This window comes from Rhizorhabdus argentea (assembly GCF_037861105.1).
GTDB classification, from domain to species: Bacteria; Pseudomonadota; Alphaproteobacteria; order Sphingomonadales; family Sphingomonadaceae; genus Rhizorhabdus; species Rhizorhabdus argentea.
Window position 1 is genome coordinate 1 of record NZ_JBANFK010000007.1, and the last position, 57,671, is coordinate 57,671.

The following is a 57,671-nucleotide window of genomic DNA, read 5'->3' on the forward strand; positions in this document are numbered from 1 at the left end:
GGTGGCGGCGGGCTAGGCTCCACGACTGGCGGCGGCGGTGGCGGCGGGCTAGGCTCCACGACTGGCGGCGGCGGTGGCGGCGGGCTAGGCTCCACGACTGGCGGCGGCGGTGGCGGCGGGCTAGGCTCCACGACTGGCGGCGGCGGTGGCGGCGGGCTAGGCTCCACGACTGGCGGCGGCGGTGGAGTCTGCTCGGCGGCCAGGATCGTCAACGCTGTCGAATTTTGGGGCGCTTGCTCGAACGCATAATTTGTGGCGATCAGGCCCTCGCCGTTGATCGCGACGGTGCCCGAAGCGGACCCGGCATTCGCCGCCGACGTGAAGGTCAAGGTGCCCGACGTCGCACCGCCGAGAGTTTCTCCCGCGACAAATCCCGTGACGGTCCCGGTGAAAGACGGATTGGGCTCGCCGACGATGCGGCTGACGGGGTCGGCGACATAGGTCAGCAGCGCAAGCTCGATTTGGCCGACATCGCCGGCCGCCGAGCCGGGCAGGACATAATTGCTCAACAAAGTGCTGGAGCCGCTCGCGAAATCGGTCGCGTCAAGGCTGGTGCTGACGGAGATACCGGTGCCCGCATTGCCGCTGGCATAGCTGCCGCTCGTCTGCGTGACCGTGATCTCATCGCCACTTGCAACCCCCGACAACGTGTAGTTGGACGGAGCAAGCGTCGCGATGGTGGTGCTGTCATAGACGCGTGATACCGTTCCGGTGAGGCTGATCTCCAGTTGCTTCGGCGTGATTGCGCCGATCGTTCCGCTAACCGATGTGGGCAATGTGTAGTTGGCCAGCAGCGTATCCTGTCCTGCCGTATAGTCGGTTCCCCCCAGGTTCACCTCGACATTGATATCCGTGCCGACGTTCGGGGAGGCGTAGATTCCTGTGGTCGGGTTGACGCTGATGCTTTGACCATCGATCAACCCGCTGAGCTGATAGTTCGATGAGGCCAGCGGCGCCGCAGTGGTGCCGTCATAGTCCCGCGACACCGCGCCGGCGAATGCCGCCGTCAGCGGCTTCGGGCTGATCGTGCCGACCGCGCCAGAGGCCGAGGTCGGCAAGGCGTAGTTGCTGGCCAACGTGCCTGATCCGGCGGTGAAGTTGGTTGCAACCAGGTTGGCGCTGACGACGATGTTCGTTCCGGCATTCGGGGTCGCATAGCTGCCGACGGTCTGGTTAATAGCGAAGCTCTGACCATCGACCAACCCGGAGAGCTGGTAGGCGTTCGCCGTTAACGTCGCGGTGGTAGTACCGTCATAGATGCGGGATATATCGCCGATCAGCGTCGCGGTGAGCGTCTTGGGAGTGATCGTGCCTGTCAGGCTGACCGCACCGCTGGGCTTATAGCCGTAAACGGGTTTGCCGGCACTGTCCTGGGCGATCAGGCTGATACCGTTCAGGACGACGGTTCTGGACCCCGCATCCGGAAGATCGAACATCCCGCTGGCGGCGCCTGCGACGATCGTATCGCCGTTGATCGCTCCGCTGCCCGAAAGCGCAACGCTCGGCAGGTTGATAATCGTCGTCCCGTCATATTCGCGGGAGATGTTCCCGGTGACCGTCACGGTGGGGGCTAGCGAATATATATATCCGTTGCCCTCCGCCGGCACCGACGACGCGCCATCGGTCGCGCCGACGCTCGCCAGATTCGACGTGGTCGAAAATCCGATGCCATAGGTCTTGAAATCGTGCGCCAGCGATCCGGCAACGTCAGGCGTGCTACCGAAGGGCGAACTGTTGTTGCTGAACACCCGCCATGTTCCACCGAGGCTGTTCAGCACGGCGCCGTTGGTCGAAGCGTTCACAAAGCGTTGCCCGGCGGCCAGTCTGATGTCGCCGCTCGTGCGGAGATCGGCGTTCGTTCCGAGCGTGAGGACGTTGAGGGATTCGATACGCAGGCGCGCCAGCCGGCTCGAAAGGCCGATGCCGCCATCAACGGTCAGCGCGCCGTCGCTGCCGATATCGAGATTGAAGCCGCCGTCGATGGAGGAAGTCAGATTGACCGCGCCCGCCGCTTGGAACGACAATATGCTGTCCGCGGTCAAGCTGATCGGGACTGCGATTCCCAACGCCGATGCGCTCTTCACATTGAGCGCACCACCGTCGAGATAAAGATTGCCGACCGCCACGTCGCCGGAGCTTCCCGCCGTCCAGTCGAGTTTGCCCGCGCCGGACTTGGAGAAGCTACCGCCAGCGAGCGAGCCCGTGACAGTGCCGCCCTGCGCGACGGAGAGCTGAATCTGGCCAGTGGCGGCCACAGCAATCGACCGCGTCGACACCGTCTTGGACGTGCTGACGAGGTTGGCCAGCGAATTGATAGAGCCGACCGCCTTCGCGAAGGTGATGTCGTTGTTCGGATTCGTGACGGTCAGGCCATATTTGGAGGTCGCGGGATCGATGCCCGCGAAGGTCGTCGCGCTATCGACCGTGCCGTTGAAGCTAACATTGCCTTGCGCGTTGATCGCCACGTCACGGATCAGCTGGACATTGCCATTCAGCGTAGCCTGGCCTCCGAAGCTGGTGAAATAGAAGCCGGTACCGTTTTCAGTGCGTTGTCCGCCAGGGGGCGTGAAATCGATCGTGACTTGATCGCCGCCGCCCGCTTCGCCGAAATAGGCGAGTATCGGGTAGGCCGTGCCGGCTGTGAGGTTGATGTTGCCGCTCCCGAACACCACGCCATGGGCACCGGGGGCCGAGGCGACCGCCGACCCCGGAGTTACGCGCGCTTCCAGCGATGCGACGGTTTCGCCCGCATTTCCCAGGAACAGATAGGAGGCGTCATCGCTGCCGATCCGGAAATTATAGGACCCGCTGACGCTGGGCTGGAAGAATCCAAGGAATCGCACCGAATAATTGTCATCGAAATTCGCGCCCGGGGTAGTCGGGTTTATAGATGTGAAGAGATTGTCGAATCGATAATCGGGCCGAAGCTGCGCATTTTGGAAAAAACTGAAGTTGTCGTTGAAGTAGCCTGAATATTTAATACCCTGAAGGCCGTTCGACTGCCCGCCGATCGTGGTGATGTTGCCACCGAGATAGATGGTGCCGATGCCATCATTGTTGCTGTCCGCGGTCAGCACTACATTGAGGCCGCCGCTGGTCGACGTGATATTGGCGCCTGGCTGGACGATGATATCCTTGTGGGCACGCAAGGTCAGCGTCGCCGCTGCGCCCGACGATTTGGTGAGGGAGGTGTTGAGGGTGATATTGCCCTCGCCGCTACTGCTGGCTCCCGTCTGCGGCGCGTTAGCAGTGTCGACAGTGACATTGGTGCCGCTGTTGAGCAGGGAGACGAGATCGCTGGCACGCACCTCGGAAGAATTCTGCCCACTGAGCTGATCGACGATCTGAATGTCGAAGGGATCGAACAGCCACTCGCCCGCAAGCCCCCCGGCCGCCGAAGCGGACCCGGTCACGCCATCGATCCGGAGCGTGTGGCCCGAGGTTTCAATGATGCCGCCATTGCCGCCGAGCGATCCGCCATTGGCCTGGAAATCGCCCGCGGCGCGCGTGATGGACAAGGGATCATAAATGTCTGACCACAAGGATAGAACGCCGCCATTGCCGCGGGTCACCGCGCTGGCATCGAGCGATGCTCCACGCATGACCGTGGCATAAAGGGCAGAAGCCCTTCCGCCGATCACCGCTCCGTGCAGACCGCCACCGACGTGGATGTTGCCGCCACCGGCATCGCCTCGCGCGTCCACCTGGGCGCGCTCCGACAGCAATATCCGCTTGGCAGAAATGGCAATATCGCCGCCGGTCTCGTTCGCCCCAAGGCCCGAGGCATCGAGCTTACCGGTGACGGTGACGCCTGCGGCATCACCTGCATCGAGGATGATTTCTCCATTGCGAAGCTGAACGGATTGCGCCTGAAGCAATCCCCCACTGTTGATGGTGCTCGCCGCCGCATCCGCGGCGCCGCGGACGGTGAGCAGAATGCGGCCACCATCCGCTGCCAGCGTTCCGCTGTTGATGATCACTCCGTCGGAGGCAACCACCGGGAGCGGTTCAGTGATGGCGAAGGACAGTAATTTATCGCCTACCAGGTCCAGCGAGAATCCCTGTGCGCCCAACAAGGCCACCGTCCCGAGCCGCGCCGACACCAGGCCGCTGTTGTTGATCTTCCCGCCGGCGAGAACGGCATAGCCATTTTCCACGGCAATCTGGCCGGCGTTCGCGATCTCTCCTTCGCCGTGTCCGCTGAACGCATAGCGCCCGGCCATGAAGTCATCGTCGACGATATCGCGCGTGCTCGCGAGAAAACCCGCGGCCTGTACACGGCCGCCAGCACCAATGAGAACACCCGAAGAATTGAGAATCCAGACCTGCCCGTTGGCGGAAATCATACCATCGATGTTCGACACGCCGCCGCCGGTGACGCGGTTAAGCGTGATCGAGCTTGAATCTGGCTGCTGGAACCGCAGCGTGCTTCCGCCAGGAACCGAAAGGCTCGACCAGTTGATCACAGCCTTACCGCTGGTCTGATTGACGATGGTGGTGCTGCCTTCGACGGACAAGGTTGCGGCACCGCGGACCACGACGGGCGCGCCGATCTCGCCCGCCTCGGCCGTGCTCAGCGCGAGCAGACTGACTGCGGCAACCAAGGCGCGCCGGCCGGAAAGGCGGATCATAGCCGCGCGCTTTGAATAGCGCAGGCAACATCCGCAACTTCAACGAAACCGCACACGATACATCCCCCTGTCGGAACGCTCCCTGGAGCATCTCTCGATCAGCTGAGGATAGAAGAAGGAGTATTTAGAATTGTAACCAATTCACGCCGACAAGTTACGGGAGATGTTATACTTACGTCTTATGCCGGGCGGAGCTCGCTAGCAACGATCCGGCGCAAAATGGGCGGTTGCCCTTCCCTTTCTCGTATTTCTCCGTAAACGTCCGGGCCTGATCATCCGATCGGAACAGGAGGACCGCGATCCATGGTGCAGTCGTTCGGTTTTGCCGCGCTTGAGGCCAAGGCCCCGCTCATTCCCTTTTCCTTCGAACGTCGCGATCCGCGTCCGCACGACGTGACCATCGAGATTCTCTATACCGGCATCTGCCATTCCGATCTGTTCTTCGTGAACAACGACTGGGGCAACAGCATCTATCCGATGGTGCCGGGGCACGAGATCGTCGGGCGGATAACGGCGGTGGGCGACGGCGTGCGCAAGTTCAAGGTTGGCGACATGGCGGCGATCGGCTGCATCGTCGATAGCTGCCGCCAGTGCGATCCTTGCCGGCACGATCTTGAGAATATGTGCATCGAGCATCCGACGCCGACCTATTCGGGATATGAGCGGGACGGCGAACGGATGACCTTCGGCGGCTATTCCAACAACTATGTGGCTGACGAAGCCTATGTCGTGCGCGTGCCCGACGCGCTGGATCCAGCAGGTGCCGCGCCCTTGCTGTGCGCGGGGATCACCACCTATTCACCGCTCCGCCATTGGAAGGTCGGCCCCGGCAGCAAGGTCGGCATCGTGGGTATCGGCGGCCTCGGACATGTTGCGATCCGATTGGCACGCGCGATGGGGGCGGAGGTGACGGTGTTCACCACCTCACCCGGCAAGATCGCCGACGCGATGGCGCTGGGCGCGCAGGCCGTCGTGGTTTCAACCGACGCCGGACAGATGGCGGCGCGGACCGGCAAGCTCGACTTCATTCTCGACACTATCTCCGCTCAGCACGACATCAACGCCTATCTTGCGCTGCTCCGTATCGACGGCACTCTCTGTCTGGTGGGCGCGCCGGCCGAGCCGCTGCCGGTCGGCGCCTTCTCGCTGATCGTCGGGCGCAAGTCACTGGCCGGCTCGCCAATCGGCGGCATCGCCGAGACGCAGGAGATGCTCGATTTCTGCGGCGAGCACGGCATCCTCGCGGATATCGAGCTGATCGCGATGAAGGACGTCAACACCGCCTACGAGCGCCTCCATCGCAGCGACGTCAAATACCGCTTCGTCATCGACATGGGCACTCTGGCAGACGCGCGCCGCCTGGCGATTGGTTGAGTCGGCGACCGCCGCCGAATAGCCAGCCGTCATTCAACACCAGACCCTCGAGGCGCTATGGCCATCCGCCGGGCAATCCGAGAGTTTGGAAAAACAGGCGGATGCCATCGGATCCATTGCTTCAATTTGAATGAAAACGAATCCAGGCAACTGGTTCCGCGGCCTCACTGGTGCGCAGCCTGATCGAACCATGCCGTGGCAATAACGATGTAAGCCGAAGGCTCCCTCCAAAAACCAGCCAACTTGGCGCATCAAGGAACGATGCAAGGCCATGTCAACGGACACTCACTTACACGTCGATCGGTACAAATATATATAAGGTCAACTAGATAGGAGTGCATAGCGTGACTATGATCACCCGCTCGTGTCTAATTCTTGTGCTTGGCCTCGTCGCAAGCCCGTCAGCCCCGGCCGCGCCGATCCTGATGGCGCTGGGCAATCCTGATAACGCGCAGTTCGTCAATCCTTCGATAGACGAAATCCCCGCTCCAATGCCCAGCCGGATCATCTGAATTGACCAACGAGGGCGACGATCGCTCGAGCCGGTCCCCGCCACCGCGACTCGTCCTCGCGCAATTAAAAGCGGGTTCCCTGCCGCGACCGGCGCCGAGGCACCAGACGGTGCGCGGCGCTCCGGCAACCGTCACGATTTTCAGCAATTCCGAATTGCGGTTAGAGGGTCTCGAACGAATGCTGAACGGCAACGGATTCGCCGTGAGATCGCGCCTGCACGACCACAGCGGAACTGTTCCGGCCGAAACCACCGCCGACGGCAACGTGTTTATTCTGGACGCGCCGGCCGACAAGGAGGGAATCGCCGCTATAACAAGCCTTCGGCATCTGCACCCCTCGGCCCGTATCGCGCTGTTGTGCGATCACTGTGACAGCCAGGATCTGCGACTGGCATTCATGGCTGGCGTGGATTCAGTACTGTTGTGGAACTCGAAGCCCGCCGCGCTGGTATCGATGCTGCGACTCGTTGCCAATGGCGAGAGACTCGCCCCCTCGCCGCTTGTCACGGAACTCGTGGAGACGTTCGGTTCTCGAGAAGTGCAGGCTGCGGGAACTCGCCACGGTCCATCGGAACGTGAACTCGCAATTTTGCGGTGCTTGGCGGATGGCTGCTCGAACAAGGAAATAGCTACGCGACTTGGAATAGGCATCGCGACCGTACGTCTTCACATCCGGACGCTCCTGCGCAAACTCGGAAGTATGAACCGTACGCAAGCGGCAATCTGGGCCGTCTCCAATGGTTTCGGGAACCAGACCCGCTAGCCGTTCCGCTGATGGCACCTCAATGCCACGTGGGAAGGCGCAGTTCGACCTCCTGGGCGAGCACCGTGAACCCTTCGGCGCGGAGCTCGTCTGCCCAACGCCTGGCTTGCTGCACCGACGTCATACCCGACGCAACTTCGTCCAAGACCTCGTTCGCCTCTTGGCTACCTAGCACCGATATTGGGACATGTTGTATCATTGAACTAGCACTACCCCCCCGAGTTAGAGCGCCCTCAGAATAGGTCGAAATCGCCACTGGATCCATTACCCATATGAACTCATCCCAATATCAAAATGGGTAGAGCGGCATTGCCGTAATCTATTTTGCAGTCGTTACAGCAACCGCGGCCGAGGCCCAGACGATATCAATGCAAATCGCCGGCTAACGAACCGGTCGCTCGAAAACTCCGACCGGCGGCTCGCGATTTCCCAGAGCACCTACGATGATCCGGTCAGTGTCCGCCAAAAGCATTACGCTGTAATTCCAGACGAATAGCGCAGTTGAACAATGCACAACCGACATCATGCGGTTCATCAATCACGATGCGCGGCAACCTGAACAATGGCGCTTGAGAGCTTCACCCGCTCCATCGACGGAGTCACAAGTGCCGATCAACCGATATAAATCAACCAGGTTGTGCGCGAGGCTCGGCCGAAACGCCCCCCTTACGATGGCGGATCATTCCCAGCTGGCCGCGATACCCTGTCAGTTCAGGACGATCGAGCGCTCGGCCTTTTTTCAACGCGAGGGGCAAAGCGTCACCCATTTCGCCCTAATAGAGGACGGCTTGGCGTGCCGCCAAAAGTTCACCAACGCTGGCGACAGACAGATCGTCGCTTTCCATATGCGCGGCGACTTCCTGAACCTGCAAAATCTCTTCCTCAGCACCTCGGAGGACAATGTCCAGGCCGTGACGCGGACTCGGATCATGGAGTTCCCTATGGCGGCGCTGCGGCGACTGGTTTTGAACAATGCCTCGATCGGGAGGGCGATTTGGATCGAAGCGCTGGCCGACGCAGCGATTTGCCATGAGTGGATTCTGAACATCGGCCGCAGAAACGCACGCGCACGCCTTGCCCATCTGCTGTGCGAGCTGCATACCCGCCTGAGCGCCTCCATCGAAAACGGAGATCGCCAGCTGTTCTCAATCACGCTCGAGCAATTCGCCGACGCGCTGGGGCTGACGTCGGTGCATATCAGCCGCGTGCTCAAATGGTTGACCGAACAAGGCGTAATCGAACGCTCCAAACGGCGCATTTCCGTCAGCAAGATTGCCGAACTGCGGCAGATCGGCGACTTCAACGACAGCTATCTAAGGGTCGATCAGCATCAGGCAGCGCCATGATGCCAACGCCCGATGAACGCCGGCACCGCTTGGGAATTCACGGGTAGTCCAGAAGTCTTAGCCGATGCCTCACATGATATCGGCAAGGCTCGGAATGGCGCATCCGCCAACAGGTGTCCTGCTCTAAAATGGCCTAAACCTGCGACATACAGCGGGAACCCGACAACCTGTTTACGACTGGAGTGCCAATGTCGAATGGAGCTTATGCCGTCGCGGGAAGCGAGTTCCTCGTGAACTCGACGACGACGGGCGTGCAGACAGATGCAGCAATCACCGCCCTCGCCACGGGTGGGTTCGTCGTCAGTTGGACAGATAATAGCGGTGTCGGCGGCGACAGCAGCGGATCGGGGATCAAGGCCCGGCTGTACGACGCCAATGGCGGCGCGCTCGGCAGCGAGTTCCTCGTCAACACGACTACCGCCAACGCCCAGGACCAGGCCTCGGTCGCGGTGCTCGGCACGGGCGGCTTCGTGGTCACCTGGACGGATGCGAGCGCTGCGGGCCCCGACCCCGACCGCCTCGGCGTCAAGGCTCAGATCTTCGACGCCGATGGTGCGAAGATTGGATCGGAATTCCTGGTCAACAGCACGACCCGCCTCAATCAGAGCAGCTCGGTCGTCACCGGCCTCGCATCGGGCGGATTCGTCATCAGCTGGGTCGATGCCAGCGCGACCGCGCCCGATGCCACCGGCACCGGCGTGCGCGCCCAACTATACAACGAGCTCGGGCTTAAGGTCGGCGGCGAGTTCCTCATCAACACCACGATCGCCAGCAGCCAGCAGGCACCGGTCATCACCGGGCTCGCCTCGGGCGGCTTCGTCGCCAGTTGGGTCGACAGCAGCGGACTGGGCGGCGACTCCACGGCGCCGAGCATCAAGGCCCAGGTCTTTACGGCCAGCGGTGCGAAATCGGGTGCCGAGTTCCTCGTCAACACGACCACTGCCGCGTCGCAGGATCAGCCGACCATCACGTCGCTCTCCACCGGAGGGTTCGTGGTCGTCTGGCGCGATACCAGCCTCCAGGGCGACACCAGCGGCGCCGGGCTGAAGGCCCAGGTCTTCACGGCCAGCGGAGCGAAGGTCGGAACGGAATTCCAGGTCAACACCACCGAGTTCAATGCGCAAGACCAGCCCACAGTGGCGGGCATCGCCGGAGGCGGCTTCGCGGTAAGCTGGCGCGATAACAGCCTGCTCGCCTCCGACGCCAGCGGCTTCGGCGTGAAGACGCAGGTCTTCGACGATCTCGGCCACAAGGTCGGCGCGGAAATCCAGGTCAACTCCACGACCCTCGGCACGCAGGAGCTGCCAAGCATCGCTTCGCTCTCGTCCGGCGCCCTGGTCATCGGGTGGACCGACCGCAGTGGACTGGACGGGGATCCCGATGGCGGGATCAAGATGCAGATGTTCAATCCTACCAGCGGGGCGATCAGCAACATCGCTCTTTCCAACAGCACCGTGTCGGAGGCGGCGGTCGAGAACACCACCTTCGCCAGCCTCTCGGCCAATGGCGCGAGCAATGCGCTCTACAGTTACGAGATCGTCGACGACTCCACCGGCGGCGCATTCGCCGTCCAAGGCAACCGGCTGGTCGTGCAGGACAGCCTTGCGCTCGATTACGAAAGCGCGTCCAGCGCGACGCTGACCATCAGGGCGACCGACGGCTTCGGGAACAGCTTCGACAAGGTGTTCGGCCTGGCCGTCACCGACTCGATCGTCGAGGATCGCTATGGCGGCGGACCGGAGCTGCTGGCCAACACCAGCATCGCCAACAACCAGCAACTCGCATCGGTCACGGCGATCGCCAACGACCATTATGTAATAACCTGGACCGACGGAAGCGGTCAGGGCGACACCAGCGTAAACGGGATCAAGGGCCGGATCGTCGATGCCGATGGCAACCCGATCGGCGGCGAATTCCTGGTCAACACACAGACGCTGAACAGTCAGGACACTTCGGCGGTGGCGGGGCTGGCATCGGGCGGGTTCGTCGTCACCTGGGCGGACAACAGCGCGGTCGGCGGCGATACGTCGAGCAGCGGTATCAAGGCGCAGATCTTCGATGCCAACGGCAGCGCCACGGGCGGAGAGTTTCTGGTCAACGCATCGACGTTGAATGCGCAGAAGACGCCGGTTGTTGCCGGGCTGGCATCTGGCGGCTTCGTCGTGACCTGGTCGGACGCGAGCGGACAGGGCGGCGACAGCAGCGTCAGCAGCGTGAAGGCGCAGATCTACAACGCTGCCGGCAACGCGGTCGGCTCCGAATTTCTGGTCAACACGAATACGGCCAACGCGCAGGATACGGCGGTTGTCGCCGGGCTGGCGTCGGGCGGCTTCGTGATCAGTTGGCACGACAGCAGCCTGATCGGCGGCGATGCCAGCAAGGATGCCGTCAAGGCACAGCTCTTCGATGCGGCCGGTGCAAAGGTCGGCGGCGAGTTCCTCGTCAACAGCCTGACGCAGGGCAATCAGCAGCAGGAAAGCATCACCGCGCTGAGCACCGGCGGTTTCGTGGTCACCTGGGCCGATGCCAGCCAGCGCGGCGGCGATCCCGACAATTACGGCATAGCCTTCCAGATCTACGATGCCTCCGGAGCCCCGCTCGGCGGGCAGTCGCTCGCCAATACCACGACGGCGGGAGCCCAGCTGGCCCCGGCGGTATCCGCGCTTGCGGACGGTGGCTTCATCATCAGCTGGGCCGATTATAGCGGCAGCGGCCCAGAGGTCGGTACCGCCGGCATCAAGGCACAGATATTTACCGGCGGCGGCGTAAAGATCGGCGGCGAATTCATCGCCAACGGTCAGCTGCCCGGAGTCCAGGCTGATCCCACCGTGGCAGCCGCCGGCAATGGCGGGTTCGCGGTCGCATGGACCGACTATGGCGGGATGGGCGGAGACGATCTTGGCACCTCGATCAAGTACAAGATATTCGACCCACTCGCCGTGCAAGGCGGGCCACCGCCCCTCATCGCCACTGCGGATATATTGGCGGGAACCGAGGACCAGCCGGCCGTTTTCCAGATATCCACGCTGCTTGCCAACGATACCGACAGCTATGGACTGCCGATCTCGATCAGCAGCGTGACGGCTGTCTCCGGCGGCTCGGTAGTGCTCGACGGCAATGGGGGCATCCTGTTCACACCCTTTGCCAACTTCAACGGTGCCGCGCTGTTCACCTATGCGGCGGCTGACAGCGCCGGCAACAGCGCCACGGGTCATGTCACAGTCAACGTGGCCGCGGTCAACGATGCGCCAACAGCCTTCAACGATTCCGTCAACGTGTCCGAGGATGGCGGCACCATCCCCGGCGGCGTGTTGCTCGCCAACGACAAAGACCCCGATGCCGGCGACAAGCTCACCATCCAGCCGCTGCCGCCGACGACATCGGCCGGAGCCAACCTCAGCCTGCTGAACGGCGTGATCACCTATTCCCCAGGCGCGCTGTTCCAGAAGCTTGCTGCCGGGCAGACGGCCAGCGACAGCTTCGCCTACACGGTCGCCGATCAGGGCGGCATCACTTCGAGCGCCACGGTCTCGCTCACCATAACGGGCGCCAACGATGCGCCGACCAACCTGAGCCTCTCGAATGCTCAGGTGAACGAAAACGCCGCCGCCGGAACCGTGGTCGGAACACTGGCCGGCCTCGATGTCGACCAAGGCGACACATTGAACTTCAGCCTGACCAACAACGCGGGCGGACGTTTCGTCGTCAACTCGACGACGGGGGTGATCTCCGTCGCGAGCGGCGCAGTGCTCGACTATGAGGCGACGCCCACGCAGTCGATCGTCGGGCGTGCCACCGATTCCGCCGGGCTGTTCGTCGAGGCCAGCTTTACGATCGCCCTCAACAACCTGCCCGAACCCAAGAGCTGGACGGGCGACAACGGCGTCAACGTCTTCACGGCCCCCAGCAACGATCTGTGGACGATCAACGGCTTAGGCGGCAACGACGTGCTGACCGGCAACGCCAGCGCCGACACCATTTTTGGCGGCGCCGGCGTCGACACGCTCGATGGCGCGGCAGGTGCCGACTCGCTTGTCGGTGGCATCGGCAATGATAGCTATTATGTCGACAATGTTGGCGACAAGGTTGTCGAGAATGTCGGCGAAGGCACCGACACCGTATACACATCGGTCAATTTCACGCTTGATCCCAACATCGAGAACCTGAACCAGACAGGTTCGGCTGACCTCTCGATGACCGGCAACGATTTGGCCAACACCGTCAATGGCAACGCCGGCGCGAACATCATGCATGGCGGACTCGGCGGCGATCTGCTGATCGGCAATGACGGCAACGACGTCTTATGGGGCGAGGATGGCGGCGATTTCCTGCAAGGGGGCGCCGGCGCCGACACTCTGATCGGCGGCGTCGGAGCGGACGAGCTGACCGGCGGCGCGGGCGCAGACATATTCCTGTTCGACTATCTCGGCACCTCCACCGATCGGGACAAGGTGAAGGATTTCGTCGCCGGAGAAGACCTGTTCCAACTCTCCCGTGCGGTGTTCACCGCCTTCGCCAACTTGCCGGCAGGAGCGATACCGGCATCCGGCTTCTTCAACGGGGCCCAGGCGGTGAGCAGCGACCAGCATCTCATCTACCAGCAGTCGACGGGAAATCTCTATTATGATCCCGACGGTGCGGGCGGTGTAGCGCAGATCCAGATCGGCCTGCTGAGCACGAAACCGGCGCTGACGGCCAGCAGTTTCACGTTGATCTGAGCGGATCTCACAGCATGGCCGATGCAAAGGCGACGGCCATGCTGCGGAGATGCGATCACTTTCGCGCGGGTGGCGGTGGCCCGAAGCCGTTTTGATATTCGATCTTCGCCTGCGCCTTCAACGCGGTCAACGTGCGCTGAAGCGCTTCTTCCGCGGACTGTTTGCGCATGAGGGCGAGCCCGGCTGATTGAGCGTCCTCCCCGATCAGCGGCGCAGGTGTCCTTTTCAGAACGGTCACGATCGTCGCGATCCCGCCAGAGGCGAGGCCTAAGGGCTCCGAGCCGGCGCCGAGCATCCGCGTAAGTATCGGCTGCGGCATCGAGATGGTATCGAGTTCCCGCGTCGCCCGCTCGAACTGGATGCCATTCTGTCGCAGGCCGGCCACGACATCGTCTAGCGACTTCGCAGCAGCGAACCAACTCGCGCGCAGTACTGATTCCGGCGCCCGGATCTGGTCGATGGTCAATATCTCGCGCTTCTCGAAGCGGGTCGGATGCTCGGCGACGTAGCGCGACACATCCAGGTCCAGCGGGGTATGTACCGACTGCGCAATCTGCTGCTGCAGCAGTTGGATCGCGATGGTGTCCGACGCCTGTCGAACAGCCGCCAGATATTCCGGCGACTTGTCGATCTTGCGCTCCTTCGCCGCCTCGATCAGCAACTCGCGGTTTATCAGCTGCGACAAGGCCTGGTTCTGGCGCTGCTTGCGTTGAGCCGCCGATGCGGACCCACTGTCGCGGATAACCATGTTGAGTTGCTGCCGGGTGATCTCGTCACCGTTGACGGTCGCGATGACCTGCCCTTCCGGCTTCTTTTCGCAGCCGGCCAAAAGCGCCAGACCTGCGATCAACATCATCGTGCCGTGGGTTTTTCTCATTGCTCTCTCCCGTTAAGACGCTGGCCGTAGCGGCGGCGGATGCTCATGCCTTCGGACCCAGCATGACTTTCAATGCCGTTGGCCCGGAAACTTCCGTCAATTCCCTGGCGAACAACTTCAGCATCGCCAGCGACCGATCCTGATCGGGCGAGATGATCGACATGCGTACGATTACCCCGTCAGGAATCGAGCCCGAGAAGTTGCTGTGGACGACGGCAAGGTTTTCCTCGAGCCACGTCGTGGGAAAGGATGTGCCGATGCGCGTCCAGTATAGCAGCTGCTCGATGCGGCTATAGGCGCTGGCGGTGAAGAAGCCGCTCGCCACGCGTTCTCCGCCGCGCACGTCGACGCTGACGGTCTGCTTCGGTCCCAGCGTGAAGCCGTTGGCCGGATAGCAGGCCTCCGGCCGGTGAATCTGGAACAGCCCTGTCTGACCGCTGCCATAGGCGATCAGGAGCATCAGCACGATGCCCGACGGATGCTGATAGGCGCGGGTGAGCACCTGATCGTAAATGCGGAGCGGATCAACATCCTCAGGCGGCAGTACGAAACTGCTGGCGCGCTTCGCCGACCAGGATCCGATCGTGGAGGGGATCGACTTCTCCAGAGCACCCTTTGCAAGCGGGCTGGTGCCGCGGTTCGGTTTCAGCGCCAGACCGGCGGCCGATGCGGACAGCAACAGCGATCCGAACAGAAGCTGCCGCCGCGACGGCCCAATGCCGGCCCATCTGTCTTGGCTCATATCGCCACGGCACTTTTTCGGCCGCGGAGAGCACGGACAATCGTATCGGCGGTGACGAGCGCGAGCATCGCCACCACGAACATGAAGATCGCGGCAAAGTCGTGGACGAACCCCTGACCCACCGCGTCACCGAAATAATGGGTGACGAGGATCAGAACGAAGACCCTCGTGAAGTTGGCCGTCACCGCGATCGGAAAGATCAGCATCAGCAGGGGCAGCGACTCCCGCCAGCGGCCTTCGTAGCAGATATAGACATAGAACACGCCGATGGCCGACAGGGTAAGCAGCGAGTTGAGACCGGAACAGGCCGTGGCCACCAGGATCTCATATTGGTCGATAAAGATCACCACACCCGCCTGGGCGACCTCGTAGCCGAGCCTGGAGAGAATCTCGACAGCCATTGTGGATATACCCATCTTGAGCACGCGGCTCAGCGGAAGCACGATGGTGTCGAGCTGGGGGAACATGAACACCATATACACCAGCGGAAACCACAGCGCGCGCAGAGCGACCGCTCCCGCGTGATAATAGAACAGAGCGATGCAGGCAGCATAAGCGGACAGGCACTCTACCCCGAGCCAGCCCAGCACCCGCGCCGCGACGAACAGCAACAACGCCGGCACCAGCACCATCATCGTCAATGGCAGCGAACCTGGTCGCGAAAGCCTGGCGACTTTGCGACGTTCCCGACCGATCAACCATAGCCCGGACGCGAAGATCAGCGGACCATGGGCTGTCTGCTCCTCGGTCCATGCGCCACGCGCGAGATCGATTATCGTCGGGATCACGAATATCGCGAGGCTGATCCAGAAAAACCACGCGGGTTCTATCATTTGCCAAATGCGGAACGGACTACGGACTGGGTCCGGGCTGCGCAGCGTGGCACTGTCCTTTAAGATTGAGTGATCCAAGTCCTGAACCGAGGCCCTATGTCTAAATTCCTGGTCGAGCGACCTCGACGGCTGCTGAACGCAACTTTGCTCAGAAGGATGCACGCCCCATGCAAATTTATTGGAACAATATCCTGACTACGTTCGCTAGGCGCATGCGCGATCGGGCACCGTGCGAAAAAGGGCGAGTTTCTTACCAAGTTCATGGATCAAACCAGGCGGGGTCATCAGGGAATGGCGAAAAACATAGTGTTCACCGGAAGGCTGGTCGCGGCGGGACTTGCCCTGGCAGGAACAGCCTTGCAGGCGCAGAACGTTGAACTTACCGATTCCCGCCCGACGACATATGACCCGACCGGGATTGGCGTCGGAGGCTTCAGGGTCTACCCTTCAGTCCAGACGAGACTGACTTACGACGACAACATATTTCTGCGGGACAACAACGTGGTAGGCGATGGCCTGGTGACGATCACGCCCAGCGTTCGCGCCCAATCCGACTGGACGAACCACAGCCTCGTGATGACCGCCTCGTCCACGGTGCGCCGCTATTTTTCGAACCAGGATCAGAACAGCGAAGAGTATCGGGCGGTGGCCGATGGCCGGCTGGACATATTGCGATCGTGGAATGTCGGGGCGACCGCAGACTATGGCCATCTGATCGAGCCTCGCGGCACTGTCGGTAACGACTTCATCACCGGTGAGCCGGTCCGTTATGATCGTTATAGCGGCGCGCTCCGCACGGCCAAGACATTCAACCGGATCGCCTTCAGCGGCGGTGTGAGTGCCGACCGTTATCGATATCAGGACGTCAAGAGCGGTGGCATCTTGGTCGACCAGAGCCTGAGGGACCATGATACGCTGGTCGCACGGCTTCGGGTCGATAACCGGATCGGCGGCTCGTCCAGCGTCTTCGTCTCGACCTCGATCAACAAGATCAACTACCCCAATCTGAAAAGCCGCGATTCCAAGGGCTATACCGCCCTCGCCGGCATAAGGTTCGAAGTCACGCGCCTGCTCCACGGCGAGGCCGGGCTTGGCTATATCCATCAATCCTTCGACGACCCTCGCTTCCGCGGATTCAGCGGCCTCAACTATAGCGCTAACCTGATCTACGAGCCCACGCGGCTGACCACCTTCCGGCTGAAAGCCAGCCGGCAGATCGCGGATAGCGCCCTCGCTGGCGTGCCTGGAGTGCTGCAGAGCCGTGTACGCCTCGAGGTCGAGCATGAACTGCTGAGGCGGCTTATTCTTACCGCCTATGTCGAAGGAAACCGGGAAACCTATCGCGGTCTCGACCGTCGCGAACAGCGCTATTACGCTGGAGCTGGCGCGCGATATTATTTGAACCGCAATTTCGCGGCCACGCTCTCTTTCGATCGTCAGCAGCAGAATGGACGCGGCCTGTTCAACAATGACTATCGCGGAAATCGCATCTCCCTCTCGATTCTGGCCCAACGCTGATCGCACAAGCAGACAAGGGTTCCCTGTGGGAAGGTAGAGAAGAGCACATTGCGACTTCGGCTCACCGCCCAAACCATTGCACCGGCCGCAAAAAAATATGACGCGCTGCACAAATGGCCGCTTTTATCTCTCCGGTCACCGATGCGGCGAAACGAAATCCGATAACGCACGTTGTGGCCCGGTGAGCTCCTGCGGCACGAGGGTACCCCATTGTCCACCAATATCGATCTCTATCGGGACCACGAGATAGCGCATCAAAATCTCGCACTAACAGGGAATACGGGCCAAGAAGCAACGAAGGATAAAGTCAACTTCAACACGCTGATCGCGATACTGCGGCGGCGTAGGGCTTTGTTTTTCGGGGTTTTATTCGGCATCGTTGCATTGGTCGCGTTCCTGACATTCCGGGCGACGCCGCTCTACTCGGCTTCGTCGCAGGTAGTCTTCGACAACACGCCGACCCAGGTGACGCCGGTGCAGGAACAGATCGTGCCCGTTACCGGCGAAATCTCCTCGCCCATCGTCGATACGCAGGTCGAAGTCATTCGCTCCAGCGAGCTGGCCAATCAGGTTGCCGACGCGCTGCAGCTGGACAAGTTGCCCGCGCTTGATCCACGCAATGCGACGCCTGGCCGCCTTGCTGCGCTCCAGTCTTTCATCACCGGAACGCCGCCGCCCTTGTCGCAGCGCGCCTATGATCCGCAGGCGCAGCGGGAATATGTTCTCCGTTTCCTGAAGGACAAGCTCGAAGTCGCGCGCACGGGCACGTCCTACGCGCTGACGATCACCTTCACGTCGACAAGTCCGGAGTTTTCGGCGCTGGTCGCGAACGAATATGCCAAGCAATATTCCCTCCAGGCGCAGAAGAACAAGCGCAAGGAAAATGCGGAAGCCATCGTCTTCCTCAAGAAGCGCATGGAAGAACTGCGTCGCCAGGCCCAGATCGACACCCGCGCCGTGCAGGATTACCGCATCGCACATAACCTGCTGAGCACCAATGCCGCACAACTGACCGAGCAGAATGTCTCGGTGTACGACCAGCAGCTGGCGATGTCGCGCGCCGCCGCGGCAGAAGACCGGGCCAGGCTCGCGACGGCGCAGCAACAGCTCAGAAGCGGATCGCAGGGCGACGATGTCGGCGCAGCGCTGCAATCACCGGTCGTATCATCGTTGCGGACGCAGCGGGCGCAGCTGGGCTCGGAGCTCGCAAACCTGCAGGCTCGCTACGGCCCGCTGCATCCTGACATCATCAAGCTGAAGGAACAGGTGGCCGATCTCGACAAATCGATCCAGACCGAGATCAATCGCGTGATCTCGAACCTCAAGGCCAACACCAACGTGTCCAGCCAGCGGCTGTCCTCGGTGGCCGGCAGCCTCGGCGCGGCACGGGGCGTATTGGCAAGCAGCAATCGGGCGCTGGTCGGGTTCGACGATCTCACCCGCAAGGCCGAAACGTCCCAGGGACTCTACGAGGCATATCTGAACCGCTACAAGACCGCAGCGGCGCAGGAGGGCACCGAGACCGCCGATGCCCGCGTCGTTTCCTGGGCGCAGCCGCCGGACGGGCCCAGCAGCCCGAACATCCCGCTCAACATGTTCTTCGCAGTCGCGCTGGGCGTTGGTGCGGGACTGGCCGCTGCCTTCGGAGGCGAGTTGCTCTTCTCGGGTCTGACCACCGGTGAGGACGTCGAAAACAACCTCAATGTTCCCTATCTGGGAACGATCCCGCTGCTCGACTCCGTCGTCGACAATCCACCTCCCCCGTTCGAGGCGGTGGCAGAGCACCCGCATTCCAGCTTCAATGCATCGCTGCGCAGCCTGCGGACCTCGATCGAATATTCCGTAGGAGCGGTCGTCCAGGTCGTGGCGATTACGTCTGCTGTGCCGAAGGAAGGAAAAAGCACCACGGCCGCCTGCCTCGCCCGGGTTGCCGCCGTCGATGGCGAGAAGGTCGTCCTGGTGGACTGCGACCCCCGGCGCCGGGCGGCCAACAAGCTGGTCGCAGATCCAGCCGACGCCGGCCTGATCGAGGTACTGCGCGGCCGGGCATCGCTGAGCGACGCTCTTGTACAGCACCATGAGAGCGGAGTGTGGATCCTGCCGCTCAACAAGACGCCGGTGGATGGTGGCGAAATGGTCACGGGCGATGCGCTGGCCAACGTGATCAAGAAGCTCCGCGAGGAGTTCACCTACATCATCATCGATACCCCGCCGGTGCTGCCGGTGGTCGACGCACGCGTGATCGCGACATTGGCCGATGCGGTGCTGTTCATCGCGCGTTGGCGCAAGACGCCTGATCACGCTGTCCGCAATGCACTGAAGCTGCTGCCCGCGCGCCGGATGCATCTGGCCGGGGTCGTGCTCAGCCAGGTCGATATGCGCAAGCAATCCCGCTTCGGATATGGCGATGCCACCGCCTATTATGACAGCTACAAGGAATATTACAGTTGAGCGCCGAGTTCCCACGCGAGGTCTGGCGGGCGACATGCGAAGCGCCGCGTCGGGTGGCGATCATCCACTACTGGCTGGTCGGCATGCGCGGTGGCGAACGCGTGCTCGAGCGTCTGCTGCGCCTGTTTCCCCAGGCCGACATCTTCACCCACGTCTATGTTCCGGACAAGGTCTCGGCCTTGATCAGGAGCCACAAGGTGACGACCACGTTCATCAACAAGCTTCCCTGGGCTTCGAAACTCTATCAGAAGTACCTGCCGCTGATGCCACTCGCGCTCGAGGAGCTGGACCTGCGCGGCTATGATCTGGTTATCAGCAGCGAGTCCGGCCCGGCCAAGGGCGTGATCACCGCAAATGACGCCTTTCACCTCTGCTATTGCCACTCGCCGATGCGCTATTTGTGGGATCATTACCACGATTACCGTCACTCCGCAGGCTTCCTTTCCAGGATGGCGATGCCATGGGTGTTCCATCGCCTTCGGGCGTGGGATTCCGGCTCCGCGCATGGCGTCGACACGATCCTCGCCAATTCCAATTTCATACGGAAGCGGGTGCAGAAGGCATGGGGCAGAGACGCCAAGGTGGTATTTCCGCCCGTCGACGTCGACCTGTTCAGGCCCAGCACAAATATCGAAGACCGTTATCTCTGGGTCGGCCAGATGACGCCCTACAAGCGGGCGGACCTGGCGGTCGACGCGTTTAACGAACTGAAGCTCCCGCTGCTGATGGTGGGCGAAGGCGAGATGGCGGCGGAACTCAAGCGCCGCGCCGGACCCAATATCACGATTGTTCCGAAGCTGGACTTCGATCGACTGCGCCTTGCCTATTCGCGCGCCAAGGCGCTGGTGTTCACGGCAGAGGAAGATTTCGGCATAGTGCCTGTCGAGGCGATGGCGTCTGGACGCCCGGTGCTGGCCTATGGGAGGGGCGGTGCGCTCGACACCGTTGTGCCTGGAAGCAGCGGTCTTTATTTCGCCGAGCAGACCACCGAATCGCTGGTGGAAGGCGTGCGAACGATGGAGGCTTGGCTGCCCGGCTTCGACCCGGCAGCCGCCATGAACCAGGCGCGCAACTTCTCACCCGACAAGTTCGACGCCGGCATCCTGGGGGCGCTCTCGCAGTGAGAGCGATCAAGATAGATGCCCTGCGCTCATAAAGCCTGACCAATGCTACCGACGCTCCTCGGGCTGATCTTGTTCGCCATCGGGCTGTTCCTGCTGTTCAGGAAAAGCATCGAGGCGATGGTCGCCTTCTGCTTCGGCTGCACCCTGCTGGGCGGCGGCGCGGCGGCGGTGTTGCCGGCACTGGGCGGCGCGTCCATCCCGCCCGCCTATCTCGGGCTGGCTTTCGCGATCTTGCGGATCTTCCTGCCGGGCGGACGGCAGGGTCGTCTTGTGCAGGACAGCCTCGGCGCCAACATCTTTCTGCTGGCCTTCGCCAGTTACGGAATCGTCTCCGCATTCATCCTACCGAGGATCTTCGCCGGCGATATCAATGTCGTTCCACTAAAGCCGGTCGGCCTCCGCGGAATGTTCGGAACCACTCCCCTCGTCTTCACCTCGCAGAACATCACGGCTTCGCTGAGTCTCGTGGCGACCGCGCTCTATGCGGTCGTAACCTATGTCGCCTGCCGCCAGCCGCGCGGTGCCATCATGATCGTAAAGGCTGCAACTGTAGTAGCCTTCATCCATGTCTATCTTGGGGTCAGCGCGTCGCTACTCGCCGGCACCCCCTATTCGCTGTTCATCGACTTCTTCCGCAACGGCTCTTATTATCAGTACAATCAAGGGATTGGCGGCTTCGCGCGCATAACCGGCGTGTGGCCGGAGCCGTCGGCCTACGCTAATTTCGGGTTCTTCTGGTTTGTATTCGCATGCGAGTGCTGGCTGCGCGACATCATGCCGCGGCGTACCGGCTGGGCCGCCTTCCTGATGGGACTGGTGCTGGTCGTCTCGACCTCGTCGACCGCCTATGCCGGACTGGCTGCCTATCTGGCCCTCTTCATCGTCCGGATGATCCTGTTCCCGCACAGCCTCAAATTCTCCAAGGCGGCGATGCTCCTGGCGACGACGCTGGCAATGGCGATCGGCGTCTGCGTATTGATCCTGTTCCACCCGTCACTGGCGAAGACGCTTGGCGACGTCCTCTATGCCCTCACCATCGAAAAGGGCGACAGCCTGTCCGGACAACAACGAGCGTTCTGGGCGAAGCAGGGCGTCAACGCCTTTTTCGCGTCGAAGGGGCTCGGCATCGGCGTGGGTAGTTTCCGCTCATCCAGCCTCATCACGGCCATCCTCGGATCGACCGGGATCATCGGCTCGGCTACTCTCATCATATTCCTCCTCCACGTCTTCAAGCCGGGCAGGATGTCGACCTATGTCAGCCGCCGGAACCCGGTGGAAGATGTCGGCGCCGCGGCCGGCTGGACCGTGATCATGTCGCTGTTTCCGCTCGGGGTCAGCTGGCCGACGGCGGATCCAGGCTATGTCTTCGGCATATTCTGCGGCATAGCGCTGGCCCTTCGCGCGGCTCCCGCCCGCGTGAGAGCTAGCCGCGATGTCGGGCGGCCGGCTGGTGTCACGCCGGTAGCATTCGAAGCCGCCACTTGATCTGGACACGGCGCATAGCCCTCGTAACGGCTGGTATCTGTTCGGCAGTCGCGGTCATCGGCCTGCTGGGCAGGCTCTCGGATATAGCGGACTCGGTCAACCAGCTTTCGATGCTGTGGTGCCCGATAGGCCTGCTGGCATCTGCCTTCCTGATCCGGACCGCCCGGCAGGCTGCGATCGCGAGCTTCGTGACGCTGGGGCTATACGCATCGGTTATGCTGGTGCCCGAACTGTTCGCGAAAGCTGCCGTGCACCGGGAGATGGGCGGTTCGGGCGACATCAAGCTTATCCAGTTCAACCTGTTCAAGAACAACAGGGATCCACAGGCGGCGCTCGATTGGCTGCTTGCGCAGGACGCAGACATCATCACGATCAGCGAGGGCTCTAACAATGCGCGCCAGATCCTGCGCGGCCTTCAGCCGGACTACCCTTATCAGTTCAGTTGCCGAGCGAAATATTTCTGCTCGACGCTGATCCTCTCGAAGCGGCCTCCGCTCGAGGTCGAGCATCTCGGCACCGGCGATCAGGAGAATGCGAAAGGCCTATCTGCGGTCAAGGCTACGTTCGAGGATGGAAGCGTTCCCTTCTCCGTAATCTCCGTCCATTTGATGCGGCCATGGCCTTTCAATGACCAGAGGTCCGCGATCCAGACCCTGCGCCAGGCGGTGCGGCGATCGGCGCGGGATACGCTGATCGTCGCCGGCGACTTCAACACACCGCCGCACAGCTATGCCATGGAGCGGCTCGATCGCGCGCTTGGTCTGCGGCGGATAACGCGGGAGTTGCCGACCTGGCCGGCCCTGCTGCCGCGGAGACGCAGCTGGCCCCTGCCGCTGCTGGGCCTCGATCATGTATATGTCGGTCGCGCGTGGCGAGTGGCCTCGCTACGTACGGGACCATCGCGCGGCTCCGATCACCGGCCCGTCATCGCCACCTTGGCGCTGGCCCGCTCGCCCGCCCCCTCTGGCAGCTCCGCAATCGACAGCATGAAGCGGTAGAGCTTCTCGGCGAGCGTCGCCGGGTGGAATGCAGTCGCGCGTTGAGCCGCGTTCTCGCGCATCGTTTCCAGACCCTGCCGATCTTCGATCAGGCGCTCCATGGCCTTCGCCCAGGCCGGCACATCACCGGCTTCGACGAGCAGACCGTTATCTTCATGATGAACGAGCTCGGGGATGCCGCCCTTGTTGCTGCCCAGAATCGCCAGCCGGCAATTCAGCGCATTGATGGCGACGCCGGGGGAGTTTTCAGCCCAGATCGAAGGGATGCACAGCACATCGCTGGCGACCATCCAGTTACTGACCTCCTCCTGCGGTACCCTGCCCGTAAAATGAACCCAGCTGCGATCGCCATAGCTGTTCCGCAAGCCTGCCGCGCTTGGTCCTTCCCCCACGATCGTGAGCGAGAAGTCATAGCGGTCGGCCAGAGAATCCGCCGCGGCGAGCAGGGTTTCGACACCCTTCGTCGGATGGATGCGCCCAACATACAGGAAGCGCACCTTCTCGGAGGGTGCAGATGTGACGGTCGGTTCCGGATAGCGGTTCGGGTTAGGCGCAACCAGCGTCAGATATTTGTGCAGGGGAAAGTGCGCCTCGACCGTCTCCAAATTGGCACTGGAGGGCGAATAGAAACCCAGCCGCTTGACCTTGGAGATGAGATGCTGCTTCCACCAGGACGAAGCGACGCAGGTGGCGCAGCGCGTGCGGCATTCGCGGCCGTCCTTGAACATGCTCGAACGCAGGCAGATCACCGCCAGATCGTGAAGCGCAAACATCACGGGCAAGTCGCGTTTGGCCAGGCTGGAGAGGATGTTGAATCCGATCCCTGCCAGCAGGTGGATATTCACGAACTCGGGCTGGAAGGCATCGATGACGCTCTCAACGAGTCGGCGGTTTCGCGGATCGAGATGATCCTGAAGGTGCCACAGCATCTTTTGCGGCTTGGGACGGTCGATATGGTTCGCGGCGGCGTAGCGCCGCGGCATCCATATCCGCCAGACCCTGAGACCGTCCTTGTCGACAACGTCATCCTCAGCTTCGCCCGGAAGGTTGGCCGTGGTTACGACGCCGACCTCATGCCCCTGGCTCTTCAGCCACCGGGCAAGATTCCAGGCGGATATCTCCGCACCACCGATCACGTTGGGCGGGAAGAGAGTGGAAATGACGAGAACACGCACCGGTCTGGCCAGCCTCAGGACGTGGATGGGCGATGGCGGCCCAGCGCACCAGCCCGGTTTCGGCGCGCTGATATCAAGACCGCGGCTCGATACGAGCCCGGCGCCACATGCCGGCAACGCTCGAGCGTGCCCCCGCCAAGAACAGGACCCAGACAACGGACGCGATGCCGACCCCTGCCAGCCCCGTCAGCGAGATGGCGATCATGCTCAGGAAGGCGCTCAGGGCGAGAGCGGCGATATTCAGAAGCGCCACAGCCTTGTCCCGCCGTCGGCTGTAGAGGCCGACATTGAAGATATCTGAAACGGGCTTCATCACCGCTGCGCACACCATCGACAAGAACAACGTAGACTGCTCCGTTAGTTGGTGGATGTCCACCATCGGCAAGACGTAGAGCACCACCCCAATCAACGGCGCGGCGAGGCAAAGCCCGAATATCGCAGCCTGCCTGATGTAACCGACCAGAACGCGGCGCCAGCGTTCTTGATCCGGATCGTCAATCGCCCTTGCCAAAGAAGGCAGGGCGATCTGCACCGTGGAGACATGAACGAGCACGTAGAGGCTGTTGGTGATCGAGAAGGCGAAGGTATAGATGCCCGTCGCGGCGCTGCCCAGCAGCCAATATACGATGAAGCGATCGAGATAGGTCTGACCGGCGAGACCGAGATCGTTCACATATATGAGCAGGTTTGTGCGGGAACGCTTCAGCAGGACACCGACGCGTGGCGCCTGCCTCCAGAAGGTCGGACCGATGCGCCTCGCGAGGAAGAGGACTGCGATCACTCCGCTGACCATCAGGGCGAGGAGCCAGGCTACGAATATCGCCGACAGGCTGCGCAGCCCCGGAGCCACGATCCCGACCAGGATTACCGGCGGGATCCAGCTTGCCGAACGAATGAACAGCAGCAGGTTGGCCAGCACGGCGTGGCCGCGGTTGATGATCATCACATGTAGGTCCGTCGCCAGGGTCTCCAGGCTGACGATAAGGCCGAGCAGCAGAGGATGGCCGCCGAGCAGCGACAGGCTCCAGGCCCCCGACAGGGCCGCGCAGAGCCACACCAGCGCCAACATGGAGAGGCTGACGATCAGCCTGTCCCGCGCTGCCAGATGGGCTTCTGCCTGGCTCATTGCCAGGATATCGCGGTTGAGATGGTAGTTGATGCCAAGCCCCAGCACCGGGGGCATGATCCCCGCGAGGCCGACCGCCAGCCCGAAAGTCCCGAGACTTTCCAGGTTGAGATATCGAAGCGCGTAGATCGAAAGAGCGAAGCGGCTTGCGAGTGCCGTAGCGCGCAAGGCCATTGCCGTGATCTGCGTGGCCGAAGGGAGCTGATGTGAAAGCCGCATCATGTGAAATCCGGCGCTTGCATCATGTGAGGCGCTGGCGGGCCGTTGCCGCGGCACCCGATCCCATATGCGCAGGATCGGCTTTGCTCAGGGCTTGTGATGGTTGGGCAGACGCTTCGCCTTGACGTCTATCGCACGTGCGGCGGGCGATCGATCCGTGCCCAATCTCCTCGACCTGCCTTGTGGCGAGCGGAACAGCCTATGGCGCGCGGACCGCCCTTTCGGGGATCGCAGGACGAGCGTGACCGCTGCGACCGTAGCTGCCAGCCAGACGAGTATCGCGGCCGCAGTCCAGCTCGTTACTTCGTTGGTCCAGATAAGCAAAAGCGTTATGACAAAAGCTGCGGTTACACCGATCGTCGATCGCATACCGACTCCGTTTTTTGCCCCGCTTTCCTCGTAGTGACGAATTCAAAGCTTTTTGCAAGTCTCGTTGCATCCATTTCACCCCGAGGGAGTTAAACCGCCAGCGGCTGATCCAGCTGGTCCATAAAAAAGGGTGTTCTATGAACCGTCGATTGCCAACGCACCTTGCGGCACTTGCCGCCCTGATCGCGATTTCGGGCTGCACGACGACCGCGCCTCCCTTGGCAGTCGACGCAAGCTCGTCCTTGCAGGGCTATCACCTCGGGGCCGGCGACCGGCTGCGCGTCACGGTGTACAACGAGCCCGCGCTGACCGGGGAATTCGCGCTCACCGACAACGGCTCGCTTGCCTTCCCCTTGATTGGCGACGTACCGGCCGACGGGAAGACCATTGGCGAGGTGCGCGACATGCTGACGACGAAGCTGGGGTCAGGTTATGTCGCCAACCCGAAGGTGAGCGTCGAAGTAGTCAACTATCGACCCTATTATATCCTTGGCGAAGTCGGGCGTGCCGGCTCATATCCCTTCGTCGCCGGATTGACCGTCAGTCGCGCGATAGCCATGGCGGGCGGTTATTCCACGCGCGCCAATACCAGCACGATCTTCATCAAGCGAGAGAATGATCCCGTAGAACGCTCGATCGCGATCAAGAAGACAGACGTGAAGATTCTGCCGGGCGATCTGATTCGGGTCGGCGAACGCTACTTCTGACATCTGCCATAACACTGCTCAGCCCCGCCGCCTGTCCGTTCAGGTGGGCGGAGCTGCACGCTTGAGGCGCGTCCAGCACTAGCGCCTGCTGCTCCCCTGATCCTCGGATCTGCCAGAGAGACCCGCTGATTGCACTTGATGCACCAGCGAAGCGGTCGCGGCGGCTGCCGCAATAACATGTCCCGCTTCGCCATCACAGCCGACGGCAATGTTCGCCGCAGATGCAGCCTTGCGCGTTGCATGTGCGTCATAGGTTAAAAACCTTCGAATTTTGGAGGGCCTAACGGCGATGCCGGCGCTCACTTGTCGAGCAGGCGGAGCAAGGCGAATCTGGCCGTACAGAAGGCATCGTTCCGGCAGCGAAGAGCGGGATAGTTGCGGTGCGGCAACGTCAAGCCGAGGGCATTGAGGGATCAAGCGAGCGGAACTATTCCCAAGTATTTCCGTTAGATTGCGGGCCTTATGAAGGGAGCGTAATGAAGCGCAATCCTTCTGATCCGGCACCCGGTGCTATTTCTCGCTGCGCTTGCGAAGCATAGGGCAGCGCCGTTTGGTGGATCGCTGGCCTGCTGAGTGCGACGTAGAACAAATCGGCGAACAGCTTTCAAGTCCGCAGGATGACGAATGTCCACGAAGGTAGAAAAAGGGTTGATCTCAGTCGCGCGGACATCGATCGCCGCGCCATCGCCTGCCCAAGCCCGGAGCGGCCATTGCGGCCCGGCCGGTTTCCGGGTGCAACGATGATGAGCCGCCCCGAGACATCCGTTTTGCAGCCGGTCATGCTGATCGAGCCTGCTCCTCGACCTCGGGGCGAACAAGATAATGGATATGAGCCGGTGTTATACGAGTCATTGCGTCCCAAGCCCTCATTCCCAGCCGTTCAGGAGACCGCCACCCGGCGGGCCTCCAACGACGACGGCTTCTTGGCCCCCGCCGACAAGGCGGACGCGATCATCGTCCGTGCTCTAGACATAATCCTGAGCTTGATGATCATGCTGTTCCTGGCGCCGTTGCTGATCATTGTAGCCGCCACAATATTTTGCACCGATCCCGGTCCCGTCATATTCGGCCATCAACGGGTCGGACGGAATGGCGCCAAGTTCAGATGTCTAAAATTCAGAAGCATGGTGATGGACGCCGACGCGCGCCTTGCAGAGCTTCTGGCCAGCGATCCTGCTGCGCGGCAGGAATGGGCCAAGGATCACAAGTTACGGAATGATCCGCGGATCACGCCTTTCGGGCGCTTCCTGCGCAAAAGCAGCATCGACGAGTTGCCGCAGCTTATCAACGTCCTGCTTGGCGATATGAGCCTGGTCGGTCCACGCCCGATCGTGGCGGCCGAGATCGTGCGCTATGGACGCTATTTCGACCATTATTGTCGGGTTCGCCCCGGGTTGACCGGCCTATGGCAAATCAGCGGGCGGAATGACATTTCCTACCGCCGCCGGGTGGCTGCCGATGTCGCCTATTCGCGATCGAGGACATGGCGTTTCGACGTGCAGATCCTGATGCTGACGGTGCCATGCGTTCTTTTAGCCAAAGGATCATATTGAGCCAGCAGTTACGTCAACCAGAAGATCAGCCCCAGAGAAGCAGGGCCGATAACATGATGATGCTGGTCCAGACAGGGTTCGACCATTGTCGTCGGGCAATGGTTATATCTGCCTGATCATATTTTCCGTCTCGGAAATTTGCGTCATTGACAACAGATGAACAATATTTCGTCTAAAAATAATATAACTGTAATCCAGTGCACATTATTTCTGCTTTTTCCATGTGAAACAATGCAAATATCTATGGAAACTGAACGTAGATTAAACTATTGTCTCCGTGCGGGGGGCCTCCCTAAAAGAGGTACGCACTCAACGAAAGGTACGACTATGAGATCGATCGCATCGATTGCATTAGCGGTGGCGGCGTTTGTCGCGGCGCCCGCCTCCGCTGCTACGTATATCCAATATGATAACTCGACCGCGACGTTCGGAAATACCAGCGTGACACCTGGAACCTTCTCGGACTCGATCGACTTGGGGTCGTTCGACGGCTTCATCCAGGCTGGCCAAGCGTACCGGATCTCCGGAACGATCTCGACCAGCTATCAGGATGCCAGCACGCAGAACATCGACTTCAGTTCGGTTTCGCTGAATGGACAAAACTTCACGCTGACCCCCGCAGGCCGGTTTGAATTTGGTTTTGTCAGCGATGTCGCTGCCGGCGCTGCAAATCTCCTGACGATCAGTGGATCGTCGGGCGCCAACGCCAGCTATGCTGGAACGCTCAATATCGCGGCCGTTCCGGAAGCCGCGACCTGGGCAATGATGATCATCGGCTTCGGCTTCGTGGGTGGCGTCGTCCGCACCCGTCGTCGCACTGCGAATGCAGCGGCGAACGATCGCCTGGCATTCAGCTGATTATCTTGATACCCGCCAGGTAACCTGGCGGGTATCTTCCCTCCTGATAGATGCTCAAGCAGGAGCCATCTTGTTTGGGTTCGGCTCTATAGAGCAATGGGGCGTAAGCAGCCCAGCTACCGTGGTGCTTTACTGCGATCACACTCGCATCGCGTCGTCGTCGCCGTTTGCACGGGCAGAAGCGGCCTATCCTATCCGGCTTCATAATTCCTGTGAAACCATGTTGAATCCCGGGCGTTTTTGATCAGATCCGATAAATCCGACTCACTTCGAAAGCGTTACAATGCGAGTTTGAGTTTTCGGTCGATGGCGGAAAGGCATGACACTGAACTCGTCTATGGATATACTTCTTATGCTCGCAATTGGAGCGCTGCTTGGCTGGTTCTATAGCTGGTTGATCAGTGTCCACGACAGACGCGAAGTCATATTCGGCACGATCGTCGGCGTCGCCGGAGCCGTGATCGGGGGTTTCGTGCTTACCCGATTGTTCGGCGTCCCGCCTCTAACAGGCGGCAGCCTTGCCCCATCGACTGCGATCGTTTCTTTGGCGAGCGTCATCGGAATACTCGGAGGTCTTGAGCTTTTTCGCGGTGGCTTCAATCCCTGACCGAATATTCACGGTGTCGTCCTAGTCAGCTACGCGCGCACCTTGGTCGGATCATGTGCCGTCGCAAAGCGACTCAAATATCTATAACGCTCTTTGCGCTCGCGGGGCGATCGGTCCGGCCACTCTGTGTTCTACCGATGGACCGCTCGAGCTGAACAACTCGAAAGCACGTGCACCGCTTGCACCGCCTTACCAGCCGCGACGGGTTGCTGGTGGCCGGGTGCGTAACCCACGCATGAATTCCCCAACGACAGAGTAGATGCATTCGCGAATCCTCAACTCGTAGCTATGGGACAACCGCTGATCGCATTTGATGTTCCGGCTCCGGACGGACTTTCGATGGCAAGATTGCCATGCCCGTTCCCGGCAAAGGCATCTCGGTAGCCTCGCGGAGGGGATAGGCGAGCATCACCGGCCCCGCGCAACACGCATCACCAGACAAAGTTCCCCGTAAGAACCCGTTAATTAATTTTTCCTAACAGCCTGTCCATAGCAACGAAGGACAGGCGCAATGAGCAATTCGATTCGCACAGAAGACTTTATCCAAAGCATCGGCGTGAATGTTCACATGGCATATAATGACGGAAAATATGCCAACTCAGCCAATGTCATTACGGACATGAAATATCTTGGGCTCAGCAGTGTCCGCGATACTGCTCCTGCCTACTGGTATCAGAGTAAAGCATTTGACGCGATGGCGAACGCCGGCATCAAGTTCGACTTCGTCGCCTCTGGCAACCGCAACCCCGCCGATGTCGTTGCGGCGATTGAGACCTTCGCCAAGGCGCACCCCGGCGCCACGATCGCGATCGAGGGCGTCAACGAAGTCAACAACTGGCCCGTCACCTTCGGCGGCGTCACCGGCCTGGCAGGCGCTACCGCCTACATGACGGCGCTGGCCAAAGCGCTCGCCGGCAGCGCAGCCCTCAGCAACATCGACACCTATGGCCTGACCGGTGCCAATATCGTTCAGGACGTCGACTACTCCAATTTCCATGCCTATCCCAAAAATGGCGCCCAGCCGCTCCGTACGCTGATGGCCGGGATCAAGGACCAGACATCTGCGATGGCGGGCAAGCCGACGGTCCTGACCGAAGCCGGCTACTACACCGCGCCGACCAGCTCCAACTGGGGCGGGGTCGATCAGGCCACCCAGGCCAAGCAGACGCTGAACCTGCTGATGGACGCGACCAAGCTCGGCGTCTCACACACCTATCTTTACCAGCTGCTGGATGCCTATGCCGACCCATCAGGGGTCAGCGTCGACAAGAACCTCGGGTTGTTCGATCTTTCCAACAATCCGAAGCTGGCGGCGACCGCAATCCATAATCTCACGACTATCCTGGGCGATGGCGGAGCCACCGCTACGACTTTCACGACCCAGCCACTCAACTACACCGTCGCCAATCTTCCAACCGATGGCGCCGTGCTGGCGATGCAGAAGTCGGACGGCAAGACCGATCTGGTGGCCTGGTCGGAGCCAGACATCTGGGACGAGATCAATCACCACGCGATCGCCGCGGCCGGCAAGGACGTGACGTTCGATTTCGGCACCAACCATGTGAGCGTGAAGATCTTCGACCCGCTCGCTTCGGCCGCCGCCGGCTCGACCTATGCGGACGTCACCTCGGTTCATGTGACGATTACCGATCATCCAATGATCGTCGAAGTAACCGATATCCCGGATCCTGTCGCGCCTCCCCCACCCGCACCGGTGGAATCTGTGGTGGCGCCGGTGGTGCAAACTGCGACGACGCTGGTGGCGCAGGCCGTGGTTGCGCCCATGGCCACCACCGGCCCCGCCACGGTTCCAGTCGTTTCGAGCGGGGACCCGTCGGCCGAGTTGATCGCCTCGCTTGTGACCAGCGGCACGTCAGCGCCGGCCGGCGGCTCTCTGACGAGCAGACTGTCCGCCACCCGACCGGACTTCCTGGGCGGCGAAGGCAAGGATCAGGTCTACGGCGATGCCCAGGCTAACACGATCATAGGCGCAGGCGCGAACGACACGCTGTACGGCGGCGGCGGCAACGACAAGCTCTATGGTGGCACGGGCAACGACGTGATCGACGGCGGCACCGGGCAGAACCAGATCTTCGGAGGAGACGGCAACGATACCATCTACGGCGGGAACGGCGGCAGCAGCCTGTCCGGGAACGCGGGTGCCGATGTCATCATTGGCGGGTCGGGCAATGACCTGATCATTGGCGGCACAGGCATCGACAGCCTGACCGGCAATGGCGGAGATGATGTCTTCCGTTTCACATCGGGCGATTCACTTGGCGCGACAGCTGCCGAACTGGATCGGGTCGTCGACTGGATGGCCAGGTACAAGATCGACCTCGACATTTCCGGCAGCGCAGCCAACTATGTGGAAGCGAAAGCTGCCACTTTTGCCGCCGCCCAGGGCCAGGCCGACGCCCTCTTTGCACAGGGAACCATCAAGATCGCGGCGTTTCAAGTCGGGACCGACGCCTTCCTGTTCGCCGAAACCGATGGCAGCCACGCGGGATATGACGTGGCGCTAAAGCTGGGCCACGGCAACCTGGCGAACGTCGAATATGCGACGTTCATCTAGAGCGGGCACTCGGCGCTGACGTGATGGAACGGAGTGCCCCCCGGTGGGTCAATGGCCATCCGTCATGGCCTTGCCCCACCGGCGAACGCGAGTGACGTGGCCGATGGAGGAGCCTCAGCTAGCCGCCTTCGGCGACCTGGCGCCCCGCGGCGCCCCGCGGCGCTTCGCTGCGCAGCACGGGCTTCTTCCCGAGGCCGATCTTTTTAGCCATCTCGCGACGTCGATCGGCATAATTCGGCGCAACCATCGGATAATCGACTGGCAGGTTCCACTTGCGACGATAATCGTCCGGCGACATCCCATAATTGGCCATAAGATAGCGCTTGAGCATCTTCATTCTCTTGCCGCTTTCGAGGCTGACGAGATAATCGGGTTTTACCGATGCACGGACGGCAACCGCAGGCGCTTGCTGCTCGGCGGGAAAAGCAGCCGGAGCGTCCAGCCCGACTAGCGCCGCATGAACGGTCTTGATCATGGCCGGGAGTTCGCTAGCGTGGACGGTGTTCGCAGCAACATGAGCCGCTACGATATTCGCCGTAATGGCGCGTAGAAAATCTGACAACGGCTTACCTCCGCTGCGGTGGACTAGACCGATCAGCCTTTACGGAAGCTTGGCGCTGGTCATTCCAGCAAATGTTAATCAGCGCGGTGTGAACTCGCACGTCCCAGGCACTGTCACATGGAACGAAACGCAGGCGTTATAGTTCTGCCTATGGAATCGGCTCTCGGGCGGATTCCATAAAAGGGGCTAGGAACCCATCGGCAGTTCGCTCCGGTGGGTTCCACGCCATGTACCGTGGAAACAGATTATCCCACAAAGGCCTTTTCAATGACGAAATCGGCGGGCTTGGCATTCGAACCCTCCTCGAAGCCAAGCCGCTCCAGGATCGCCGAGCAGTCCCGGATCATGTCCATGCTGCCGCACATCATCACCCGGTCGGTCGCTGGGTCAAGCTTCGGCTCACCCTCGACACCAGCGAACATACCGCCGTCCTCCATCATCGCGGTGATCCGCGCCTTTCGCTCGAACGGCTCCCGCGTCACGGTGGGCACGTAGCGAAACTTCGCAGCCGCCTCGTCCTCGACCAGCGGATCACCGGCGAGCCGCTTCTCGAGCACGTCGCGGAAGGCAAGGTCGCTCAGCCGGCGCACGCTGTGTACGATTACGACCTGTTCATAGCGTTCATAGATGTCGGGATCGCGCATCACCGACAGGAAGGGCGCGAGCCCGGTACCGGTGGCAAGAAGAAACAGCCGCTTGCCTGGCGTCAGAGCGTCGGCGACCAATGTGCCGGTCGTCTTACGCGCCAGATAGATTTCGTCGCCTGGAATGATATCGCGTAGCCGCGACGTCAGCGGACCATCCTCGACAGCGATCGAGAGGAATTCGAGTTCGTCCGAATAGGAGGGGCTTGCGATCGAATAGGCACGCAATAGCGGCCGCGCATCGGTCGGTAGGCCGAGCATCACGAACTCGCCCGAACGGAACCGCATCGAGGCAGGCCGGTCCACCGCGAAGCTGAAAAGATGCTCATTCCAGTGCTTCACCCAGAGCACTGTCTGGATATTGAACGAATCGTTCGGCGCGATCTTTACCGCTTCCGTCCGGTTGCTCATCGTTGGCGTCCTTCCTGTTCCATGTGCGATCATGCGCGCTCCTTTAATGTGGGGAACAGACAGGCGTCACATGGGAATATTTTGGCCGGACTACAGCTAAGCTTCGCGCGTGAGCACGGGCAAGCGGCGTCAGGGCTCGGCAGGGCGAGAAAAAGCAACCCCGTCCGCTCCCCGGAGATGGAGCGGACGGGGCGCAAACCGTCCTAGGGACGGAACATGGGCGCCGACCCGGACGGGCTGACGCGGTGAGGGCTCGCAAGATCGTCGAGACTGCGGATCGGCTGCAGACGGCCGGGCTCGACCAGATCAATGAAGCGGTCGAGCAATTCCTCACCATCGTCCCACCATCCGAGCCCGTCGGACGGCATGAAATGACCGCACTCGCCGAATCGCGCAAAGCCGGCACCCCATTGCCGTGCCAGGCTGAACGCCCGGTCGGCCGAGATGGCGGGATCGTCGTCACTTGCTATGACGAGCGCAGGGAATGTGAATATGGCAGTTGGCAGGGGCGCGAAGCATTGCAGCCGCGGATCGGCGCCGGCAGCCATCGGATCGCAAGGGCCGATCAGCAGCGCCCCGGCCACCGCGTTTTCGCTCTCGCTGCTCATCAGCCCAGCCCAGGCGGCGATAGTAAGCGCACCGACGCCGTGTCCGACCAGGATTACCGGAGCATCGACCCGGCGAAGGGCATGATCGAGCCGCATGACGCAGCTGTTACGATCGGGCTGTCGCGCATTGCCCAGATCGACAGCGCGGCAATCGATGCGGCTCTCCGTCCAGTGTCGCTGCCAGTAGCCGGCGGCGTTGCAATCGAGATCCGGCAACAGCAGCGTCACCGGGGCCGCGGATGGGTGCTCGAAACGGGACGGCGCCATGCTTCGGTCCTCCTCGACTCGGCCGAAACAGGCCGGAAGTCGTGGAAGACTTTATGTCTATCGGTCGGGTTGTAAATAGCTGTGCGACCAAATGCGGCAAGATTGCGGCAAAGCGGAAAACCAAGCCGACATCGCTAAAAAATGCTGTCTAAGTGATTGAAATCACTTGCCTCTATTTTTCCGGTGGGTTTCCAGATCAAGGATCATGTTGTCGCCTTCGGGCATCAGCCCAAGCCTGCGTGCAATCTCCTGATAGGCTTCGACCTCACCGCCCAGATCCTGGCGGAAGCGGTCCTTATCCAGCTTCTCGCCGGTTACCATGTCCCACAGCCGGCAGCCGTCGGGGCTGATCTCGTCGGCCAGGATGACGCGACTATAATCATTGTCCCAGAAGCGGCCGAACTCGAGCTTGAAGTCGACCAGACGGATACCGATGCCGGCAAACAGGCCACACATGAAGTCGTTCACGCGAATCGCCATGTCGGCGATATCGTGCATCTCTTCCTGGCTCGCCCAGCCGAAACAGGCGATATGCTCGTCGGCAACCATCGGATCGCCGAGCGCATCGTCCTTATAGTAATATTCGATGATCGTGCGGGGCAGCTGCGTCCCTTCCTCGATCCCGAGGCGCTTCACGATCGAACCTGCGGCCACGTTCCGCACCACGACCTCGATCGGCACGATCTCGACCTGGCGGATCAACTGCTCGCGCATGTTGAGCCTGCGGATGAAGTGGGTAGGAACGCCGATCGTTCCGAGCAGGGTGAAGATGTGCTCGGAGATCCGGTTGTTAAGCACGCCCTTGCCGTTGATGGTGCCCTTCTTCTGGGCATTGAAGGCGGTCGCGTCGTCCTTGAAATATTGGATCAACGTGCCTGGCTCGGGGCCTTCGTACAGGATCTTGGCCTTGCCTTCGTAGATTTGGCGGCGGCGGGTCATCGGTCGGGCCTCCGGGGGCGCGGGAAACAGAGAAGCCCCGGAGACAACGTCGATTCGGACGCGCCACCGAGGCAGTTCGACGTCGCCTTTACAGCGATTGCGGGCCCCACGCAAACGCTGCCGCGCCGCAGCAACATTTCACGTGCATTTGTTCCGGCACAAGCCTACTCCGCCGCCGATTTGCCGTGCGAGGGCTGCTTGATGCAGAGTGATGTGGCCGACACCCAGGCGGGACAACCGCTTACCCGGCGTCGGAAGGACACAATGGCGGCGCTGACGCTGGGTGCGCTTGGCGTTGTGTTCGGCGATATCGGCACCAGCCCGATCTACGCCTTCCGCGAAGCGCTCGGCCAGGCGGCCGAAGGCGGTATCAATGCCAGCGAGATATTGGGCGTGCTCAGTCTCGCGCTGTGGGCGCTGATCCTCGTCGTTACCTGCAAATATGTGCTGTTCCTGATGCGCGCGGACAACAATGGGGAGGGCGGCGTGCTTGCCCTGATGGCGCTCGCGCAGCGATCCGCGCGCAAGCGCCGGATGCTGGTGCTGGTGCTCGGCGCGGCAGGAGCTGCCCTCTTCTACGGCGATGGTATCATCACCCCTGCCCTGTCGGTTCTGTCGGCCGTGGAAGGCCTCAAGACCATCCCGGGACTCGAGCATGCCATATCCCGCGGGGAGATCATCCTGATCACCTCGGCGATCATCGTCGGCCTGTTCCTGATGCAGGCGCGGGGCACCGCGCTTGTCGCCAGCCTTTTCGGTCCGATCTGCCTGATCTGGTTCCTGACGATCGCGGCCATAGGGTTGATCCATATCTCCGACGAACCCGCCATATTGATGGCCTTCCTGCCCCACAACGGCGTGCTGTTCATGACCAATCACGGCATGGCGGGGATGTTCGTAATGGGCGCGGTATTCCTGACGGTGACGGGCGCGGAGGCGCTTACGGCGGATATGGGTCACTTCGGTGCAAGGCCAATCCGTCTAGGCTGGCTCATCATCGTCTTCCCGGCGCTGGCACTCAACTATCTCGGCCAGGGTGCTTTTGCCCTTCACCGGCTCGAGGTTGCCGCCGCCCGCGGTGTGGAATTCACCAATCAGGACTGGTTCTTCCTGATGGCCCCGGGCGCCGCGCGCATCCCGCTGGTGCTGCTCGCGACCTGCGCTACGGTGATCGCCAGCCAGGCGGTCATCACTGGCGCCTATTCGCTGACCCAGCAGGCGATCCAGCTCGGCCTGCTGCCGCGCCTCAAGATCCGCCAGACCTCCGAACACGCTGCCGGCCAGATCTACCTGCCGTCGATCACCATGTTGCTGTTCATCGGCGTGATGATCCTCGTGCTCGGTTTCGGCTCCTCTTCGGCGATGGCATCCGCCTATGGCATTGCGGTGTCGGGCACCATGGTGGTCACCACATGCCTTGGCTTCGTGGTCGTGCGCCGCTCCTGGGGCTGGCGCCTGCCGATCACACTGGCGGTGATCGCGCCGCTGCTGTTGCTGGATGTCTTCTTCTTCGGCGCCAATATCCTGCGCGTCTACGAAGGAGGCTGGGCGCCATTGATTGTCGCGGTGGGCGTCGGGCTGCTGATTGCGACATGGGTACGCGGGCGGGCGCTGCTGCTCGCGATCGACCAGAGCCAGGCGATCGCCCTCGATGAACTCGCCAGGATGCTGCGCACGCGGCCGCCCGAGCGCGTGCCGGGCCTGGCGATCTTTCTGTCATCGAGCGTTGAAGCCGCACCGAGCGCGCTGCTCCACAATCTCAAGCACAACAAGATCCTGCACGAACGCAATCTGGCGTTGACGATCAATACGGTGAACAGCCCGGTGGTGAATGGCGCGGACCGGCTGGAGATGCACGAGATAGACGAGAATTTCACCCGCGCCGTGCTGAACTACGGCTTCATGGAAAGTCCCGACATCCCGCGCGATCTCGCTTTCGCGCTTCGCCATGGCGACAACAAGCTCGAGCCGATGCAGACGAGCTACTTCATCGGACGCTCGACCCTGCGCCCGTCCAAACATAGCGGCATGCCTTTCTGGCAGGACATGTTGTTCATCTTCCTTCATCGCAATGCTTCCGACCCGACCGACTTTTTCAGGATCCCGCCCAATCGGGTCGTGGAACTTGGTTCGCAGACGACGATCTGAGGCGCGCGACGGACGGCCCGGCTTTGCACGCGGCGCACAAGATCCTATGGCGGAACAATGATGGACGCGATCGACATAGAGAAGTTGCGCGGCTCCTTTACCGGCCACACCGGGGAACTGGGCCTGCGCTATGTGGCCCATGGCAAGGACTGGGCCGAAATGGCATTCGACTATGATCCGCGGTTCGCCATGGACCGATCGACCGGCATCCTCGCATCCGGCCCGATCATCTCGTTGATCGACAGCGTCTCCGGTTTGTCGATAATGGCCAAGATAAAGCGGATGCGGCCGATGGCGACGCTCGATCTGCGGATCGACTATATGCGATCGGCGCCTGCAGGTCGCTCGATCACCGCGCGCGCGACCTGCTACCGCGTCACGCGTCATGTCGCTTTCGTCCGCTGCGAGGCGCATGATGGCGACCCGCACGATCTTGTCGCGCAGTCGATGTCCAGTTTCTTCTTCACGGCGGATTGACATGCAGCAGCCGCCCTATGCCGAAGTCATCGGTGCCCGGCGCAACCACGCCGACGGCGAACCGATTCTAACCATCCCCTGGCGGATCGAAATTCAGGGGCGGCCGGGCTTCGTTCATGGCGGCGTGATTGCAGGGCTGCTCGAGATGGCGTGCTACGAAGCGCTCAACCAGGAACTGGGTGAAGGCGACCATCCCCGCGTCAAACCAATCAACGTCGCCGTCGATTATCTCCGTGGTGGCGTCATGATCGACACGCATGCGGTGGCGCAGATAGTACGGGTCGGCAAGCGCGTCGCCAATGCCAGTGCCATATGCTGGCAGGACGACCGCGCCAAACCGATAGCAACCGCGCGGATGCATCTGCTGTTGGATCGATAACCGGTCGCACCGCGACGGGATCAGACAGCGCAAGCGCCGGTCTGTTCGTCAGCGACGGCCGCGGACTTGCCATCAGCGGCATGCTCACGCGACTCCGCGCGCCTCGGGAGAGCCTCTCCCAATGTGAGAATCGACGGATCGGGAGACGGTCACTCAGCAGTCAACCCGCTAGCCTGGTTGAGAACCGTCGATACGCCGGTGACGATCTGGGCGGACGCGAAGGGCTTTTGGATGAAGACGCTGCCGGGAACGCCGAAGGCGCTCCAGTCGCTGCCGCTATCCGCGCTGACATAGACCACGCCCACCTGGGGATAGCGTTCCCGCGCATGCCGGGCGACGTCCCATCCGGATACGTCGCTCGCCACCCTGATATCGGTCACCAGGCCGACCGGGCCATGGCCCCCTCGATCCAGGAAACGGAGCGCTTCATCAGCAGTGCCGCAGCACGCCACTTCGAACCCGCCTTCGACAAGAGCGTCTTCCATCATCGAACAGATCATGGGTTCATCTTCCACGACCAAAACCAAATTCTTGTCCACCAGCCATCCCCTCGGGCCACCCGTCCGATATGTCCACTTGTAGTCAGAACGAGCTTGCGCAGTCGGCGTTCCCAAGCGCTCGGATATTAATCCCCGCGGTGCAAGCGAGCTCGGAACAACCTTTTTTCAAGATTTTAGCCGTTATACGGGGTTATTCGAAACGCTTATGTAAATGACCTCATGGAATCGCATGATCTCACCACCATGAAAGGCTGTTCCTCCACCCTCTCGTTCGACGGGATTTGGGCGATGCGATTCGGCAGCTTTGGATGTCTCGACCGCGAGATGCGCGGCGGCGTCCTGCAAGTGCAGCCCGAGCGGCTGTTCGGCGGCGACAGCAATTTCGTCTACCATGGCTCGGGAAACGTCAGCGGGAGCGAATTCGCCGGATGGCTCGATATCATGCGCCATGGCAATGATCCCACCGTCACCTGCTTGTGGGGTACGAACGAGCGCGTCTACAAGCTTCGCCTCGTTGCCGAACTTGTTTCTCCAGACCACGTCGAGGGAAGGTTGCTGCGGATGGGCCATCCCGACAAACACCTGACCATGCGCAAACTCATGCCCCTAATCACCGTGGTCTGACGCGCCGCCCGATCCACATCAGCCGCCTGCCGCAAGCGCTTCCACGACCGGCGATCCGGCTCTAGAAACGCTGTATGACCGATTTTTCGAACCTGCTCCTGCCCGACCGTAGTGAAGCCGCCCACCTTCTCACCCCGCTTGCCGCCGAGGATTGCAGCACCTGGCTGAAAGCGCAGCCAACCCAGATCCGCACACTTGCCGCAGCCGGCCAGTTCAAGGCGAAGCCCGGCGAGTTGCTGATCTTGCCCGGCCGAAAGGACGGCGAATGGTCCGCAGTCTTCGGTGCCGCCAAAAAGCCGGGTCCGTGGGACATCGCGGCAGTCGTCCAAAAACTTCCGGCGGGCCGCTATCGGCTCGAGGGAGAGGCTCCGGTGGAAAGCGCGCTAGGCTGGCTCCTCGCCCAGCACCGCTTTGATCGCTACCTGGAAAAGCCAGAGCCGGTCCGGGCGCGCGTCCTGCTTACAAAAGATGCTGCCGGCATAGCGTCCACGGTTGCACTGGCCGAAGCTGTTGCGTTGGTCCGCGACCTCGTCGACACGCCAGCGGCCGACATGGGGCCGGCCGAACTCGCGGCAGCCGCGGAAGCCATCGCGAAGGAGTATGATGCCGCCTTCCGGCTCACCCAGGGCGACAGGCTCGAGCAGGATTATCCGATGATCGCCGCGGTCGGGCGGGCTGCGACCCGTGATCGCACGCCCCGGCTGATCGAACTGGAATGGGGCAACCCGAAGCATCCGAGGATAGCGATCGTCGGAAAAGGGGTCTGCTTCGACTCGGGCGGGCTCGACATCAAACCGTCCTCGGCGATGCTCAACATGAAGAAAGACATGGGCGGTGCGGCACACGCGCTGGCGCTGGCGCGGCTGGTGATGGGCGCGCGCCTCCCGATCCGCCTTCACCTGCTCATCCCTGCTGTCGAAAACGCCGTTTCGGCGGACGCGTTCAGGCCCGGCGATATATTGCGCAGCCGCAAGGGGATCTCCGTAGAGATTGGCAACACCGATGCCGAAGGCCGCCTGGTTCTCGGCGATGCCCTCACACGCGCGGCGGAGGATAAACCGCTGATGATCCTCGACTTCGCGACCTTGACTGGTGCCGCGCGCACCGCGCTGGGGCCCGATCTGCCCGCGCTGTTCGCCAACGACGAGACGCTCGCGACCGATATCGCCTTCGCGGCGCAGCAAGTTTCGGATCCGGTGTGGCGGCTGCCGCTTTGGGCCGACTATGCCGAAATGCTCAAGTCCACGACTGCGGACATCAACAATGCCGGGGAAGGAGGCATGGCGGGCGCCATCACCGCCGCGCTGTTCCTCGAGCGATTCGTGCCCCAGGGTATGCCTTGGGCGCACTTCGATACATTCGCGTGGCGGCCGACAGCCAAGCCGGGTCGCCCCAAGGGCGGCGATGCGCTCGGGATGCGGGCCGCCTTTGCCATGCTTCGTGCCAAATTCGTTTCGGCATAAGGCCGAATGCCGGATTTAAGCGATGAGTCGCGGAAAAATATATCGCTTCCTGAAACGAAGTCGGAGCCCACGTGTTTTCTTGTTGGGAGATTGCACCTCCCGCAAGCTTTCATGTGAAGGGCGCGTATTATGGCCGAAAACCAGCTTTCCCAATGGATGCGGGCCCTGGTGTCCTATGTCCGGTCGGGGCAGCCTGATCTTACGAATCGGCAGATGGCCCTGCTGCTGATCAGCTACATCACCCCGGGTCCTCACACCGTTCGCGGCCTGGCCCAGCAACTCGGCGTTTCGAAGCCCGTCATCACGCGTGCCTTGAATACCCTGGGCTCGCTCGGCTATCTGCGCCGCGAACGCGACGATAATGATCGCCGCAACATCTTCGTCGCCAAGACCGATAAAGGGGCCGCCTTCCTCGATGCGTTCGGAAAGTCCATCGATCTCGAGAAGATGCGCGGCTGAACCGACCACGGGCGGCCGACTTCCGTCGGCCGCCTTCCATCTCGATGGACCCACGAGGCGGTTGGACGCGCGAATCAATGCGTTCCGCCGCGATATCGCCGATGTCGCGTTGGCCGGCACATTGTTTGCGCCGCATTACGCCGCGCCGATGGCCCGGGTCGCCAGAGGCAGCGCGATGATCCGTATCGCCCCGAGCGACGGAGCAGAAGCGTCGTCGCAAATTCTGCCTGGCGAGGCGTTCGAGGTCCTCGATGTGGTTGCTGGCTGGGCCTGGGGCTTCTCGCGCCACGATCATTATGTCGGCTATGTCGAAGCCGATGCGCTGTCCCCGCCGATAGAGCCCAGCTTTCGCATCGCGGTGAGAGAAGCACTGCTGTTCTCCGCGCCGTCGATCAAGTCGCCGGTGATGGGAACGCTGCCGTTCGGCGCCCGTGTCGCCGGCCAGGACCAGGAAGGCTTCGTCGCGCTCGGCACCGGCTTCGTTCATAAGCGCCATCTCGCTGCGATCGGCGAGTCTGCGGGCGATGCCGTCTCTGTCGCCGAACTCTTCCTGGGCATGCCCTATCTGTGGGGCGGACGCGGCGCGCACGGCATCGACTGTTCGGGGCTCGTCCAGGTGGCGCTGGGCGCTGCCGGCATAGCGGCGCCGCGCGACACCGACATGCAGCGCGAGGCGCTCGGCGAACCATTGAGCGAGGAGGACCGGCTCCGACGTGGCGACATCGTCAATTTCCCGGGGCATGTCGGGCTGATGGTCGACGACCTCCGGCTGATCCATGCGAATGCATATTGGATGAGCGTGGTGATCGAGCCGCTCGCCGACGTTGTGGCCCGCCTCGCCCCCAATCATGATCGGCCGATACTGAGCCGGCGGAGAATAGCATCATGACCTCCAAGGTCTTCATCGACGGTGCCGCAGGCACCACTGGATTAGAGATTCGCGACCGGCTTGCCAGTCGCCGCGATATCGAGCTGCTGACGATCGCGGAGGATCGGCGCAAGGATGCGTCTGCCCGGGCCGACGCGCTTAACGCAGCCGACGCGGTGATCCTGTGCCTGCCCGACGATGCCGCGCGCGAAGCGGTGGCCCTGATCGACAATCCGAGCACCCGGGTGATTGACGCATCGACGGCGCACCGGACGGCGGCTTCATGGTCCTATGGCTTCGCGGAACTCGAGCCGGATCAACGCGAGCTTCTGGCGCTGGCGACGCGAATTTCGAACCCCGGCTGCTATCCCACCGGTTTTCTGGCGCTGGTACGACCGCTGGTGCGCGCCGGACTGCTCCCCGCGGACACGCCCCTGTCGACGAACGCCGTCTCGGGCTATTCGGGCGGCGGCAAATCGATGATCGCGATGTTCGAGGACGCGAACTCGCCGGAAGCGACCGAAACCGCCTTTCGGGCCTATGCGCTCGGCCTCGGCCACAAGCATGTTCCCGAGATGCAGAAACGTGCCGGCCTCGATTACCCGCCGATCTTTTTTCCCTCAGTGGCGCGCACCTATCGTGGCATGCTGGTCGAGATCCCTCTGCATCTGCACCTCCTGCCACGCCGCCCGAGCGGCGAGGCGATCCGCGATGTGCTGGGCGAAGCCTATGCCGATAGCGCGCTTGTGCGCGTGGCTCGCGACAATCCGCCAGCATTGATGATAGAGCATGCGGCGGGCACCGATCATCTCGACCTGTTCGTTTATGCGGATGAGAAGGCCGGGCAGGCGCGTCTGGTTGCCGCCCTCGACAATCTCGGCAAGGGCGCCGCCGGGGCCGCGGTCCAAAACCTCAACATCGCCCTTGGGTTGGGCGAGACCGAGGGACTGCGTCTGTAACCGGCATTGTCATTACCGCCAAAGCGGAGCATCCTGTCGGCAGCTTTGCGATAGGGGGAGATCGCGATGGTTCCCGTCTGGTACTGGATCGTCTCGGTCGTCATCCTGGTCTGGAACCTGATCGGCTGCGCCGCCTGCTACGGTCAGATGACGGCGGGTGCCGACAAGATCGCCAAACTGCCTGAAGCTCAGCGCGACGCTTGGCTCGCCATGCCGCTTGCGGCGAAGATCGCCTATGCCGTCGCCGTTACCGCCGGTTTGCTTGGCGCGGTGGCGCTGCTGCTGCGGATGCTGGCCGCCGGTCCGCTGTTCATCACCTCGTTGGTGGGTGTAATCGTTCAGTTCGGCTGGTTCTTTATGGTCTTCAAGGGCGGTTCGAAGCTGGGGGCCTCATCGGCGGCTTTTCCGGCCTTCATAGCGCTGGTTGCCATAGGAGAGATCGGTTTCGCATGCGCGGCCAAGACCCATGGCTGGCTCGGCTGAGGCAGACAAGCAAGCGGGAGATGGAGGATGACCGGTCGTGCAGCGGTACCGGCATGGTGCTGGATATTATCCGTCGCGCTGCTCCTGTGGGGAGCGATGGTCATCTATTACTTCTATAGGGAACTCACCACGCCCTATGAGCAGTTGGCAGCCTTGATGGGCAAGGCCGAGGCCGAGGCCGTCGCGAACATGCCGCAATGGTTCTGGTGGGTCTTCGGGATCGCTGTTGGAGCGGCACCTTCGGATCGCTAGCGCTGCTGCTGCTGCGCAGAGCCTGGGCGCAGCCGCTATACCTGATTTCGCTGATCTCGGTGATCGTCCAATTCGGGTAAATCTTCGTGATGACAGTCTTCCCGCAGCCCGTCGGCGCCGACTCGGCGATTTTCCCCGCGATCATCATCCTCGTTGCGGGGCTCGAACTGTGGTTCGCCACATCGACGACGAAGAAGCGCTGGATCGGCTGAATAGGTTCTCGTGCCGGCCCATCGCCGCTCGGCTACATTTCCCCGCGGGCGCGGCGCAAGGCGTAGAAGCGCTGCACATTGGCATTGTGCTCGGCGAGGGTGTTGGCGAAGACATGACCGCCTTTGCCGCTCGCCACGAAATAAAGCGCCTTGCTTTGCGCTGGATCGAGCACGGCCTCGATGGCTGCAAGGCTCGGATTGGCGATCGGTCCTGCGGGGAGGCCGGTGGACGCGTAGGTATTATAACCGTTCACGGCATTCAGCTCGGAGCGTTTGATCCGCCGACCGAGCGGCTTACCCTTGGTGATCGGGTAGATCACCGTCGGATCGGCCTGGAGCTTCATTCCCTGGCGGACGCGATTCGAATAGACGGCGGCGACCATCGGCCGCTCCGACGCAACCGCTGTCTCCTTCTCGACGATCGAGGCGAGAATCAACGCCTGGCGCTTGTCGCGCGCAACCGTAGTCGGCTTGCGCGCCATCCAGGCGTCGTCGAGCGCAGTGCGCATCGCCACCTGCATGCGCGCGAGGACGGCGGCGCGCGGCTCGCCCTTCTCGTAACTATAGCTGTCGGGCAGCACCGACCCCTCCGGCGGGACTTCGATCGTGCCGGTGAGTTCAGGCTCCGCCATCAATCGTTCATATACCAGGATCGACGGCATCCCTTCCGGGATCGTCACCAGATGCTGAACTGGTTTGCCGTGCTGCAGAATATCGAGAATCGTTCGCCCGCTGGCCCGCGCGGGAATCTCGAACTCGCCGGCTCTGATGGGCGCATCGGGACCGAAGCGCCGCGCAAAGCGCAGAAAGTTGGTCGTCGAACGGATCGCCCCGGCCTCTTCCAGCGCCCGCGCAGCGGAGGCGAGCGTATCGCCTTTGGCCACCTGTACCGTCACCGGCTTATCGAGCGGCCCGTCACCCCACCAGTCGCGCGATATCCATAAAGCAGCGCCGCCAGCAACCAGCGCCACTATCAGCGCCAGCGCGATCAGGCGGCGAAGCATCGAAGGCGTCCTGCGCCGGCTCAATCCGAGCCGAGCGCTTCTGGCAGCGCGCGCATGATCAGGCTGGCGTTGGTGCCGCCAAAGCCGAAGCTGTTGTTGAGCACCGCCTTCACCTTGCGCTTCTTGGCGACGAGCGGAACGAGATCGAAATCCTCGAGGCCGTCGCTCGGATTCTCAAGATTGAGCGTCGGCGGCACGATCTGGTCGCGAATCGCGAGGATGCAGAAGATCGATTCGACCGCACCGGCGCCCCCGAGCAGATGGCCGATCGCGGACTTGGTCGAGCTCATCGACACTGTCTTGAGCGCGTCGCCGAACAACCGGCGCACCGCACCCGCCTCCAACTCGTCGCCGAGCGGGGTCGAGGTGCCATGCGCGTTGATATAGTCGATGTCCGACGGCTGCAGGCCCGACTTCTTGAGCGCCATTGCCATCGAGCGATAAGCGCCCGACCCTTCCGGATGCGGCGCCGTGACATGATAGGCGTCGCCAGACAGGCCATAGCCGATCACCTCGGCATAGATCTTGGCGCCGCGCGCCTTGGCATGCTCATATTCCTCGAGCACGACGACGCCGGCGCCCTCACCCATAACGAAGCCGTCGCGGCCCTTGTCGTAAGGACGGGATGCTTTCTCCGGCTCGTCATTGCGGGTCGACAGGGCTCGGGCTTGCGCGAAGCCGGCGATGCCGAGCGGGCAGATCGCGCCCTCGGCGCCGCCGGCCAGCATGATGTCGGCATCGTCCATCGCAATCATCCGCGCGGCGTCCCCGATCGCATGCGCGCCGGTCGAACAGGCGGTGACGACGGCATGATTGGGTCCGCGCAGGCCATATTTGATCGAGACCTGGCCCGAGATCAGGTTGATCAGGCGGCCATGAACGAAGTGCGGCGAGACCCGCTTCGGCCCCTTTGTCTCGCAGACGATCGATTCGCTCGCGATGCCCGGCAGGCCACCGATTCCCGAGCCGATCGACAAGCCGGCGCGATAGCTTTCCTCCTCGGTCAACTCGGTGAGCCCGGCATCCTCGAGCGCCTGGCCGGCAGCATCGATGCCATAGATGATGAAGGGATCGACCTGACGCTGAACCTTGTGGTCGACACGCTTGTTCGGGTCGAAACCATAAGGGTGATCAGCGGGCTTCACCTCGCACGCGATCGTGCAGGTCTGATCGCTGGGATCAAAGCGGGTGATCCGGGCCGCGCCCGACTTGCCCGCCAGGATATTGGCCCATGCGGTCTCGACGTCCGCTCCCAACGGTGTGACCAGTCCCAATCCGGTTATGACCACGCGGCGCATGGCATTCTCCTGCATCTTGTCTTGAACGGCAAAGCGGCTCCCCGTCCCATCGGAAAGTCCGGGGTCGGGGAGCCGCTGAAACTGCTCGGCTCTATCACCTGCCCCGGTCGATCAACGGCCGGTGGGTGGAACGATCAGCCCTTGTGGCTCTCGATATAGCTGATCGCGTCCTTGACGGTCGCGATCTTCTCGGCCGCGTCATCGGGAATTTCAACGCCGAATTCTTCTTCGAAGGCCATGACCAGCTCGACGATGTCGAGGCTGTCTGCGCCCAGATCATCAATGAAGCTGGCTTCCTCGGTGACCTTCTCGGCCTCGACACCCAGATGCTCCACAACGATTTTCTTAACGCGCTCGGCGGTCTCGCTCATGTTCAAACCTTCCTTAGGGTCTCTTGCGCCTGCCCTAACGAGGGCCGACATTGCTTGCAAGCATGGTTTAATGACGGATGTACCGCGGTTGATCCGGATTCGACCGAAAGGCGGCACCCAGCGGTTCAGATCATGGCCATCCCGCCGTTTACGTGCAGCGTCTGGCCGGTGACATAGGAGGCTTCCTGGCTCGCCAGATAGACGACCGCCGCTGCGATGTCGCTGCCCTCGCCCAGCTTGCCGGCCGGAATCTTGCCGAGCAGCGCTTCCTTCTGCGCATCGGGCAAACCGTCGGTCATTGCCGAGGAAATGAAGCCGGGCGCGACGCAGTTGACCGTAATATTGCGGCTCGCCAGTTCCTGCGCCAGTGCCTTGGACATGCCGACGAGACCCGCCTTGGAGGCCGCATAATTGGCTTGACCGGGGTTGCCGGTGGTGCCGACGATCGACGTGATCGTGATGACCCGCCCGAAGCGCGCCTTCATCATCGGCTTGGTCGCGGCGCGGATCAGCCGGAACGCGGCTTCGAGGTTGACCGAGATCACCTGATCCCACTCCTCATCCTTCATCCGCATGATCAGATTGTCGCGCGTGACACCGGCGTTATTGACGAGGATGTCGATCTTGCCGAGCGCCTCGACCGCGCGCGGGATCAAACCGTCGACAGCGGCGGCATCGCCGAGATTGCAGGGCAACACCACGACGTCTCCGCCGATGTCGGCTGCGACAGCCTGCAGCGCTTCTTCACGCGTACCGGATAGAGCAACTCTGGCGCCCCGCGCCGCCAGCGCCTTGGCTATCGCCGAGCCGATGCCGCCGGACGCGCCCGTGACCAACGCGGTCATGCCTGAAAGATCGAACATGCACTTCCTTCCCCTGCCCGTCATCCCAGCGAAAGCTGGGATCTCACTGCCTTCTTCAGCGCAGAAGAAGAGAGATTCCAGCTTTCGCTCGAATGACGCTGAATGTTAGAGCGTTGCCGCGAATGCCTCGATATCGGCCATCGCCACGACGCTCGTCGCGAGCGCCTTGTCGGTGATGTCCCTGACCATCGGACCGACGACCTTGCCGCCGAACTCTACGAACTGCTCGACGCCGGCGTCCGCCATGGCCGCAACGCTCTCGCGCCACCGCACCGTACCGGTGACCTGCTGGACGAGCAATTTCACGATTTCCTGCGCCGCCGCCGTCGGAGCTGCGGTGACGTTGGCGTAGACCGGCACCAGCGGGCTCTGCACCGCAGTCTTGCCGAGCGCCTCCGCCATCGCCTCGGCGGCGGGCTGCATCAGCGAGCAGTGGAACGGCGCGGACACCGGCAGGAGCAGCGCGCGTTTGGCGCCCCGCGCCTTGGCAATCTCTATCGCTCGCTCGACGGCGCCCTTGTGCCCGGAGACGACAACCTGCCGATTGCTGTTATCATTGGCCGCTTCGCAGACCTCGCCTTGAGCCGCCTCCTCGGCGACGGCCTTGGCGCCGTCGAAATCGAGCCCCAGGAACACCGCCATCGCGCCAACGCCGACCGGCACGGCCGCCTGCATGGACTGGCCACGCAGCTTCAGCAGTCGTGCGGTGGTAGCAAGGTCGATCGCCTCGGCGGCGCATAGCGCGCTATATTCTCCCAGGCTGTGCCCGGCGACAAACGCGGCCTTGTCAGCCAAGCTGATACCGCCCTCCTTCTGCAGGACACGCCAGGTCGCGATCGCGTTGGCCATGATCGCAGGCTGGGCATTCTCGGTGAGCATCAACTCGTCGGGTGGGCCCTCGACCATCAGCTTGAACAGGTTCTGGCCGAGTGCATCATCGACCTCCTGGAACACTTCGCGCGCAACCGTGCTGGCGTCGGCGAGGATCTTGCCCATGCCTACGGCCTGGCTACCCTGGCCGGGAAAGATGAATGCGCGCATCGAGGCTCCCTTGGTCTGGCGAGCGGCAGTAGGAAAGAGCCGCTGCCGAGGCAAGCCCAAAGGCCTGCCGCCGTTACCGTTTCAGCCGGCCAAAAGGCAGCAACTGCTTTGCAAGCGCCTGCGTGGCGCCACGGTCGCCGGAGCGGAGCGGAACCAGCAGCGCCGCGGCACTCCGCTGCATTATGCGATCGATCGGTACCACGACAGCGGCGGTGCTCGCGGTTTCGGCAAGGGCGCGGCCTCGCGGATCGGCGGGATCTATCGACAATCTCAGCAGCGCCGCGAGGCCGGGAAACAGCGCCCGGTTGCCGCCAAGCGCGACAGCACGATCCATCATCGCCAGGCCGGTCGACTTCTTTGCGCCGATTGCCATGCCCGCGACCAAGCCCCCCAGAGCGATCACCGAATCCAGGTGCCAGGCCCCGATGGCCGCCGCGGCGTCCGGATCCCGGGGGTCGGCGGCAGCAAAGCGCTCGAACAGCCGGCGCGCCGCCATCGCATCCGCCCGGCTGCGCGTCAGCTTGGCACGGTAGCCTAGCGCCATTGCGCGCACGAGCGCCGCTTCATGATTGCTCGCATCGCGCGCCAGCAGTGCCGCGGCGCCCCTGTCCGCCTCGGCAATCAGCGAGAGAGCGCTTGCCCTATCGCGCGACTGGAAGGCGGCTTCGGTAAGGATTTGGCGTGGTGTAGCGGCGGGGAGCGGTACCGCCAGGATCGGTATCGCAAGGAAAGCGAGCGCGGCTGATGCGCGCGGCGTCATCACAGCAGCTTCATCGTCGGTCCTACGCTCCACCCCTCTCCTCAACCATCCCTCATCCACCCGGTTCCGCACGGCCTCGGGCACTTGCCTTCAAGGCGATATTCCGCCATAGGCCGCCGCAGCCGGGGTGGAGACTCGTTCTCCGCCCCTGCGCATTTTGGAAGACAGCCGGAGGGGCGTTCGTGATTGGCACGGCGTCAGCGATCGGCCAAATGTAAGGAAGACGCGAGCATGGCTCTCTACGAGCATGTTTTTCTCGCGCGTCAGGATCTGGCTCAGGCTCAGGTCGACGCGCTGGCGGAAGCCGCCACCCGAATCGTGGAAGATGGCAAGGGCAAGGTCGTCAAGACCGAGACCTGGGGGCTTCGCAGCCTCGCCTATCGCATCGCGAAGAACCGCAAGGCGCACTATGTGATGCTCCAGATCGACGCCCCCGCGGGTGTCGTTGCCGAGCTCGAGCGCCAGACCGCGATCAACGAAGACGTGATCCGCTACATGACCATCCGTTTCGACGAGCTGGAAGCCGGCCCGTCGGCGATGATGCGTCGTGGCGAGCGTAGCGAGCGCGATGGCCGTCGTGACGGCCGGGGTGACCGTGGTGATCGCGGCGATCGTGGCGACCGGAGTGACCGCCCCCGCCGTGACGACCGCGAAACCGCGTAAGGGAGAATAGACACATGGCACGCGCATTTTTCCGCCGCCGCAAGAGCTGCCCCTTCTCCGCGAAGGACGCTCCCAAGATCGATTTTAAGGACGTCCGTCTGCTGCAGGGCTTCGTGTCCGAGCGTGGCAAGATCGTTCCGAGCCGCATCACTGCGGTGTCCGCCAAGAAGCAGCGCGAACTCGCCAAGGCGATCAAGCGCGCCCGTCACATCGGGCTGCTTCCCTACATCGTCAAGTAAGAAGGGAGGACCTCCAATATGGACGTGATCCTGCTCGAACGCGTTGAGAAGCTGGGCCAGATCGGGGACGTCGTCTCCGTCAAGGCCGGGTTCGCACGCAATTATCTGCTGCCCCGCAAGAAGGCACTGCGCGCCAACGAAGCCAATAAGAAGGTCTTCGAGGCGAACCGCGCCCAGATCGAAACAGACAACGCCAACCGTCGCGTCAACGCGGAACAGGAAGCCGGCTCGCTCGAGGGCAAGTCGATCATCCTGATCCGCCAGGCATCGAACACCGGCCAGCTCTACGGCTCGGTTTCGACCCGCGACATTGCCGATGCGCTTGCTGAGGACGGCATGAAGGTCGCCAAGTCGGCGATCGTGCTCAGCCGGCCGATCAAGGCAATCGGCGTCCACGAGGTGAAGGTCGTTCTTCACGCCGAGGTCAGCCGCAGCATCACCGTCAACGTTGCACGCTCGCCCGAAGAGGCCGAGCTGCAGTCGCAGGGCGTCGATGTCATGGCATCGATGTTCGAGCGCGACGAGGCTGGCTTCACCGAGGCTTATGATCCCAACGCCGAACCCGGCGAGATCAACGCGGATCTGCTCGAAGAGCAGCCCGCCGAAGAAGCCTGAGGCTTCGACCAGACAAGAAAAAGGCCGTCCGGAGCGATCCGGGCGGCCTTTTTCTTGTGGACCGATAATGGCCGATCGGCCGTCTTAGGCCGCCGCAGCGTAGAGTTCTCGCTCACGCCCGATCAGGATATCGGCCAGGAACCAATAGGCCTCGCCCCAGGCGTCGAGCACCGTCTGGTTGACGGCATCGCCGAGAACGTCCTTGATTGCCGGCAGCAGCGCGGCGGCAACGGCTGGATAATGCTCTGGCTTGACCCCGGTATCGACATGCCGCGCGCCCATCCGCTCTACTGCCGATGTGAGCGCACCAAGATTGTCGACATTCTTGGCATAAGCCAGGATCGCGGCGGCAAGGCGCTTTGGCTGCTCGCCCGACTCCTGCGCGGCCTGATCGAACAGCTCCTTGACCGCCGGATCGGTGAACAGACGTTCGTACATGCGCGTCGTGATCGCCACGCCATGTTCCTGAAGCGCGGGCGCGGTGGCTTTCACGATCTCGACGGTCTGCGGCGAAAGCGGCTTGCTCATGCGAATCTCCCTTAAGATGTATCTGAGGTACACCTATACAGCCCCCGAAGAAGATGCAAATTGAATATATCTTAACGATCGTTTACCTTGCAGCATGCGTTTATCCCGCCACACCGATTACGCCCTGCGCGTCTTGATCCACCTGGCGGTGCGGCCCGAACGCCGCGCATCGATTGCCGAAATCGCACGCACCTATGCGATCTCCGAGAACCATCTGATGAAGGTGGTCCATATGCTCGGCCGGGCCGGCTTCATCCGCACGACGCGCGGGCGCGGGGGCGGCATCACACTGGCGCTGCGGGCAGAGCAGATCTCGATCGGTGCGGTCGTTCGGCGTACGGAGCCCGATCGTCCGCTGGCGGACTGCGATACATGTATCATCGCGCCGGCTTGCGGCCTGACCGGCGTTCTCGGCGAGGCTTTGGAAGCTTTTTTCGGGGTGTTCGATCGCTACACCCTGGCCGACATTTCGCGGCGGCGGGTGGATTTGGCGGCTCTGCTTGGAGTCGAGGCTGTCGAAGGGCCCTGACGCTTCGCGCTACGATGACTTCTCGTAGTCTTCGCGCGCCTGAGAGAGCGGAGCGCGAAAGCCCATCGGGCCGTGACCCTTGCCCAGCCCGGGCGCGGCGAGCAGCGCAGCGCGCACGAACGCCCGCGCCCGGACGATCGCATCGGGTAGCGCCATGCCCTGCGCCAAGCCGGTAGCGATGCCGCTGGCTAGCGTGCAGCCTGTGCCATGGTCTTGCGTCGTGTCGATACGCTCTGCATTCCAGATATGTTCGCCTAACTCGTTCGAAAACAAGATGTCGAACAGGTGCGTCTCAATCGAAATAACCTTCCGTCCACCGTTCTCGAACGAGGTGATCGGACCTCCTCCGAGACGCGCACCGGTCGCCAGAACGGCACCGCTGCCCAGTTCGTCTATCAAGTAGGCCGCCGCATCTCCGATCTCGATTTCGTTACCGACTACCATTCCACTAAGCGCCGCCAGTTCATCGAGATTGGGCGTCGACACGGTCGCACGCCGCATCAGCCGGCCAAAGGCAGCCACCGTCGCCTCGTCCGCCAGCCTGCTGCCGCTGGTCGCGATCATCACCGGATCGAACACCACAGGAACTCCGGCCAGATCGGGCCGGTCGAGCCGATCGGCAACCGCTTCGGCGATGTCCGCCGAGCCGATCATGCCGATCTTGATCGCATCGACGCCGATGTCGCTTACCACCGCGTCGATCTGCGCGATCACCATCTCGACAGGTACCGCGTGGACCGCCGTGACACCCAGCGTGTTCTGCGCGGTCAGCGCGGTGATCGCCGTCATCGCATGGCCGCCGAGCAGGGTTACCGTCTTGATATCGGCCTGGATGCCTGCGCCACCGCCCGAGTCCGAGCCCGCGACGATCAGGATTCGCGCCATCGCCATATGCTCAGGCGGCCTTGCGGACCGCCTCGCAAATCTGGTCGACCATCGTTTCGACGAGCTTGCGGTCCTCGCCTTCGGCCATCACCCGGATCAGCGGCTCTGTGCCCGACTTGCGGATGACGAGCCGGCCGGTGCCTTCGAGCTTCTCCTCGGCATCGCTGATCGCGGCGATCACCTTGTCGTCCTTGAGCGGCTCGCCGCCAGTGAAGCGGACATTCTTGAGAAGCTGGGGCAGCGGATCGAACAGGTGGAGCAGCTCATGGGCGGGCTTACCGCTCTCGACGAGCCGCGCCAGCACCTGCAGCGCGGCGATAAGGCCGTCACCGGTGGTTGCATGATCGGTCATGATGATGTGGCCCGATTGCTCGCCGCCGACGTTGAAGCCCTCGGCACGCATTGTCTCGACGACATAGCGATCGCCGACCTGGGTGCGGTGCAGGCTCAGCTTCTGCGATGCGAGATAGCGCTCCAAGCCCAGATTGGACATCACCGTGGCGACCAGCCCGCCGCCCTTCAGTTCGCCGCGATGGTTGGCGCCCGTGGCGATCAGCGCCATCAGCTGGTCGCCATCGACCACCCGGGCCTGGTCGTCGACGATGATTAGCCGGTCGGCGTCGCCGTCCAGTGCAATGCCGATGTCCGCGCGCGTCTCGCGCACCTTGTCCTGCAGGGCCTTGGTATCGGTCGATCCGCATTGATCGTTGATGTTGATGCCGTTGGGGTTCACCCCGATCGAGATCACGTCGGCGCCCAGTTCCCAAAGCGCCGAAGGCGCGACCTCATAGGCCGCGCCATTGGCGCAATCGATGACGATGCGCAGGCCGTCGAGGCGCAGATGCTCCGGGAAGCTCGACTTGACCGCGTGGACATAACGCCCGCGCGCATCCTCGACCCGGCGCGCGCGGCCGATGTCGGCGGAAGCGGCGAGCTTGACCGACTTGTCGAGACGCGCCTCGATTGCCGCCTCGTCGTCGTCCGACAGCTTATAGCCGTCCGGCCCGAACAGCTTGATGCCGTTGTCGGCGAACATATTATGGCTCGCCGAGATCATCACGCCGAGATCGGCGCGCATGGAGCGGGTCAGCATCGCGACGGCGGGGGTGGGAATCGGTCCCATCATGACCACGTCCATGCCGACGCTGGTGAAGCCCGCCACCAGTGCCGACTCCATCATATAGCCCGACAGCCTGGTGTCCTTGCCGATGACGACGCGATGACGATGCTCGCCGCGCAGGAAATGCGCGCCCGCCGCCTGCCCCACCTTCATGGCGATCTCGGCCGTCATCGGGCTTTCGTTGGTGCGGCCCCTGATGCCGTCGGTGCCGAAATATTTACGCGCCATATTACAAGGGTTCCCCGCCCGGATTTCGACCGTTAGATGCGCCTAAACCCGCCGATCCTCAACCCCTTCCGCCGTGCTACCCCACTTGTCATCGCAACACGCGCTGGAGTGGCAAGCAGGCTAAGGTCAACGCTCATAGGCTTTCGGCAGCACCTTCTCGACGGAGTAGAGATACTCGTCACGCAGCCTTGTATCCGAGGGCGCCGACATCCAAGCAGCGCCGCGAGTGCAGACGATGAGCGTCAGCGTGACGCCCCGTCCGAACCTTATTGGACCCCGTGCATCCATTTCCTGATCACGGGGGAAAGGACGAACAGCACCGCGCCGATGCCGATTGAAACGAGTCCGATCGTCTGGAACACGCCCGCATAGGTTTCGAGGCTGACCTTGAGGTTGGTCACCTGACCGCCGACCGTCTCGACGCTCGCCACCTGCGCCACCACGCCTGCGACATATTGGGCGCAGCTGATCGACAGGAACCAAAGCCCCATCATCAGCCCGACCACGCGCGCAATCGACAGCTTGGTGATCATCGAGAGGCCGACCGGGGAGATGCAGAGCTCCGCCATCGAATGGATCAGGTAAAGCAAAGCCAGCCACCAGACCGACACCTTGAAGTCCGCCCCGGCATAGCTCGTCCCCCACACCAGCGCCAGGAAGCCCAAGCCGACGCCGGCCAGCGCGACCGCGAACTTGATCGGGATCGACGGCTCTAGTCCACGGCGACCCAGGGCATTCCACATGATCGAGGTGAGCGGCGCCAGCACGACGATGAAGAAGGCGTTGAAGAACTGGGTCTGGCCCGCCGACATCGTGAACAGTCCGAAGATCGACAGATCGGTGTTACGATCGGCGAACAGCGTCAGCGATGAACCCGCCTGCTCGAACAGCGTCCAGAACACGACGTTGAAGACGATCAGGACGATCGCGGCGACCATCATCTGGAACTCGGCGCGATTGCCCGCCTTCCATGCCCATGTAGGTATGAAGATCACCGATGCGAGGAAGGTGAAGAACAATATCTTGCCCATGATGGGCAGCGCCAGAAGATAGCCGCCGATGCCGCTGCCGGCCTCGGCGCTCTGGCTGCTCATCAGGTTGGTGAAAAGGAACCAGCCGACCGGTATCGCCGCGACCGCGCCGATATAGATCAGCAGCGCGCGGTCCTTGGTCTGTCCCGGCGGCGGATCGCCATAGCCGGCCAGCTTGTCGCCCGCGAACTGGATCAGGCCCCAGCTGATCATCATACCCATCGCGGCGAGGCCGAAGCCTGCCCACCAGCCTAGCGCGACCGCGAGGAATGGGCAAAGGATCTGCGAGAACAGCGATCCCAGGTTTATGCCCATGTAGAAGATGGTGAAACCCGCATCGCGCCTGCGATCACCGACCGGATAGAGAGCGCCGACAATCGTCGAGATGTTCGGCTTGAAGAAGCCGTTGCCGATGGTGAGCAGCGCCAGCGCGACCAGCATCAGCCCAGTATAGAAGGGGCTGCGATCGGCATCGGACTTGAAGCCTCCCTTGGCGATCGTGCGGACCACCTGCCCATCGGGTGCGGCCAAGGTCACCGATCCGTCGTCCCGGCCCTTGATCGCCAGCTTCTGGCCGTTGTCGACGATATATTGCTGCTTGGCCTGGTCGATGACCACCTCGTAGCGAGTGCCATCGATAAGCGCATAGGGCTTGGCTGTGGGGCCGCCGAAGCACAGAGTAAAATAGGCGATCGACATCAGGACCGCGCCGAACTTCACCGACCTCTTCGAGCCGAGATAGCGGTCCGCGAGAATGCCGCCGATCAGCGGGGTCAGGTACACCAGCGCCGTAAAACCACCATAAAGCCCATTGGTGGTCTGGTCGCTGAACAGAAAATGTTGGGTGAGATAGAGGGTGAGAAGCGCCCTCATCCCATAATAGCCGAAGCGCTCCATCGCCTCGGTCGAGAACAGCCTCGCGAGCTGCCGGGGGTGGCCGAACCAGTCGTCGCCGTCGGATCGGCTCAGATGCTGAGTTCCAGGCTCGGTGGTGGCGTCGGCGTGGGGATTGACCATGAAGATCTTTCTATTCTGTGCGTTGGGCCCGTGGGCGCGCCCACGCCGCCGCTGCCTTCATGGATGTAAAGAGTAACGGCGATTCCGGCTCTGTGAAGCTGAATGTTGATGCGCTAGGGAGCCCAACATGTTCAACGATCTCAGCTCGACTTCTACCCTCCTCGCCACGCGCCGCTCGGCCAAGCCTCGCGACATGGTCGCCCCTGGCCCGGACGGCGCGCAACTGCGCCAGATCCTGGAAGCCGCCATGCGCGTGCCGGACCATGGCAAGCTCAGCCCCTGGCGGTTCGTGATCATAGAAAGCGACCGCCGCCGCGCCTTCGCCGATCTGCTGCAGGATGCCTATCGCGCCGAGAAGCCGGATGCCGGCCGGATCGAATTGGAGGCGATGGATCAGTTTGCCCACCAGGCGCCTGTGCTGGTCGCCGTGCTGTCCACGCCCACTGCGAACAGCAATATCCCGCGCTGGGAACAGGAGCTTTCGGCCGGGGCAGCCTGCATGAACCTGCTTCTCGCTACCCATGCCGCGGGCTTCGTCGGCTGCTGGCTGACGGGATGGGCAGCATATGACGCACAGGTTCTTGAATCGCTGGGCGGCGCGCCCCAGGACCGCATTGCCGGCTTCCTGTTCCTCGGCTCGCCGTCGCGCCCGCTCGATGAGCG

52 protein-coding genes (1 of these 52 running past the window's edge) are annotated in these 57,671 nt (G+C 62.2%); 31 read left to right on the forward strand and 21 right to left on the reverse strand.

Annotated elements, in window-relative coordinates:
• On the reverse strand, positions 1–4,631 hold a 4,631-nt coding region (locus AAC645_RS08340; protein ID WP_340315208.1), incomplete at its 3' end, for a beta strand repeat-containing protein.
• Between the two features lie 303 nt (positions 4,632–4,934).
• Between AAC645_RS08340 and AAC645_RS08345 the strand changes: the two genes are divergently transcribed.
• The 5 genes from AAC645_RS08345 (at position 4,935) to AAC645_RS08365 (ending at position 13,344) form a co-directional block, all read left to right on the forward strand.
• Positions 4,935–6,005, forward strand: a complete 1,071-nt coding sequence (locus AAC645_RS08345) for an NAD(P)-dependent alcohol dehydrogenase (protein WP_340315210.1) — start codon at positions 4,935–4,937, stop codon at positions 6,003–6,005.
• 344 nt (positions 6,006–6,349) lie between these two features.
• Positions 6,350–6,517: a hypothetical protein gene (locus AAC645_RS08350; protein WP_340315212.1), complete on the forward strand. Its 168-nt coding sequence runs from the start codon at positions 6,350–6,352 to the stop codon at positions 6,515–6,517.
• Between the two features lies 1 nt (position 6,518).
• Positions 6,519–7,280: a response regulator transcription factor gene (locus AAC645_RS08355; protein ID WP_340315213.1), complete on the forward strand. Its 762-nt coding sequence runs from the start codon at positions 6,519–6,521 to the stop codon at positions 7,278–7,280.
• 524 nt (positions 7,281–7,804) lie between these two features.
• Positions 7,805–8,626 (forward strand): Crp/Fnr family transcriptional regulator, encoded by an 822-nt coding sequence (locus AAC645_RS08360; protein WP_340315215.1) that lies wholly within the window; start codon positions 7,805–7,807, stop codon positions 8,624–8,626.
• Between the two features lie 188 nt (positions 8,627–8,814).
• Positions 8,815–13,344 carry a beta strand repeat-containing protein gene (locus AAC645_RS08365; protein ID WP_340315217.1) on the forward strand — a complete coding sequence of 1,510 codons (4,530 nt, stop codon included), beginning with the start codon at positions 8,815–8,817 and terminating at the stop codon, positions 13,342–13,344.
• 55 nt (positions 13,345–13,399) lie between these two features.
• Here the strand turns inward: AAC645_RS08365 and AAC645_RS08370 are convergent, their stop codons facing one another.
• The 3 genes from AAC645_RS08370 to xrtV are packed head-to-tail and all read right to left on the reverse strand — an operon-like array spanning position 13,400 to position 15,796.
• The gene (locus AAC645_RS08370; RefSeq protein WP_340315219.1) at positions 13,400–14,221 is read right to left on the reverse strand and encodes a SurA N-terminal domain-containing protein; all 822 of its coding nucleotides are present in this window, start codon (positions 14,219–14,221) and stop codon (positions 13,400–13,402) included.
• A 43-nt stretch (positions 14,222–14,264) separates the two neighbouring features.
• Positions 14,265–14,963 carry an exosortase-associated protein EpsI, V-type gene (epsI, locus tag AAC645_RS08375; RefSeq protein ID WP_340315220.1) on the reverse strand — a complete coding sequence of 233 codons (699 nt, stop codon included), beginning with the start codon at positions 14,961–14,963 and terminating at the stop codon, positions 14,265–14,267.
• A complete protein-coding gene (gene xrtV, locus AAC645_RS08380; RefSeq protein ID WP_340315222.1) occupies positions 14,960–15,796 on the reverse strand; it encodes an exosortase V in 837 nt (278 codons plus the stop codon). Before xrtV ends, epsI begins: the two co-directional genes overlap by 4 nt.
• Before the next feature lie 291 nt (positions 15,797–16,087).
• Here xrtV and AAC645_RS08385 point away from each other — a divergent pair, with 291 nt between their 5' ends.
• The 5 genes from AAC645_RS08385 to AAC645_RS08405 all read left to right on the forward strand — a co-directional run bounded on the left by AAC645_RS08385 (position 16,088) and on the right by AAC645_RS08405 (position 23,372).
• Positions 16,088–17,314 carry an outer membrane beta-barrel protein gene (locus AAC645_RS08385; RefSeq protein WP_340315223.1) on the forward strand — a complete coding sequence of 409 codons (1,227 nt, stop codon included), beginning with the start codon at positions 16,088–16,090 and terminating at the stop codon, positions 17,312–17,314.
• Between the two features lie 351 nt (positions 17,315–17,665).
• Positions 17,666–19,765 carry a GumC family protein gene (locus AAC645_RS08390; protein WP_340315224.1) on the forward strand — a complete coding sequence of 700 codons (2,100 nt, stop codon included), beginning with the start codon at positions 17,666–17,668 and terminating at the stop codon, positions 19,763–19,765.
• The gene (locus AAC645_RS08395) at positions 19,762–20,889 is read left to right on the forward strand and encodes a glycosyltransferase (RefSeq protein WP_422785813.1); all 1,128 of its coding nucleotides are present in this window, start codon (positions 19,762–19,764) and stop codon (positions 20,887–20,889) included. Before AAC645_RS08390 ends, AAC645_RS08395 begins: the two co-directional genes overlap by 4 nt.
• Positions 20,890–20,931: 42 nt before the next feature.
• Positions 20,932–22,374 (forward strand): glycoside hydrolase, encoded by a 1,443-nt coding sequence (locus AAC645_RS08400; protein WP_340315225.1) that lies wholly within the window; start codon positions 20,932–20,934, stop codon positions 22,372–22,374.
• Positions 22,371–23,372 carry an endonuclease/exonuclease/phosphatase family protein gene (locus tag AAC645_RS08405; RefSeq protein ID WP_340315227.1) on the forward strand — a complete coding sequence of 334 codons (1,002 nt, stop codon included), beginning with the start codon at positions 22,371–22,373 and terminating at the stop codon, positions 23,370–23,372. Before AAC645_RS08400 ends, AAC645_RS08405 begins: the two co-directional genes overlap by 4 nt.
• Here AAC645_RS08405 and AAC645_RS08410 read toward each other — a convergent pair.
• Both AAC645_RS08410 and AAC645_RS08415 read right to left on the reverse strand, forming a co-directional pair.
• The gene (locus AAC645_RS08410) at positions 23,288–24,547 is read right to left on the reverse strand and encodes a glycosyltransferase family 4 protein (RefSeq protein ID WP_340315229.1); all 1,260 of its coding nucleotides are present in this window, start codon (positions 24,545–24,547) and stop codon (positions 23,288–23,290) included. The genes AAC645_RS08405 and AAC645_RS08410 overlap by 85 nt on opposite strands.
• 73 nt (positions 24,548–24,620) lie before the next feature.
• Positions 24,621–25,895, reverse strand: coding sequence for a lipopolysaccharide biosynthesis protein (locus AAC645_RS08415; protein WP_340315231.1), 1,275 nt, complete (start codon positions 25,893–25,895; stop codon positions 24,621–24,623).
• Positions 25,896–26,398: 503 nt separating this feature from the next.
• Between AAC645_RS08415 and AAC645_RS08420 the strand changes: the two genes are divergently transcribed.
• The 5 genes from AAC645_RS08420 to AAC645_RS08440 all read left to right on the forward strand — a co-directional run bounded on the left by AAC645_RS08420 (position 26,399) and on the right by AAC645_RS08440 (position 32,561).
• Positions 26,399–26,968 (forward strand): polysaccharide biosynthesis/export family protein, encoded by a 570-nt coding sequence (locus tag AAC645_RS08420; protein WP_340315233.1) that lies wholly within the window; start codon positions 26,399–26,401, stop codon positions 26,966–26,968.
• Between the two features lie 836 nt (positions 26,969–27,804).
• Entirely contained in the window at positions 27,805–28,521 is a 717-nt protein-coding gene (locus AAC645_RS08425) for a sugar transferase (protein ID WP_340315235.1), read from the forward strand.
• A gap of 327 nt (positions 28,522–28,848) precedes the next feature.
• Positions 28,849–29,379, forward strand: coding sequence for an FxDxF family PEP-CTERM protein (locus tag AAC645_RS08430; protein ID WP_340315237.1), 531 nt, complete (start codon positions 28,849–28,851; stop codon positions 29,377–29,379).
• Between the two features lie 319 nt (positions 29,380–29,698).
• Positions 29,699–29,986, forward strand: coding sequence for a GlsB/YeaQ/YmgE family stress response membrane protein (locus AAC645_RS08435; RefSeq protein WP_340315239.1), 288 nt, complete (start codon positions 29,699–29,701; stop codon positions 29,984–29,986).
• A gap of 568 nt (positions 29,987–30,554) precedes the next feature.
• A complete protein-coding gene (locus AAC645_RS08440; protein ID WP_340315240.1) occupies positions 30,555–32,561 on the forward strand; it encodes a calcium-binding protein in 2,007 nt (668 codons plus the stop codon).
• Positions 32,562–32,679: 118 nt separating this feature from the next.
• On the opposite strand, the gene AAC645_RS08445 is transcribed toward AAC645_RS08440, so the two are convergent.
• From AAC645_RS08445 to purC, 4 genes are all read right to left on the reverse strand, one after another.
• Positions 32,680–33,123 carry a Ros/MucR family transcriptional regulator gene (locus tag AAC645_RS08445; protein ID WP_340315241.1) on the reverse strand — a complete coding sequence of 148 codons (444 nt, stop codon included), beginning with the start codon at positions 33,121–33,123 and terminating at the stop codon, positions 32,680–32,682.
• A 245-nt stretch (positions 33,124–33,368) separates the two neighbouring features.
• Positions 33,369–34,178 (reverse strand): ferredoxin--NADP reductase, encoded by an 810-nt coding sequence (locus AAC645_RS08450; RefSeq protein ID WP_340315242.1) that lies wholly within the window; start codon positions 34,176–34,178, stop codon positions 33,369–33,371.
• A gap of 203 nt (positions 34,179–34,381) precedes the next feature.
• The gene (locus tag AAC645_RS08455) at positions 34,382–35,053 is read right to left on the reverse strand and encodes an RBBP9/YdeN family alpha/beta hydrolase (RefSeq protein WP_340315243.1); all 672 of its coding nucleotides are present in this window, start codon (positions 35,051–35,053) and stop codon (positions 34,382–34,384) included.
• Between the two features lie 162 nt (positions 35,054–35,215).
• Positions 35,216–35,992: a phosphoribosylaminoimidazolesuccinocarboxamide synthase gene (purC, locus tag AAC645_RS08460; protein WP_340315244.1), complete on the reverse strand. Its 777-nt coding sequence runs from the start codon at positions 35,990–35,992 to the stop codon at positions 35,216–35,218.
• 201 nt (positions 35,993–36,193) lie between these two features.
• Here purC and AAC645_RS08465 point away from each other — a divergent pair, with 201 nt between their 5' ends.
• The 3 genes from AAC645_RS08465 to AAC645_RS08475 are packed head-to-tail and all read left to right on the forward strand — an operon-like array spanning position 36,194 to position 38,996.
• On the forward strand, positions 36,194–38,140 hold the full coding sequence (locus AAC645_RS08465; protein ID WP_340315245.1) for a potassium transporter Kup: 1,947 nt from the start codon (positions 36,194–36,196) through the stop codon (positions 38,138–38,140).
• 57 nt (positions 38,141–38,197) lie between these two features.
• On the forward strand, positions 38,198–38,617 hold the full coding sequence (locus AAC645_RS08470; RefSeq protein WP_340315246.1) for a PaaI family thioesterase: 420 nt from the start codon (positions 38,198–38,200) through the stop codon (positions 38,615–38,617).
• The gene (locus AAC645_RS08475) at positions 38,553–38,996 is read left to right on the forward strand and encodes a PaaI family thioesterase (RefSeq protein WP_340315247.1); all 444 of its coding nucleotides are present in this window, start codon (positions 38,553–38,555) and stop codon (positions 38,994–38,996) included. The genes AAC645_RS08470 and AAC645_RS08475 overlap by 65 nt, the downstream gene beginning before the upstream one ends.
• Positions 38,997–39,145: 149 nt before the next feature.
• Here the strand turns inward: AAC645_RS08475 and AAC645_RS08480 are convergent, their stop codons facing one another.
• Positions 39,146–39,535, reverse strand: a complete 390-nt coding sequence (locus tag AAC645_RS08480) for a response regulator (protein ID WP_340315248.1) — start codon at positions 39,533–39,535, stop codon at positions 39,146–39,148.
• Between the two features lie 180 nt (positions 39,536–39,715).
• On the opposite strand from AAC645_RS08480, the gene AAC645_RS08485 reads away from it, so the two are divergent.
• The 8 genes from AAC645_RS08485 to AAC645_RS08520 all read left to right on the forward strand — a co-directional run bounded on the left by AAC645_RS08485 (position 39,716) and on the right by AAC645_RS08520 (position 44,816).
• Complete coding sequence (locus tag AAC645_RS08485) at positions 39,716–40,120, forward strand: hypothetical protein (protein ID WP_340315249.1); 405 nt, start codon at positions 39,716–39,718, stop codon at positions 40,118–40,120.
• Positions 40,121–40,194: 74 nt separating this feature from the next.
• Positions 40,195–41,583, forward strand: a complete 1,389-nt coding sequence (locus AAC645_RS08490) for a leucyl aminopeptidase family protein (RefSeq protein ID WP_340315250.1) — start codon at positions 40,195–40,197, stop codon at positions 41,581–41,583.
• Between the two features lie 129 nt (positions 41,584–41,712).
• On the forward strand, positions 41,713–42,042 hold the full coding sequence (locus AAC645_RS08495) for a MarR family transcriptional regulator (protein ID WP_340315251.1): 330 nt from the start codon (positions 41,713–41,715) through the stop codon (positions 42,040–42,042).
• On the forward strand, positions 41,999–42,931 hold the full coding sequence (locus AAC645_RS08500) for a C40 family peptidase (RefSeq protein WP_340315252.1): 933 nt from the start codon (positions 41,999–42,001) through the stop codon (positions 42,929–42,931). Before AAC645_RS08495 ends, AAC645_RS08500 begins: the two co-directional genes overlap by 44 nt.
• The gene (gene argC / locus AAC645_RS08505) at positions 42,928–43,869 is read left to right on the forward strand and encodes an N-acetyl-gamma-glutamyl-phosphate reductase (protein WP_340315253.1); all 942 of its coding nucleotides are present in this window, start codon (positions 42,928–42,930) and stop codon (positions 43,867–43,869) included. The genes AAC645_RS08500 and argC overlap by 4 nt, the downstream gene beginning before the upstream one ends.
• Positions 43,870–43,935: 66 nt before the next feature.
• Positions 43,936–44,352, forward strand: coding sequence for a hypothetical protein (locus AAC645_RS08510; protein WP_340315254.1), 417 nt, complete (start codon positions 43,936–43,938; stop codon positions 44,350–44,352).
• 27 nt (positions 44,353–44,379) lie between these two features.
• A complete protein-coding gene (locus AAC645_RS08515) occupies positions 44,380–44,604 on the forward strand; it encodes a hypothetical protein (RefSeq protein WP_340315256.1) in 225 nt (74 codons plus the stop codon).
• An 86-nt stretch (positions 44,605–44,690) separates the two neighbouring features.
• Positions 44,691–44,816 (forward strand): hypothetical protein, encoded by a 126-nt coding sequence (locus tag AAC645_RS08520; RefSeq protein ID WP_340315257.1) that lies wholly within the window; start codon positions 44,691–44,693, stop codon positions 44,814–44,816.
• Between the two features lie 32 nt (positions 44,817–44,848).
• Here the strand turns inward: AAC645_RS08520 and mltG are convergent, their stop codons facing one another.
• From mltG to AAC645_RS08550, 6 genes are all read right to left on the reverse strand, one after another.
• Positions 44,849–45,820: an endolytic transglycosylase MltG gene (gene mltG, locus AAC645_RS08525; protein ID WP_340315258.1), complete on the reverse strand. Its 972-nt coding sequence runs from the start codon at positions 45,818–45,820 to the stop codon at positions 44,849–44,851.
• 20 nt (positions 45,821–45,840) lie between these two features.
• Positions 45,841–47,118 (reverse strand): beta-ketoacyl-ACP synthase II, encoded by a 1,278-nt coding sequence (gene fabF / locus AAC645_RS08530; RefSeq protein ID WP_340315260.1) that lies wholly within the window; start codon positions 47,116–47,118, stop codon positions 45,841–45,843.
• Positions 47,119–47,252: 134 nt separating this feature from the next.
• Positions 47,253–47,489 carry an acyl carrier protein gene (locus AAC645_RS08535; protein ID WP_011950940.1) on the reverse strand — a complete coding sequence of 79 codons (237 nt, stop codon included), beginning with the start codon at positions 47,487–47,489 and terminating at the stop codon, positions 47,253–47,255.
• A gap of 125 nt (positions 47,490–47,614) precedes the next feature.
• Positions 47,615–48,352, reverse strand: coding sequence for a 3-oxoacyl-[acyl-carrier-protein] reductase (gene fabG, locus AAC645_RS08540; protein ID WP_340315266.1), 738 nt, complete (start codon positions 48,350–48,352; stop codon positions 47,615–47,617).
• Between the two features lie 105 nt (positions 48,353–48,457).
• Positions 48,458–49,393, reverse strand: coding sequence for an ACP S-malonyltransferase (fabD, locus tag AAC645_RS08545; protein WP_340315267.1), 936 nt, complete (start codon positions 49,391–49,393; stop codon positions 48,458–48,460).
• Between the two features lie 73 nt (positions 49,394–49,466).
• Positions 49,467–50,153, reverse strand: a complete 687-nt coding sequence (locus AAC645_RS08550) for a hypothetical protein (protein ID WP_340315269.1) — start codon at positions 50,151–50,153, stop codon at positions 49,467–49,469.
• A 231-nt stretch (positions 50,154–50,384) separates the two neighbouring features.
• Between AAC645_RS08550 and rpsF the strand changes: the two genes are divergently transcribed.
• Genes rpsF through rplI form a run of 3 tightly spaced genes read left to right on the forward strand, consistent with a single transcriptional unit; the run spans position 50,385 to position 51,670 of the window.
• Positions 50,385–50,816 (forward strand): 30S ribosomal protein S6, encoded by a 432-nt coding sequence (gene rpsF, locus AAC645_RS08555; protein ID WP_340315271.1) that lies wholly within the window; start codon positions 50,385–50,387, stop codon positions 50,814–50,816.
• A 14-nt stretch (positions 50,817–50,830) separates the two neighbouring features.
• Positions 50,831–51,055: a 30S ribosomal protein S18 gene (gene rpsR, locus AAC645_RS08560; protein ID WP_037527061.1), complete on the forward strand. Its 225-nt coding sequence runs from the start codon at positions 50,831–50,833 to the stop codon at positions 51,053–51,055.
• A gap of 18 nt (positions 51,056–51,073) precedes the next feature.
• A complete protein-coding gene (rplI, locus tag AAC645_RS08565) occupies positions 51,074–51,670 on the forward strand; it encodes a 50S ribosomal protein L9 (protein WP_340315276.1) in 597 nt (198 codons plus the stop codon).
• A gap of 84 nt (positions 51,671–51,754) precedes the next feature.
• Here the strand turns inward: rplI and AAC645_RS08570 are convergent, their stop codons facing one another.
• Positions 51,755–52,198, reverse strand: coding sequence for a globin domain-containing protein (locus AAC645_RS08570; RefSeq protein ID WP_340315277.1), 444 nt, complete (start codon positions 52,196–52,198; stop codon positions 51,755–51,757).
• A 94-nt stretch (positions 52,199–52,292) separates the two neighbouring features.
• Between AAC645_RS08570 and AAC645_RS08575 the strand changes: the two genes are divergently transcribed.
• The gene (locus AAC645_RS08575; RefSeq protein WP_340315278.1) at positions 52,293–52,727 is read left to right on the forward strand and encodes an RrF2 family transcriptional regulator; all 435 of its coding nucleotides are present in this window, start codon (positions 52,293–52,295) and stop codon (positions 52,725–52,727) included.
• Between the two features lie 9 nt (positions 52,728–52,736).
• On the opposite strand, the gene thiD is transcribed toward AAC645_RS08575, so the two are convergent.
• The 3 genes from thiD to AAC645_RS08590 form a co-directional block, all read right to left on the reverse strand.
• Positions 52,737–53,618 carry a bifunctional hydroxymethylpyrimidine kinase/phosphomethylpyrimidine kinase gene (gene thiD / locus AAC645_RS08580; protein WP_340315279.1) on the reverse strand — a complete coding sequence of 294 codons (882 nt, stop codon included), beginning with the start codon at positions 53,616–53,618 and terminating at the stop codon, positions 52,737–52,739.
• Between the two features lie 4 nt (positions 53,619–53,622).
• Positions 53,623–54,960 (reverse strand): phosphoglucosamine mutase, encoded by a 1,338-nt coding sequence (gene glmM / locus AAC645_RS08585; protein WP_340315280.1) that lies wholly within the window; start codon positions 54,958–54,960, stop codon positions 53,623–53,625.
• Positions 54,961–55,226: 266 nt separating this feature from the next.
• Positions 55,227–57,008 carry a peptide MFS transporter gene (locus AAC645_RS08590; RefSeq protein ID WP_340315281.1) on the reverse strand — a complete coding sequence of 594 codons (1,782 nt, stop codon included), beginning with the start codon at positions 57,006–57,008 and terminating at the stop codon, positions 55,227–55,229.
• A 127-nt stretch (positions 57,009–57,135) separates the two neighbouring features.
• Here AAC645_RS08590 and AAC645_RS08595 point away from each other — a divergent pair, with 127 nt between their 5' ends.
• On the forward strand, positions 57,136–57,671 hold the 5' portion of the coding sequence (locus AAC645_RS08595) for a nitroreductase family protein (RefSeq protein ID WP_340315282.1). 46 nt of this gene lie beyond the right edge of the window; only the first 536 of its 582 coding nucleotides appear in the window; its start codon is at positions 57,136–57,138; the stop codon falls past the right edge of the window.

What these genes read in the sequence shown, in the direction of transcription:
- AAC645_RS08345 (WP_340315210.1), top strand. Translation starts at nt 4,935, where the DNA reads ATGGTGCAGTCGTTCGGTTTTGCCGCGCTTGAGGCCAAGGCCCCGCTC.
- AAC645_RS08360 (WP_340315215.1), top strand. Translation starts at nt 7,805, where the DNA reads ATGCGGTTCATCAATCACGATGCGCGGCAACCTGAACAATGGCGCTTG.
- AAC645_RS08365 (WP_340315217.1), top strand. Translation starts at nt 8,815, where the DNA reads ATGTCGAATGGAGCTTATGCCGTCGCGGGAAGCGAGTTCCTCGTGAAC.
- AAC645_RS08370 (WP_340315219.1), bottom strand. Translation starts at nt 14,221, where the DNA reads ATGAGAAAAACCCACGGCACGATGATGTTGATCGCAGGTCTGGCGCTT.
- epsI (WP_340315220.1), bottom strand. Translation starts at nt 14,963, where the DNA reads ATGAGCCAAGACAGATGGGCCGGCATTGGGCCGTCGCGGCGGCAGCTT.
- xrtV (WP_340315222.1), bottom strand. Translation starts at nt 15,796, where the DNA reads ATGATAGAACCCGCGTGGTTTTTCTGGATCAGCCTCGCGATATTCGTG.
- AAC645_RS08385 (WP_340315223.1), top strand. Translation starts at nt 16,088, where the DNA reads ATGGCGAAAAACATAGTGTTCACCGGAAGGCTGGTCGCGGCGGGACTT.
- AAC645_RS08400 (WP_340315225.1), top strand. Translation starts at nt 20,932, where the DNA reads ATGCTACCGACGCTCCTCGGGCTGATCTTGTTCGCCATCGGGCTGTTC.
- AAC645_RS08415 (WP_340315231.1), bottom strand. Translation starts at nt 25,895, where the DNA reads ATGATGCGGCTTTCACATCAGCTCCCTTCGGCCACGCAGATCACGGCA.
- AAC645_RS08420 (WP_340315233.1), top strand. Translation starts at nt 26,399, where the DNA reads ATGAACCGTCGATTGCCAACGCACCTTGCGGCACTTGCCGCCCTGATC.
- AAC645_RS08430 (WP_340315237.1), top strand. Translation starts at nt 28,849, where the DNA reads ATGAGATCGATCGCATCGATTGCATTAGCGGTGGCGGCGTTTGTCGCG.
- AAC645_RS08435 (WP_340315239.1), top strand. Translation starts at nt 29,699, where the DNA reads ATGACACTGAACTCGTCTATGGATATACTTCTTATGCTCGCAATTGGA.
- AAC645_RS08440 (WP_340315240.1), top strand. Translation starts at nt 30,555, where the DNA reads ATGGCATATAATGACGGAAAATATGCCAACTCAGCCAATGTCATTACG.
- AAC645_RS08450 (WP_340315242.1), bottom strand. Translation starts at nt 34,178, where the DNA reads ATGAGCAACCGGACGGAAGCGGTAAAGATCGCGCCGAACGATTCGTTC.
- AAC645_RS08455 (WP_340315243.1), bottom strand. Translation starts at nt 35,053, where the DNA reads ATGGCGCCGTCCCGTTTCGAGCACCCATCCGCGGCCCCGGTGACGCTG.
- purC (WP_340315244.1), bottom strand. Translation starts at nt 35,992, where the DNA reads ATGACCCGCCGCCGCCAAATCTACGAAGGCAAGGCCAAGATCCTGTAC.
- AAC645_RS08465 (WP_340315245.1), top strand. Translation starts at nt 36,194, where the DNA reads ATGCAGAGTGATGTGGCCGACACCCAGGCGGGACAACCGCTTACCCGG.
- AAC645_RS08470 (WP_340315246.1), top strand. Translation starts at nt 38,198, where the DNA reads ATGATGGACGCGATCGACATAGAGAAGTTGCGCGGCTCCTTTACCGGC.
- AAC645_RS08475 (WP_340315247.1), top strand. Translation starts at nt 38,553, where the DNA reads ATGATGGCGACCCGCACGATCTTGTCGCGCAGTCGATGTCCAGTTTCT.
- AAC645_RS08485 (WP_340315249.1), top strand. Translation starts at nt 39,716, where the DNA reads ATGGAATCGCATGATCTCACCACCATGAAAGGCTGTTCCTCCACCCTC.
- AAC645_RS08490 (WP_340315250.1), top strand. Translation starts at nt 40,195, where the DNA reads ATGACCGATTTTTCGAACCTGCTCCTGCCCGACCGTAGTGAAGCCGCC.
- AAC645_RS08495 (WP_340315251.1), top strand. Translation starts at nt 41,713, where the DNA reads ATGGCCGAAAACCAGCTTTCCCAATGGATGCGGGCCCTGGTGTCCTAT.
- AAC645_RS08500 (WP_340315252.1), top strand. Translation starts at nt 41,999, where the DNA reads ATGCGTTCGGAAAGTCCATCGATCTCGAGAAGATGCGCGGCTGAACCG.
- argC (WP_340315253.1), top strand. Translation starts at nt 42,928, where the DNA reads ATGACCTCCAAGGTCTTCATCGACGGTGCCGCAGGCACCACTGGATTA.
- AAC645_RS08510 (WP_340315254.1), top strand. Translation starts at nt 43,936, where the DNA reads ATGGTTCCCGTCTGGTACTGGATCGTCTCGGTCGTCATCCTGGTCTGG.
- AAC645_RS08515 (WP_340315256.1), top strand. Translation starts at nt 44,380, where the DNA reads ATGACCGGTCGTGCAGCGGTACCGGCATGGTGCTGGATATTATCCGTC.
- mltG (WP_340315258.1), bottom strand. Translation starts at nt 45,820, where the DNA reads ATGCTTCGCCGCCTGATCGCGCTGGCGCTGATAGTGGCGCTGGTTGCT.
- fabF (WP_340315260.1), bottom strand. Translation starts at nt 47,118, where the DNA reads ATGCGCCGCGTGGTCATAACCGGATTGGGACTGGTCACACCGTTGGGA.
- AAC645_RS08535 (WP_011950940.1), bottom strand. Translation starts at nt 47,489, where the DNA reads ATGAGCGAGACCGCCGAGCGCGTTAAGAAAATCGTTGTGGAGCATCTG.
- fabG (WP_340315266.1), bottom strand. Translation starts at nt 48,352, where the DNA reads ATGTTCGATCTTTCAGGCATGACCGCGTTGGTCACGGGCGCGTCCGGC.
- fabD (WP_340315267.1), bottom strand. Translation starts at nt 49,393, where the DNA reads ATGCGCGCATTCATCTTTCCCGGCCAGGGTAGCCAGGCCGTAGGCATG.
- AAC645_RS08550 (WP_340315269.1), bottom strand. Translation starts at nt 50,153, where the DNA reads ATGACGCCGCGCGCATCAGCCGCGCTCGCTTTCCTTGCGATACCGATC.
- rpsF (WP_340315271.1), top strand. Translation starts at nt 50,385, where the DNA reads ATGGCTCTCTACGAGCATGTTTTTCTCGCGCGTCAGGATCTGGCTCAG.
- rpsR (WP_037527061.1), top strand. Translation starts at nt 50,831, where the DNA reads ATGGCACGCGCATTTTTCCGCCGCCGCAAGAGCTGCCCCTTCTCCGCG.
- rplI (WP_340315276.1), top strand. Translation starts at nt 51,074, where the DNA reads ATGGACGTGATCCTGCTCGAACGCGTTGAGAAGCTGGGCCAGATCGGG.
- AAC645_RS08570 (WP_340315277.1), bottom strand. Translation starts at nt 52,198, where the DNA reads ATGAGCAAGCCGCTTTCGCCGCAGACCGTCGAGATCGTGAAAGCCACC.
- AAC645_RS08575 (WP_340315278.1), top strand. Translation starts at nt 52,293, where the DNA reads ATGCGTTTATCCCGCCACACCGATTACGCCCTGCGCGTCTTGATCCAC.
- thiD (WP_340315279.1), bottom strand. Translation starts at nt 53,618, where the DNA reads ATGGCGATGGCGCGAATCCTGATCGTCGCGGGCTCGGACTCGGGCGGT.
- glmM (WP_340315280.1), bottom strand. Translation starts at nt 54,960, where the DNA reads ATGGCGCGTAAATATTTCGGCACCGACGGCATCAGGGGCCGCACCAAC.
- AAC645_RS08590 (WP_340315281.1), bottom strand. Translation starts at nt 57,008, where the DNA reads ATGGTCAATCCCCACGCCGACGCCACCACCGAGCCTGGAACTCAGCAT.